General features: G+C 62.2%; 59 protein-coding genes and 1 tRNA gene (1 of these 60 cut by a window edge). 33 read left to right on the top strand and 27 right to left on the bottom strand.

Features of this window, described 5'->3' with window-relative positions; all coding sequences use genetic code 11:
* Together GR197_RS07040 and GR197_RS07035 are read left to right on the top strand one after the other, a co-directional pair.
* Nucleotides 1–1291: the 3' portion of a lipopolysaccharide biosynthesis protein gene (locus GR197_RS07040; protein WP_164007935.1), read on the top strand. Its footprint begins 125 nt before the window's first position; the window shows 1291 of its 1416 coding nt (coding positions 126–1416); its start codon lies off the left edge, out of view; the stop codon is at nucleotides 1289–1291.
* Nucleotides 1292–2569, top strand: coding sequence for a GNAT family N-acetyltransferase (locus tag GR197_RS07035; protein WP_164007933.1), 1278 nt, complete (start codon nucleotides 1292–1294; stop codon nucleotides 2567–2569).
* Here GR197_RS07035 and GR197_RS07030 read toward each other — a convergent pair.
* Nucleotides 2566–4197: an AMP-binding protein gene (locus tag GR197_RS07030; protein WP_164007931.1), complete on the bottom strand. Its 1632-nt coding sequence runs from the start codon at nucleotides 4195–4197 to the stop codon at nucleotides 2566–2568. The genes GR197_RS07035 and GR197_RS07030 overlap by 4 nt on opposite strands.
* A gap of 236 nt (nucleotides 4198–4433) precedes the next feature.
* On the opposite strand from GR197_RS07030, the gene GR197_RS07025 reads away from it, so the two are divergent.
* Nucleotides 4434–5414, top strand: a complete 981-nt coding sequence (locus tag GR197_RS07025) for an aldo/keto reductase (RefSeq protein ID WP_164007930.1) — start codon at nucleotides 4434–4436, stop codon at nucleotides 5412–5414.
* Between the two features lie 87 nt (nucleotides 5415–5501).
* Here the strand turns inward: GR197_RS07025 and GR197_RS07020 are convergent, their stop codons facing one another.
* Nucleotides 5502–6080: a TetR/AcrR family transcriptional regulator gene (locus GR197_RS07020; protein WP_164007928.1), complete on the bottom strand. Its 579-nt coding sequence runs from the start codon at nucleotides 6078–6080 to the stop codon at nucleotides 5502–5504.
* 130 nt (nucleotides 6081–6210) lie between these two features.
* Here GR197_RS07020 and GR197_RS07015 point away from each other — a divergent pair, with 130 nt between their 5' ends.
* Both GR197_RS07015 and GR197_RS07010 read left to right on the top strand, forming a co-directional pair.
* On the top strand, nucleotides 6211–7506 hold the full coding sequence (locus GR197_RS07015; protein WP_164007926.1) for an MFS transporter: 1296 nt from the start codon (nucleotides 6211–6213) through the stop codon (nucleotides 7504–7506).
* A gap of 124 nt (nucleotides 7507–7630) precedes the next feature.
* Nucleotides 7631–7715, top strand: a tRNA-Leu gene (locus GR197_RS07010).
* Nucleotides 7716–7867: 152 nt separating this feature from the next.
* On the opposite strand, the gene GR197_RS07005 is transcribed toward GR197_RS07010, so the two are convergent.
* On the bottom strand, nucleotides 7868–8155 hold the full coding sequence (locus GR197_RS07005; protein WP_097622071.1) for a hypothetical protein: 288 nt from the start codon (nucleotides 8153–8155) through the stop codon (nucleotides 7868–7870).
* A gap of 168 nt (nucleotides 8156–8323) precedes the next feature.
* The gene (locus GR197_RS07000) at nucleotides 8324–8608 is read right to left on the bottom strand and encodes a hypothetical protein (protein ID WP_164007923.1); all 285 of its coding nucleotides are present in this window, start codon (nucleotides 8606–8608) and stop codon (nucleotides 8324–8326) included.
* A 201-nt stretch (nucleotides 8609–8809) separates the two neighbouring features.
* On the opposite strand from GR197_RS07000, the gene GR197_RS06995 reads away from it, so the two are divergent.
* The gene (locus tag GR197_RS06995; RefSeq protein WP_164007921.1) at nucleotides 8810–10558 is read left to right on the top strand and encodes a cation:proton antiporter; all 1749 of its coding nucleotides are present in this window, start codon (nucleotides 8810–8812) and stop codon (nucleotides 10556–10558) included.
* Nucleotides 10559–10595: 37 nt separating this feature from the next.
* Here GR197_RS06995 and GR197_RS06990 read toward each other — a convergent pair whose 3' ends face one another.
* Nucleotides 10596–10880 (bottom strand): hypothetical protein, encoded by a 285-nt coding sequence (locus GR197_RS06990; RefSeq protein WP_164007920.1) that lies wholly within the window; start codon nucleotides 10878–10880, stop codon nucleotides 10596–10598.
* Nucleotides 10881–11120: 240 nt separating this feature from the next.
* Here GR197_RS06990 and GR197_RS06985 point away from each other — a divergent pair, with 240 nt between their 5' ends.
* Together GR197_RS06985 and GR197_RS06980 are read left to right on the top strand one after the other, a co-directional pair.
* Nucleotides 11121–11711, top strand: a complete 591-nt coding sequence (locus tag GR197_RS06985) for a YqaA family protein (RefSeq protein WP_164007918.1) — start codon at nucleotides 11121–11123, stop codon at nucleotides 11709–11711.
* 23 nt (nucleotides 11712–11734) lie between these two features.
* Nucleotides 11735–12250, top strand: a complete 516-nt coding sequence (locus tag GR197_RS06980) for a disulfide bond formation protein B (RefSeq protein ID WP_164007916.1) — start codon at nucleotides 11735–11737, stop codon at nucleotides 12248–12250.
* Nucleotides 12251–12260: 10 nt separating this feature from the next.
* Here GR197_RS06980 and GR197_RS06975 read toward each other — a convergent pair whose 3' ends face one another.
* Nucleotides 12261–12818 (bottom strand): HNH endonuclease, encoded by a 558-nt coding sequence (locus GR197_RS06975; RefSeq protein WP_097537242.1) that lies wholly within the window; start codon nucleotides 12816–12818, stop codon nucleotides 12261–12263.
* Between the two features lie 111 nt (nucleotides 12819–12929).
* Nucleotides 12930–13622 (bottom strand): DNA-3-methyladenine glycosylase family protein, encoded by a 693-nt coding sequence (locus GR197_RS06970; protein ID WP_164007914.1) that lies wholly within the window; start codon nucleotides 13620–13622, stop codon nucleotides 12930–12932.
* On the opposite strand from GR197_RS06970, the gene gluQRS reads away from it, so the two are divergent.
* On the top strand, nucleotides 13621–14502 hold the full coding sequence (gene gluQRS, locus GR197_RS06965) for a tRNA glutamyl-Q(34) synthetase GluQRS (protein WP_164007912.1): 882 nt from the start codon (nucleotides 13621–13623) through the stop codon (nucleotides 14500–14502). The two genes, GR197_RS06970 and gluQRS, sit on opposite strands and share 2 nt — an antisense overlap.
* Here the strand turns inward: gluQRS and GR197_RS06960 are convergent.
* Nucleotides 14467–15390, bottom strand: coding sequence for a YihY/virulence factor BrkB family protein (locus tag GR197_RS06960; RefSeq protein ID WP_164007910.1), 924 nt, complete (start codon nucleotides 15388–15390; stop codon nucleotides 14467–14469). The genes gluQRS and GR197_RS06960 overlap by 36 nt on opposite strands.
* Before the next feature lie 76 nt (nucleotides 15391–15466).
* On the opposite strand from GR197_RS06960, the gene GR197_RS06955 reads away from it, so the two are divergent.
* The 7 genes from GR197_RS06955 to GR197_RS06925 all read left to right on the top strand — a co-directional run bounded on the left by GR197_RS06955 (nucleotide 15467) and on the right by GR197_RS06925 (nucleotide 21526).
* Nucleotides 15467–16300, top strand: a complete 834-nt coding sequence (locus tag GR197_RS06955; protein WP_164007908.1) for an SDR family oxidoreductase — start codon at nucleotides 15467–15469, stop codon at nucleotides 16298–16300.
* 14 nt (nucleotides 16301–16314) lie between these two features.
* Nucleotides 16315–16518 (top strand): twin transmembrane helix small protein, encoded by a 204-nt coding sequence (locus GR197_RS06950; protein ID WP_164007906.1) that lies wholly within the window; start codon nucleotides 16315–16317, stop codon nucleotides 16516–16518.
* A 574-nt stretch (nucleotides 16519–17092) separates the two neighbouring features.
* The gene (locus GR197_RS06945; protein WP_164007904.1) at nucleotides 17093–17671 is read left to right on the top strand and encodes a cob(I)yrinic acid a,c-diamide adenosyltransferase; all 579 of its coding nucleotides are present in this window, start codon (nucleotides 17093–17095) and stop codon (nucleotides 17669–17671) included.
* Nucleotides 17672–17703: 32 nt separating this feature from the next.
* Nucleotides 17704–18489: a rhomboid family intramembrane serine protease gene (locus tag GR197_RS06940; protein WP_164007902.1), complete on the top strand. Its 786-nt coding sequence runs from the start codon at nucleotides 17704–17706 to the stop codon at nucleotides 18487–18489.
* Between the two features lie 176 nt (nucleotides 18490–18665).
* Nucleotides 18666–19415, top strand: coding sequence for an electron transfer flavoprotein subunit beta/FixA family protein (locus GR197_RS06935; protein WP_164007901.1), 750 nt, complete (start codon nucleotides 18666–18668; stop codon nucleotides 19413–19415).
* 23 nt (nucleotides 19416–19438) lie between these two features.
* A complete protein-coding gene (locus GR197_RS06930) occupies nucleotides 19439–20368 on the top strand; it encodes an electron transfer flavoprotein subunit alpha/FixB family protein (protein WP_164007899.1) in 930 nt (309 codons plus the stop codon).
* Nucleotides 20369–20644: 276 nt separating this feature from the next.
* Nucleotides 20645–21526 carry a 3-hydroxybutyryl-CoA dehydrogenase gene (locus GR197_RS06925; protein ID WP_164007897.1) on the top strand — a complete coding sequence of 294 codons (882 nt, stop codon included), beginning with the start codon at nucleotides 20645–20647 and terminating at the stop codon, nucleotides 21524–21526.
* A 276-nt stretch (nucleotides 21527–21802) separates the two neighbouring features.
* Here the strand turns inward: GR197_RS06925 and tlpA are convergent, their stop codons facing one another.
* A complete protein-coding gene (tlpA, locus tag GR197_RS06920) occupies nucleotides 21803–22465 on the bottom strand; it encodes a thiol:disulfide interchange protein TlpA (RefSeq protein ID WP_164007895.1) in 663 nt (220 codons plus the stop codon).
* A gap of 26 nt (nucleotides 22466–22491) precedes the next feature.
* On the opposite strand from tlpA, the gene argH reads away from it, so the two are divergent.
* From argH to GR197_RS06900, 4 genes are all read left to right on the top strand, one after another.
* Entirely contained in the window at nucleotides 22492–23895 is a 1404-nt protein-coding gene (gene argH, locus GR197_RS06915; RefSeq protein ID WP_164007892.1) for an argininosuccinate lyase, read from the top strand.
* A 128-nt stretch (nucleotides 23896–24023) separates the two neighbouring features.
* Nucleotides 24024–24218, top strand: coding sequence for an LPS translocon maturation chaperone LptM (gene lptM / locus GR197_RS06910; protein WP_164007890.1), 195 nt, complete (start codon nucleotides 24024–24026; stop codon nucleotides 24216–24218).
* Nucleotides 24219–24229: 11 nt separating this feature from the next.
* Nucleotides 24230–25498: a diaminopimelate decarboxylase gene (gene lysA, locus GR197_RS06905; protein WP_164007888.1), complete on the top strand. Its 1269-nt coding sequence runs from the start codon at nucleotides 24230–24232 to the stop codon at nucleotides 25496–25498.
* A 257-nt stretch (nucleotides 25499–25755) separates the two neighbouring features.
* The gene (locus tag GR197_RS06900) at nucleotides 25756–28425 is read left to right on the top strand and encodes a TIGR02302 family protein (RefSeq protein ID WP_164007886.1); all 2670 of its coding nucleotides are present in this window, start codon (nucleotides 25756–25758) and stop codon (nucleotides 28423–28425) included.
* Between the two features lie 201 nt (nucleotides 28426–28626).
* On the opposite strand, the gene GR197_RS06895 is transcribed toward GR197_RS06900, so the two are convergent.
* The 3 genes from GR197_RS06895 to GR197_RS06885 all read right to left on the bottom strand — a co-directional run bounded on the left by GR197_RS06895 (nucleotide 28627) and on the right by GR197_RS06885 (nucleotide 30465).
* Complete coding sequence (locus GR197_RS06895; RefSeq protein WP_164007884.1) at nucleotides 28627–28986, bottom strand: response regulator; 360 nt, start codon at nucleotides 28984–28986, stop codon at nucleotides 28627–28629.
* 152 nt (nucleotides 28987–29138) lie between these two features.
* Complete coding sequence (gene hpt / locus GR197_RS06890; protein WP_164007882.1) at nucleotides 29139–29681, bottom strand: hypoxanthine phosphoribosyltransferase; 543 nt, start codon at nucleotides 29679–29681, stop codon at nucleotides 29139–29141.
* A gap of 133 nt (nucleotides 29682–29814) precedes the next feature.
* Complete coding sequence (locus GR197_RS06885; protein ID WP_164007880.1) at nucleotides 29815–30465, bottom strand: hypothetical protein; 651 nt, start codon at nucleotides 30463–30465, stop codon at nucleotides 29815–29817.
* Between the two features lie 206 nt (nucleotides 30466–30671).
* Between GR197_RS06885 and ftsE the strand changes: the two genes are divergently transcribed.
* The 4 genes from ftsE to GR197_RS06865 all read left to right on the top strand — a co-directional run bounded on the left by ftsE (nucleotide 30672) and on the right by GR197_RS06865 (nucleotide 34086).
* Nucleotides 30672–31331 carry a cell division ATP-binding protein FtsE gene (ftsE, locus tag GR197_RS06880; RefSeq protein WP_003567051.1) on the top strand — a complete coding sequence of 220 codons (660 nt, stop codon included), beginning with the start codon at nucleotides 30672–30674 and terminating at the stop codon, nucleotides 31329–31331.
* A complete protein-coding gene (locus GR197_RS06875) occupies nucleotides 31324–32337 on the top strand; it encodes a cell division protein FtsX (RefSeq protein WP_164007878.1) in 1014 nt (337 codons plus the stop codon). The genes ftsE and GR197_RS06875 overlap by 8 nt, the downstream gene beginning before the upstream one ends.
* Nucleotides 32338–32404: 67 nt before the next feature.
* Complete coding sequence (locus GR197_RS06870) at nucleotides 32405–33121, top strand: YdcF family protein (RefSeq protein ID WP_164007876.1); 717 nt, start codon at nucleotides 32405–32407, stop codon at nucleotides 33119–33121.
* 167 nt (nucleotides 33122–33288) lie between these two features.
* Nucleotides 33289–34086 (top strand): lysophospholipid acyltransferase family protein, encoded by a 798-nt coding sequence (locus GR197_RS06865; protein WP_164007873.1) that lies wholly within the window; start codon nucleotides 33289–33291, stop codon nucleotides 34084–34086.
* Between the two features lies 1 nt (nucleotide 34087).
* Here the strand turns inward: GR197_RS06865 and GR197_RS06860 are convergent, their stop codons facing one another.
* Complete coding sequence (locus tag GR197_RS06860; RefSeq protein ID WP_164007871.1) at nucleotides 34088–34618, bottom strand: gamma-glutamylcyclotransferase; 531 nt, start codon at nucleotides 34616–34618, stop codon at nucleotides 34088–34090.
* 50 nt (nucleotides 34619–34668) lie between these two features.
* Here GR197_RS06860 and GR197_RS06855 point away from each other — a divergent pair, with 50 nt between their 5' ends.
* A complete protein-coding gene (locus tag GR197_RS06855; RefSeq protein WP_164007869.1) occupies nucleotides 34669–35685 on the top strand; it encodes a DUF2125 domain-containing protein in 1017 nt (338 codons plus the stop codon).
* 13 nt (nucleotides 35686–35698) lie between these two features.
* Here GR197_RS06855 and GR197_RS06850 read toward each other — a convergent pair whose 3' ends face one another.
* The 4 genes from GR197_RS06850 to GR197_RS06835 all read right to left on the bottom strand — a co-directional run bounded on the left by GR197_RS06850 (nucleotide 35699) and on the right by GR197_RS06835 (nucleotide 39007).
* Nucleotides 35699–36118, bottom strand: a complete 420-nt coding sequence (locus tag GR197_RS06850) for a GNAT family N-acetyltransferase (RefSeq protein WP_164007867.1) — start codon at nucleotides 36116–36118, stop codon at nucleotides 35699–35701.
* A gap of 5 nt (nucleotides 36119–36123) precedes the next feature.
* On the bottom strand, nucleotides 36124–37047 hold the full coding sequence (locus GR197_RS06845) for a prephenate/arogenate dehydrogenase family protein (protein ID WP_164007865.1): 924 nt from the start codon (nucleotides 37045–37047) through the stop codon (nucleotides 36124–36126).
* Nucleotides 37044–38141, bottom strand: a complete 1098-nt coding sequence (hisC, locus tag GR197_RS06840) for a histidinol-phosphate transaminase (RefSeq protein ID WP_204330090.1) — start codon at nucleotides 38139–38141, stop codon at nucleotides 37044–37046. Before hisC ends, GR197_RS06845 begins: the two co-directional genes overlap by 4 nt.
* 89 nt (nucleotides 38142–38230) lie before the next feature.
* Nucleotides 38231–39007: a class I SAM-dependent methyltransferase gene (locus tag GR197_RS06835; RefSeq protein WP_164007860.1), complete on the bottom strand. Its 777-nt coding sequence runs from the start codon at nucleotides 39005–39007 to the stop codon at nucleotides 38231–38233.
* Nucleotides 39008–39060: 53 nt separating this feature from the next.
* Between GR197_RS06835 and gloB the strand changes: the two genes are divergently transcribed.
* Nucleotides 39061–39831, top strand: a complete 771-nt coding sequence (gene gloB, locus GR197_RS06830) for a hydroxyacylglutathione hydrolase (protein ID WP_164007856.1) — start codon at nucleotides 39061–39063, stop codon at nucleotides 39829–39831.
* Nucleotides 39831–40253 carry a cupin domain-containing protein gene (locus GR197_RS06825; protein WP_164007854.1) on the top strand — a complete coding sequence of 141 codons (423 nt, stop codon included), beginning with the start codon at nucleotides 39831–39833 and terminating at the stop codon, nucleotides 40251–40253. The genes gloB and GR197_RS06825 overlap by 1 nt, the downstream gene beginning before the upstream one ends.
* A 2-nt stretch (nucleotides 40254–40255) precedes the next feature.
* On the opposite strand, the gene yddG is transcribed toward GR197_RS06825, so the two are convergent.
* On the bottom strand, nucleotides 40256–41143 hold the full coding sequence (gene yddG / locus GR197_RS06820) for an aromatic amino acid exporter YddG (RefSeq protein ID WP_164007852.1): 888 nt from the start codon (nucleotides 41141–41143) through the stop codon (nucleotides 40256–40258).
* A gap of 30 nt (nucleotides 41144–41173) precedes the next feature.
* On the bottom strand, nucleotides 41174–41950 hold the full coding sequence (locus GR197_RS06815; RefSeq protein ID WP_164007850.1) for a DUF3108 domain-containing protein: 777 nt from the start codon (nucleotides 41948–41950) through the stop codon (nucleotides 41174–41176).
* Nucleotides 41951–42192: 242 nt separating this feature from the next.
* On the opposite strand from GR197_RS06815, the gene rpmB reads away from it, so the two are divergent.
* Nucleotides 42193–42498, top strand: a complete 306-nt coding sequence (rpmB, locus tag GR197_RS06810; protein ID WP_007632672.1) for a 50S ribosomal protein L28 — start codon at nucleotides 42193–42195, stop codon at nucleotides 42496–42498.
* Nucleotides 42499–42609: 111 nt separating this feature from the next.
* On the top strand, nucleotides 42610–43245 hold the full coding sequence (locus tag GR197_RS06805; protein WP_164007848.1) for a VUT family protein: 636 nt from the start codon (nucleotides 42610–42612) through the stop codon (nucleotides 43243–43245).
* Nucleotides 43246–43355: 110 nt separating this feature from the next.
* Here the strand turns inward: GR197_RS06805 and GR197_RS06800 are convergent, their stop codons facing one another.
* From GR197_RS06800 to GR197_RS06780, 5 genes are all read right to left on the bottom strand, one after another.
* Nucleotides 43356–43922 carry an ATP-binding protein gene (locus GR197_RS06800; protein WP_164007846.1) on the bottom strand — a complete coding sequence of 189 codons (567 nt, stop codon included), beginning with the start codon at nucleotides 43920–43922 and terminating at the stop codon, nucleotides 43356–43358.
* A 59-nt stretch (nucleotides 43923–43981) separates the two neighbouring features.
* Nucleotides 43982–45001: an esterase-like activity of phytase family protein gene (locus GR197_RS06795; RefSeq protein ID WP_164007844.1), complete on the bottom strand. Its 1020-nt coding sequence runs from the start codon at nucleotides 44999–45001 to the stop codon at nucleotides 43982–43984.
* A 16-nt stretch (nucleotides 45002–45017) separates the two neighbouring features.
* Nucleotides 45018–46919 (bottom strand): cobaltochelatase subunit CobT, encoded by a 1902-nt coding sequence (gene cobT / locus GR197_RS06790; RefSeq protein WP_164007842.1) that lies wholly within the window; start codon nucleotides 46917–46919, stop codon nucleotides 45018–45020.
* Nucleotides 46920–46931: 12 nt separating this feature from the next.
* Entirely contained in the window at nucleotides 46932–47924 is a 993-nt protein-coding gene (gene cobS, locus GR197_RS06785) for a cobaltochelatase subunit CobS (RefSeq protein WP_007632662.1), read from the bottom strand.
* Between the two features lie 309 nt (nucleotides 47925–48233).
* Nucleotides 48234–48851 (bottom strand): J domain-containing protein, encoded by a 618-nt coding sequence (locus tag GR197_RS06780; protein WP_164007840.1) that lies wholly within the window; start codon nucleotides 48849–48851, stop codon nucleotides 48234–48236.
* 105 nt (nucleotides 48852–48956) lie between these two features.
* Here GR197_RS06780 and GR197_RS06775 point away from each other — a divergent pair, with 105 nt between their 5' ends.
* Nucleotides 48957–49238, top strand: coding sequence for a BolA family protein (locus GR197_RS06775; protein WP_164007838.1), 282 nt, complete (start codon nucleotides 48957–48959; stop codon nucleotides 49236–49238).
* Nucleotides 49239–49286: 48 nt separating this feature from the next.
* On the opposite strand, the gene GR197_RS06770 is transcribed toward GR197_RS06775, so the two are convergent.
* From GR197_RS06770 to GR197_RS06760, 3 genes are read right to left on the bottom strand one after another with little or no spacing between them, the layout of a single operon-like run.
* Entirely contained in the window at nucleotides 49287–50600 is a 1314-nt protein-coding gene (locus GR197_RS06770; protein ID WP_164007835.1) for a CNNM domain-containing protein, read from the bottom strand.
* Complete coding sequence (gene aroB, locus GR197_RS06765) at nucleotides 50597–51727, bottom strand: 3-dehydroquinate synthase (RefSeq protein WP_164007833.1); 1131 nt, start codon at nucleotides 51725–51727, stop codon at nucleotides 50597–50599. Before aroB ends, GR197_RS06770 begins: the two co-directional genes overlap by 4 nt.
* On the bottom strand, nucleotides 51724–52314 hold the full coding sequence (locus tag GR197_RS06760; RefSeq protein WP_164007831.1) for a shikimate kinase: 591 nt from the start codon (nucleotides 52312–52314) through the stop codon (nucleotides 51724–51726). Before GR197_RS06760 ends, aroB begins: the two co-directional genes overlap by 4 nt.
* Nucleotides 52315–52461: 147 nt before the next feature.
* Here GR197_RS06760 and GR197_RS31910 point away from each other — a divergent pair, with 147 nt between their 5' ends.
* The 3 genes from GR197_RS31910 to GR197_RS06750 all read left to right on the top strand — a co-directional run bounded on the left by GR197_RS31910 (nucleotide 52462) and on the right by GR197_RS06750 (nucleotide 54613).
* Nucleotides 52462–52638 carry a hypothetical protein gene (locus GR197_RS31910; protein ID WP_204330089.1) on the top strand — a complete coding sequence of 59 codons (177 nt, stop codon included), beginning with the start codon at nucleotides 52462–52464 and terminating at the stop codon, nucleotides 52636–52638.
* A gap of 5 nt (nucleotides 52639–52643) precedes the next feature.
* Nucleotides 52644–53597: a site-specific tyrosine recombinase XerD gene (gene xerD, locus GR197_RS06755; RefSeq protein ID WP_164007829.1), complete on the top strand. Its 954-nt coding sequence runs from the start codon at nucleotides 52644–52646 to the stop codon at nucleotides 53595–53597.
* Nucleotides 53598–53659: 62 nt separating this feature from the next.
* Nucleotides 53660–54613, top strand: coding sequence for an acetyl-CoA carboxylase carboxyltransferase subunit alpha (locus GR197_RS06750; RefSeq protein WP_164007827.1), 954 nt, complete (start codon nucleotides 53660–53662; stop codon nucleotides 54611–54613).
* The last annotated feature ends 81 nt before the right edge of the window (nucleotides 54614–54694 follow it).

The raw sequence follows: 54694 nt of genomic DNA, 5'->3' as shown, positions 1-54694 counted from the left end.
GGCGCTGACGGCCTTTGCGATCCGCATCCTCAGCGCCGCACTTGCCTTCGTCTCCCAGATCGTGCTTGCCCGGCTGATGGGCGAATATGAATACGGCATCTTCGTTTTCGTCTGGGTACTGGTCGTCGTCTTCGGCGATCTCTCATGCCTTGGTTTCCACACGGCGATCATCCGCTTCCTGCCGCAATACAGGGCAGCCGGCGCCTTCGAGGAAATCCGCGGCCTCACCGGCACGGCGCGCATATTTGCACTGCTTTCGGGCACGGTGGTGCTCGCCGCCGGCATGCTGGGGCTGCATTTCTTCGGCGATATGATCCAGGTCTATTATCTCGTCCCGATCTTCCTCGGCCTGCTCGCCATGCCGATGATCGCGCTCGGCGACATTCTGGAAGGCACCTCGCGGGCGAACCACTGGCCGGTGATGGCGCTGAGCCCGGTCTATATTATCCGCCCGATTCTCATCATCGCCTTCATGCTGATTGCCATTGCCAGCGGCGCCGAGCATACGGCCGTCACCGCGATGCAGGCAGCACTCGCCGCGACCTTCGTCACCGCGCTTGGCCAGTATGCCGCGACGCTCTATCGCCTTCGCCGGCATTACGACAAAGGCCCGCACAAGATCGATTTCCTCGCCTGGTTCAGCGTCGCCTTTCCGATTTTCCTGATCGAGGGCGTCAGCTTCCTGCTGACCAATTCCGATGTCGTCGTTGTCGGCATTTTCCTCGAGCCGCACGACGTCGCCATCTACTTTGCTGCCGCCAAGACGATGGCACTGGTGCATTTCATCAATTTCTCTGTCAAAGCGGCCTCCGGCCCGCGCTTCTCCTCGATTATCGCCGAAGGCGACCACGCCCAACTGGCGACCGCCGCCATCGACGCCGCCCGCTGGACCTTCTGGCCGGCGCTCGGTGTCGGCCTTGTGGTGCTTGCCGCCGGACATCTTCTGCTGTCGCTCTTCGGCGGCGCCTTCACCTCCGGTTATCTGGTCATGGCGATCCTGCTCGCGGGCATCCTCGCCAAGTCGTTAGTCGGCCCGGCCGAAACGCTGCTGATGATGGCCGGCAGACAGAATATCTGCGTCGCGCTCTACGCCGGCGCGCTGACGGCCAATGTCGGCCTCAACCTTGCTTTGATCCCGCATTACGGCATCGAAGGCACAGCGATCGCCACAGCCTCCGCCATGGCGGTCGAGGCAATCCTGCTGCATCTCGCCGTGCGCCGCACGCTCGGCATCGTCCTTTTCGCCTTCGCCAGCCCCTCCGCCGCAACGCCAGAAATGAGAGTTCGATAGATGGTGCGTATTCCTCCCGTTACCGAAAGCACCGACAGCGCTGCCAACCGCATGGTGCATGATCTCGCCGCGCTGCATTTCGAAGCGCCGCGGGCCGAGGCGCGCGCCGAGATCGGACGACCAGGACGCGAGCTCTGCATCTATCCGGGCAAGCTCGGCTATGAGTTGCAGGAAGAACTCGACTTTCTCTCCCACCGGGCGATGGAACCGAACGTCTTCTTCTCCGGCCGCTTTCTCGCTCCCGCCATGCCGCGGCTCGAAGACCGGCAGGTAAACTTCGCCCTGATCCGCGACCACCATGCCGGCCGCAGCCGCATGCGCTTTCTGATGCCGTTTTCGATCGACAAGCCGGGCTTTGCCGTCGGTCCGTCGATCATCCGCGGCTGGTCGAACAGCTTCGGCCCGCTTGGCACGCCGCTGGTCGACAGCGAGGATGCCGCCGAGACCCTCGACAACCTCTTCGAGGGATTGACCGCGCGCGATCTCAATCTGCCGGGTATCCTAGTGCTGCCGGATCTCAGGCTGAACGGCATCTTCGTGCGCATGGTCAAGGCCGTGGCGCTCAGCCGCAATCTCCCCGTTACCGTCACCAATCCCTACTTGCGGCCGATGCTGCAGAGCGACGAAGAGGCGCCGGCCTATCTCGGCCGCACCATCTCTTCCTCGCATATGCGCGAGATGCGCCGCCAATGGCGTCTGCTGGAGGAACAGGGGACGGCGGTTTATGCCGTCGCCCGCCAGCCGCGCGAAATCCACATCCGTTTCGAGGAATTCCTGGCGATGGAAGCCGGCGGCTGGAAGGGTAAGCGGCGAAGCGCTCTCGTCACCGATCGCTATCATACGGCCTTCGCCCGCGAGGCGGTGTCGAACCTTGCCGCTGTCGACGCCGTGCGTATTCACACGATCGACCTCAACGGAAAGGCGATCGCCGCCATCGTCGTTCTGATGATGGGCGGCGAGGCCTATACCTGGAAGACCGCTTATGACGAGAACTATGCCCGCTATTCGCCGGGCAAGCTGCTGATGAGCGAGCTCACCGAATGGCATCTCGACGACGCCAATATCGTCCGCTCCGATTCCTGCGCCGTCTCGGATCATCCGATCATGAGCCGCTTCTGGCAGGAGCGCGAGGAGATGGGAACTCTGGTGATCGGCCTGACGCAGAACGGCGACCGCGACATGCGCCAGGTCTCAGCCCAGCTTCACATGTACCGCAGCACCCGCAACATGGCGAAGATGCTGCGCGAAAAAATCATGTCGCTGGCCGGCCGGGGCTAACCTTCAATCGCCGCCTTTTCGCGCAGCAGCCGGCGGATCACCTTGCCGGTGGTCGTCAGCGGCAAGGCATCGATGAATTCCACCTCGCGCGGATATTCATGCATTGAAAGCCGCGTCTTCACCCATTCCCTGATATCGGCGGCCAGCGCCTCGCTTGGCTGATGGCCTGGCGACAGAACGATATAGGCCTTGACGATCTCGGTGCGCACAGCATCGGGTTTGCCAACGGCGGCGGCAAGCTGCACTGCGGGATGGCCGATCAGGCAATCCTCGATTTCGGCCGGGCCGATGCGATATCCAGACGAGGTGATGACGTCGTCGTCGCGGCCTTCGAAGGTAATGTAACCGTCCGCGTCCTGCCGGCCGATATCGCCGGTGAGCAGCCAGCCTTTGGCGAATTTTCGCGCCGTCGCCGCCGCATCGTCCCAATAGCCGAGGAACATCACGGGATCGGGACTGGCGATGGCGATTTGACCGGGTTCGCCGACTGGCAGCGCGTCACCCGCTTCACTGACGATCGCAACGCGATGCCCAGGCACCGCCCGTCCGATGGCGCCCGCCTTGGTGACGCCATGGGCAGCGCTCGAAGCAAGCACGAAATTGCACTCCGTCTGGCCGTAGAATTCGTTGACGGTGATGCCAAGCGTGCGCTGCGCCCATTCATAGGTCTCGCGGCCGAGCGCCTCCCCGGCCGAGCCGATGGTGCGCAGAACCAGATCGTATTTCGAGCGCGGATCGGCAACGGATCGCATCAGCCTCAATGCCGTCGGCGGAATGAAGGCGTTGCGCACCCCCATCTCGGCCATGATCCGGTAGGCCATGTCGGCATCGAATTTCTGCGCCGGCGACGAGACGACGGGAACGCCAAGCTGCAGGCTCGGCAACAGCGCATTGAGCAGCCCGCCGGCCCAGGCCCAGTCGGACGGCGTCCAGACCTTGTCGCCCGCTTTTGGAAAACCCTCATGCGCGAATTGCATCCCGGGAATATGGCCGGGCAGGACGCGGTGGCCATGCAGCGCACCCTTCGGCGGCCCGGTGGTTCCCGAGGTGAAAATCATCAACGCCGGATCGTCCGGACCGGTCTTGACGACATCGAAGACCGGAGAATGGCCATCGACCAATTCGCCGAAGGCGGCCGCATCGGCGCTCGCCCCGTCGATGCTGACGAGATGCTTCAGCATCGGCAGCCGATCGCGGATCTGCCGCATGCGCTCGAGACCGAAGCCATTGGTGACGACGGCCGCGACGCCTGCCGCCTTCAGCCGGTATTCCAACGCCTCGACGCCGAAGAGCAGCGCCAGCGGCAGCGCGATGGCGCCGGTTTTGTAGATCGCCACATGCGCGATCACCGTCTCGAAGGATTGCGGCAAGAGCAGCGCGACGCGATCGCCGCGTTTTATGCCAAGCGAAACCAGCGCATTTGCAAAGGCCGAGGAACGGTCGGCAAGCGCGCGGTAGGTCAGGGTGCGGTGATCGCCGTCCGGGCTGAAATGTTCGAGGCAGACGCGCTCCGGCGCCCGCACCGCCCAGTCGTCGCTGACGGCGCGGCCGATATTGAAGTCTTCGGGAATCCGCCACGAGAAATCGCGATAGAGATCGTCGTAGCGATCGTGGGACGGCAGTATCATAGGCGAAATCCGGTGAATGCTGCACCAGCTAACACCTTGTGCTGCAATTGCGCAAGCGGCCGGTCCGGGCGGCGATCACAGGCCTGGCTTCAAAGCCCATCACGCATTGTTGTGTGCCTGGCAGAACGGATTCTTCGCCGGCCGCCCTGCGACTTTGCCGGTTTCCGCGCTAGATCATCGAAAGTCGCCCCTGGGAACATCGAATTCAGCCACCAAATTCATCACGGAGCCGTTTCATGGAATACGCAAAATTTGGCAAGACCGGTCTGGAAGTCTCGAAAATCTGCCTGGGCTGCATGACCTTCGGCGATCCCGGCCGCGGCAATCATGCCTGGAGCCTGCGGGAAGAAGAAAGCCGGGCGATGATCAAGCAGGCGATCGACCTCGGCATCAATTTCCTCGACACCGCCAACACCTATTCCAACGGCTCCTCGGAAGAGATCGTCGGACGCGCCATAAAAGATTTCGCCAAGCGAGAGGACATCGTGCTGGCGACCAAGGTGTTCAACCGCATGCGGCCGGGTCCAAACGGCGCCGGCCTGTCGCGCAAGGCGATCTTCGATGAGATCGACAACAGCCTGCGCCGCCTCGGCACCGACTATGTCGACCTCTACCAGATTCACCGCTTCGACTACACGACGCCGATCGAGGAAACGCTGGAAGCGCTGCACGACGTCGTCAAATCGGGCAAGGCGCGTTATATCGGCGCCTCCTCCATGTATGCCTGGCAATTTGCCAAGGCACTCTACGTCTCGAGGCTGAACGGCTGGAGCGAATTCGTCAGCATGCAGGACCACCTGAACCTGCTCTACCGAGAGGAAGAGCGCGAAATGCTGCCGCTCTGCGAAGATCAGAAGATCGCCGTCATCCCCTGGAGCCCGCTTGCCCGCGGCCGGCTGACCCGCGACTGGGACGAGGCGACGGCACGCAGCGAAACCGACGAATTCGGCAAGACGCTCTACACCCAGTCGATCGATGCCGACCGCAAGATCGTCGAGGCCGTGGCCGAGATCGCCAGGGCCCGCGGCATCTCTCGCGCCCAGGTCGCAACCGCCTGGATCCTGCAGAAGCGTGCCGTGACCGCCCCGATCATCGGCGCTTCCAAACCGGGCCACCTCAGCGACGCCGCTGCCGCACTCTCGGTCAAGCTCACCACTGAAGAAATCACCACACTGGAAGCACCCTACATCCCGCACGCCGTCGCCGGCTTCAAATAGCCGCCGGCGGGTTTTCAGCCTCAGCTATCAAGGCAGATCCCCTTCCGTTTGCGCGGAGGGGAAATCGAAACCATCACCTTCCTGAAATTATATCCGACTGCTGGGATCGAGCTGCCGGCGCATCGTCACCAGAAACTGCTCGGCAAGCGCCCGGTCCTCGACGGCGCGGGCCAGAATGACGGCGCCCATCATCGATGAGAGCGTCGTCGCGGCATTGGCACGGCGTTCTTCTTCGCTCTCGCCGGGAACGATATCGGCGAGTGTGTCGACCAGCACCGACAGCCCGTCGCTGAAGACGGCGCGGACAGCACCGCGGCTGCGGCTCACCTCCTGGATCAGTGTCGCGAAGACGCAGCTGCCGCCTGGATCGTCGACCGTGCGCCAGTGGATATAATGGTCGAGAAGCGATTCCAGCGGCCGATCCGGAGAACCGGCGATATGCTCCTTCCAGCGCGTTTCGACCTTGTCGATCAGCTTACGGCTGACCTCCAGCGCCAGGTCGTCCTTCGAAGCGAAATGACCGTAGAAACCGCCATGCGTCAGCCCCGCCGCCTTCATGATGTCGGCGACGCCAACACCGTCGAAACCGTTCTCGCGGAAGAGCACGCCGGCAACGCCCAGGATTTTCTCTCGGTTTTCGGCAAACTTCTCGCGGCTCACCCGCATTTTTCATCTCCAGAAATAGTCGCTTGACAAAATATATGACGTCCATCATCAATAGGCAACAAATATGATGGCCATCATGTAAATCGATCTTGCATTTTCCCGAAGCTGAATTTCGAACGGAATCTCGCCCATGGTTTCCACAGCCCTCGCCTCCACCCTTGCCCGGCGTAACATCCACTACGGCTGGGTCGTCGCTGCCGCAACCTTCCTCACCATGCTGGTCACCGCAGGCGCCATGGGCGCACCTGGCGTTCTCATCAAGCCGCTGCAGGACGAGTTTGGCTGGGAGACCTCGCAGATTTCCTCAGCCCTTGCCATCCGCCTGATCCTTTTCGGCTTCATGGGCCCGTTCGCCGCCGCCTTCATGAATTATTTCGGCGTGCGCAAGGTCATCGTTTTCGCCTTGGCCCTGATCGGCGCCGGCTTTATCGGTTCGCTGTTCATGACGACCCTTTGGCAGTTGCTGCTGCTCTGGGGCATTGTCGTCGGCTTCGGCACCGGTCTAACGGCCATGGTGCTCGCCGCCACGATCTCGACCCGCTGGTTCACCAAGCATCGCGGCCTCGTCGTCGGCATGCTTTCGGCCAGCTCGGCCACCGGCCAGCTCGTCTTTCTGCCGCTGATGGCGGAGCTGACCCAACGCTACGGCTGGCGCTCGACGGTGTTTTTCGTCTGCGCCATGATCATGGTCGCAGCTCTTGCCGTGCTTGCCTTCATGCGTGACCGGCCGGCCGACCTCAACTTGCCCGCCCTCGGAGAAACCCAGGTCACGCCGCCGCCGCCCAGCACCTCTCTCGGCGTCGCGCTGATGACGCCGATCACCGTGCTCAGGGAAATCTCCAAGACGTCGACTTTCTGGATCCTGTTTGCCACCTTTTTCATCTGCGGCCTCAGCACCAATGGCCTGATCCAGACCCATTTCGTCACCCTCTGCGGCGATTTCGGCATCGTGCCGGTGGCCGCCGCCAGTGTGCTCGCCGTCATGGGCATCTTCGATTTCTTCGGCACCATCGGCTCCGGCTGGCTGTCCGACCGCTTCGACAATCGCTGGCTGCTGTTCTTTTATTACGGCTTCCGCGGCCTGTCGCTGCTCTACCTGCCGTTCAGCGATTTCAGCTTTTACGGCCTTTCCATCTTCGCCGTCTTCTACGGCCTCGACTGGATTGCCACCGTGCCGCCGACCGTCAAGATCGCCGCCGACCGCTTCGGCCGTGAAAAGGCCGGCCTCGTCTTCGGCTGGGTCTTTGCCGGCCATCAGCTGGGAGCCGCCACCGCCGCCTATGGCGCCGGCCTCTCGCGCACGGAGCTTTCGAGCTACCTGCCCGCCTTCTTCATCGCCGGCGCCTTCTGCCTGTTGGCGTCGATCCTGGCGATCACGCTGAAGAAGTCCGGCCTGACCGCTCCGGCAACTGCGGCCGCTCATTAATATCAAAAGCCTCCGGCCTCGAAACGAGGCCGGATCTCTCTACCGGATCAGTTGGATAACTTCACTTGCCCGTCTTGCGCGTCCGGGCGCTCACATGTTAGACAGCCGCCCGGTCGTATCCGTTGCCCCATTGGCGGAATTGGTAGACGCGCTCGACTCAAAATCGAGTTTCGAAAGAAGTGCTGGTTCGACTCCGGCATGGGGCACCAGCCTACGCTCTGTGAGCTTCGGCTGTCGCGCCGCAGTTCCGTCAGGAACGAAGGCGGACTGGTTCGATAGTTTATCCCGAATACGATTGTGTCGTACCTCCGCATCAATAAACTGACGCGGGAGCACGCAACGAATTCGCATCCAAGTGAAACTACTTGTTCTTCAACAGCCACATCTTGCCGGCCATTGTGATGCCGTAGACGTCTTTCGAGACATCGTCATCGAGGTGGCGCCGCTCGAGAAAACCAGGCTCCTTCAACTCACCCAGCGTCTTGGCGGTGACCGATTTGATTTTCTGCGGGCGCTCTTTCCAACGGTCGGTCTTTGCGTAGGTCACCGTCGCGTTCTGATGCGTCCATTTATTGGCTGGCTGAGGGTAAAGGTCTCCATCCCTGGCGAGTTTCAGTGCGGCAATCTGGGACGGCGTAAGCTCAATCATACTAAAAGATCCTGTGCAGGTGTTGTTTGCGCTGGGAATGCGCTTGTACCAAAGGCGTGCTCATAACACCGACGGACGAGTTTCACCACTGCATTGAGATATTCGGGCCACGAAAGGCGGAAACCCGGCTCATTGGAACCGGGTTTTGCCGTCGTCGGGTATTTCTGGTCAATCGCAACGCCGGACCGTCTTGGTGACTTCACCTTCGTCGGTCTGGCGGGTGACGCTTCTGGTTTCGCAGCCATTGTCGCGATAGCGGCGGTGCTCACGTTCGCGCACCGCACCGAAAGTGACGCCACGTTCGCTGATGGTGATGCCGGGTCTTACCCGCTCATGACGATAGCCGTCGTCATAGGAGCGTTCCCTGACATAAACGCTGTCGGCGAGAACAGGCGCTGCAAACGAACAGGCGGCAAGGGCCGCCACAGTACAGTTAAGGATGATCTTCCGCATGTCGTTTCTCCTTTCTGGATGAAAGAGCAACGAGACAAGCGACAAGTGGTTCCAACATCTTTGGAGGCCCGACCCTGCGCCAGACGAGTTCTACGCCTCACGGCCAAGACCGAAAACAAGGGCAGCGCCACCCAAATCAACTGTTTAATTTCGCATGCACATCGTACAGAGTGGCCGCCGCTATTACAGAAAGGGGCTGACGTGCATCAGGAAGTAGGGCTCATCGCGACGGTCGCCGTCAGTTTCGTTTTCGCGGCGATCCTGGGTTATGCCGCTGACCGGCTGCGGCTGCCGCCGCTCGTCGGCTACTTGATGGCCGGCATCCTGATGGGGCCGTTCACGCCGGGATTCGTTGCCGATTCCGCCCTTGCCGGTCAGCTCGCCGAAATGGGCGTCATCCTGCTGATGTTCGGCGTCGGCCTGCATTTTTCCACCTCCGACCTGCTGGCCGTGCGCGGGATCGCCGTGCCGGGCGCGATCGGGCGCATCATCCTCGCCACCCTGTTGGGCATCGGCCTCTGCAAACTCTGGGGCTGGAGCCTCGGCGCCGGCATCGTCTTGGGTCTCAGCCTGTCGGTTGCAAGCACCGTCGTTCTGCTGAAGGCGCTGGAGGAGCGCAATCTCGTCAACGCGCCAAGCGGGCGCGTCGCCGTCGGCTGGCTGATCGTCGAGGATCTGGTGATGGTGCTGGCGCTGGTGCTGCTGCCGGCCCTCGCCGAACTCCTGGGTGGCAACGCCGCCGCGACGACCAATCACGGCCTCGGCGAGCTTTCCCTGGCGCTGACGATCGGCCTGACGCTCTTGAAGGTGGCGGGGTTTGCCGCCATGGCGATCTTCCTCGGCCCGCGCATCGTGCCGTGGCTGCTGACGATGATCGCCCGCACCGGCTCGCGCGAACTCTTCACGCTGACAGTGCTGGCGATCGCGCTCGGCATCGCCTTCGGCTCCGCGGCAATCTTCGGGGTCTCCTTCGCGCTCGGCGCCTTTTTTGCCGGCGTGGTCATGAGCGAATCCCAGCTCAGCCACAGGGCCGCAGCCGACTCGCTGCCGTTGCAGAATGCCTTTTCCGTGCTGTTCTTCGTCTCCGTCGGCATGCTCTTCGACCCATCGATCCTGGTGCGCCAGCCGCTGGCGGTGATCGGCGCGCTGGCACTCGTCATCCTCGGCAAGGGCATCATCACCTTCACGATCGTCATGCTGCTGCGCTATCCGATCGGCCTGGGGCTGACCTTGGCCGGCGGCCTTGCCCAGATCGGCGAATTCTCCTTCATCCTTGCCGGCCTCGGCGTCTCCCTTGGGCTGCTGCCGCATGAGGGCCAGGATCTGATCCTTGCCGCCGCAATCCTGTCGATCACGCTCAATCCGATCGTGATCTTCGCGACCGACGGACTGAGGAAATACATCCATTCGAAATGGCCCTCCCTTTGGGAAAGCTACGGCAGGAAGAGGCAGAAGGCGCTCAGCAAGGAACTGGAAAAGATCAGGGCGCTCGGCGAGGAGCGCGAACGCCAGCATCAATTGAAGATGCAGCAGCTGATCGAGACTTTTCCTTTGTTCTCCGAGGTCGACGAAGACGCGCAGGAAGAACTGCTGCTGCTCTTCAAGGCGAAATCCGCGCCGCCCGGCGAGCGCGTCATCCGCCGCGGGGATCGCGGCGACGGCATGTATTTTATCTCGTCGGGAGCGGCGGAAGTCCGCCTCGCCAGCGGCGCGGTCCGCCTGGAACCCGGTGCCTTTTTCGGCGAAATGGCGCTTCTGACCGGCGGACGGCGCACCGCCGACGTCATCGCCGTCGACTTCTGCCAGTTCGAGGTGCTCGAGCGGCGCGACTTCAACATGTTCATGGCGCGTCATCCCAATCTGCGCGCCGCCGTCAGCGAAATGGCGCAGAAGCGCACGGAGATGAACGACCTGCATCAGCAATGGGAAAAATCGATGGATCTCTCCTGACGCAACCCAAGCATGTCTCGGCGATAACGCGGATTGCTCAGCCTGCCGGCCAATAGCCATCGTCGCGAAAATCCTCCGGGATCGGATCGAGCCGCGACAAGCTCTCGGCTGCGAAATCGATCTGCAGCGACAGGTATTGAAGGGAAGCCAGCATCGGCACGCCGGTCGCGAACTCCCGGATGCGCGAGAGATGATAGCCGCTTTCGCTCAGCCGTCGCGCCGCCTCCCGGCGCACGTCGTCCCGGCTCGGCCCGCCACCCTCTTCGAACCGCTCAACCCTGTGCACGGCCTGCCCGCGGCCGCCTTCGATCACTTTGAACATTCTCAAGCCACCTGCCCCACGTCGATGCCGTCCTAAAACCGCCCACAGTTTTAGGCATCATGCTCTGACACAGCTTGCCGCAGAATCGCCGATTCGCCATCCCGTGAAATCTTGGGAGAGGCGCCGATGCCCCACATCACGAAATTTTTAGACAGGGGTGGCACGAAGGACACGGGCAAGCATTTACAGCGCCGCGCACGCCCCCTAAAGCTTTTTGCACCGCAACAGGAAGGGAACGGAATGCTCCGCAGACTTTACGACTGGACCATGTCTTTGGCCTCGCGCAAATCGGCCGAAGTCTGGCTCGCCGTCATCGCCTTCGTCGAAAGCTCCATCTTTCTCGTCCCCGCCGATGTGCTCTTCCTGCCGATGGCGCTCGCCAAGCCGGAGCGCTCCTACCGCTACGCCCTGATCGCAACCGTCGCCTCCGTGCTCGGCGGCATCGCCGGCTGGGCGCTCGGCTACTACGCCTATGAGACGGTGGCGCGGCCGGTTCTCGAATTCTACGGCAAACTCGACGCCTTCGAGCAGATGAAGGCCTATGTCACATACGAGACGATCCTGCTGCTGCTCGTCACCTCGGGCCTTGCGCATCTGCCGCCGATCAAGATCGTCACCATCCTGTCCGGTGTTATTCACGTCAATCTCGGCCTTTTCATTGTGTCGGCAATCGTCGCGCGCGGGGCGCGCTTCCTGTTCCTCGCCTGGCTGCTGCGCCGTTACGGCGAGCCGATCCGGGATTTCATCGAGAAGCGCCTCGGCCAGATCGTCGGCATCGGTGCCGCTGCCGTGATCGTGTTATACCTCGCCTACCGCTATCTCGCTCACTAAGCTAAATCTCGCGGAGTTCCGCCATGACTGCCACTTCCTCGCCGCTCGCCCGCCCCGGCTTTGTCTATTCCATATTGCTCGCCATCGGCATGGCGGCCGCGGTCGGCACAGCGCTCGGCTTCCAGTATATCGGCGGCTATATCCCCTGCGCGCTCTGCCTGCTGCAGCGCCAGCCTTATTATTACGCCATCCCGATCGCCATTCTTGCCGCTATCTCCGAGCTCGTTGGCCTGCCCAACTGGATCACCCGCACGCTCATTCTCGCCGCCGGCATGCTGATGCTGGTGACAGCCGGCATGGGTGTCTATCACGCCGGCGTCGAATGGCATTTCTGGGCCGGACCGGCCACCTGCTCGACGACGGCAAGCAGCATGACGACCAATGCCGGCGATCTGCTCGGCGAGCTCAACACGATCAAGGGGCCGTCCTGCACCGATGCGGCGCTCCGGGTGCTCGGCCTGTCCTTTGCCGGCTGGAACGTGATTGCCGGAATCCTGCTTGCCGCCTTCGCTTTCGTTGGCGTTCGCAAGGCGGCCTAAGGCCACTTGATCACGGCTGCAGTTCGGTATCCCAGTAGAGATAGTCGAGCCAGCTGTCATGCAGATAGTTCGGCGGGAATAGCCGGCCGTTATTGTGCAGATCCTGCACCGTCGGCTGATAGGGCTTCTGCGACGGGAACATGCTTGCCTGCTTGGGAAGCTTGCTGCCCTTGCGCAGATTGCAGGGCGAACAGGCTGCCACGACATTCTCCCAGGTCGTCTCGCCGCCATGGGCGCGCGGGATGACGTGGTCAAAGGTCAGGTCGTCATGGGCTCCGCAATACTGGCATTCGAACCGGTCGCGCAGGAAGACGTTGAACCGGGTGAAGGCGGGATTGCGGGACGGCTGAACGTAGGTCTTGAGGCACACGACACTCGGAAGCCGCATCGAAAAACTCGGCGAAGAAACCGAATGCTCATATTCCGCGATGATGTTCACACGGTCGAGAAATACCGCCTTGATCGCGTCCTGCCAGGACCATAGCGACAAGGGGTAATAACTCAGTGGCCGGTAGTCAGCGTTCAGGACGAGCGCTGGCAGGGCCTGTGGGGAGACTGCAATCGTCAAGGGACTCTCCTGATCGATTCGGCATCTGCACCTGTATATTAGGCCGGTTGTTACAGGATTGTGAAGTCCAATAAATTCAGAGGATAAAGGCAATTTGAAGAGTGTGGCCGATCAGCCGGTCGGCACCATGTCGCGGCGCATTTTCGTGGCGTAATAGGCCCAGAAAAGCCGTGCCGCCACGGAGCGCCACGGAGCCCATGCTTCCGCCATGGCAGCCAGCGCCTTTGGCTGTGGCCGGGCCGCGAGACCGAATGCCGCACCGACGGCATTCTGCAGCGCGACATCGCCGGCCGGAAAGACATCGGCATGGCCGCCGCAGAACATCAGATAGACCTCCGCCGTCCACGGACCGACGCCCTTGAGCGCAGTGAGTTCGCCAAGCGCTTCTTCAGGCGGCTTCAAGCAGAGCCCGGAAAGATCGAGGCGACAGGAGGCAACGGCTTCGGCGAGCCGTGACAGGGTCTCGGCCTTGGCGCGTGACAGGCCGAATTCGCGCCAGGCCTCGGCATGGAGCAGCGTGTAACCTTCGGCGGTCAGGAGACCGTCCGCTGGCATCATGCGCCGCCAGATCGCCTCGGCGCTGGCGCGCGACACCATCTGCGAGACGATGATATGGGCAAGGCCGGCAAAACCCGGTTCGCGCAACCGCAGCGGAACAGGCCCTGCATCCACCGCGATCGGCACAAGGCGCGGATCGAGACGAAGCAGCGCCTCGAGCCCCCGGCTGACATCGTCTTCGTTGCGGATGATCTGCACATCGCCTCGCAGTGGTTCAAAACCCAAATTCATGGCAGAAGAAAGCATGACCCCGAGCGAGCGTCAAAAACCTGTCTTCCGTTTTGCGCCGAGTCCCAACGGACAGTTGCATCTCGGCCATGCCCTCTCGGCTCTCCTGAACCGCGATATGGCGGAGGCCGAGCATGGGCGCCTGCTGCTGCGCATCGAGGATATCGACCAGGCGCGCTGCAAGCCGGAGTTCGAGGTCGGAATCCTGAGCGATCTCGACTGGCTTGATATCGACTGGGAAAGCCCGGTGCGTCGCCAGTCGGAACACTTCCCCGAATATCAGGCAGCATTGCACGCGCTGATCGAGCGCGGCCTGGTCTATCCGGCTTTCCTGACGCGCGGCGAGGTGAAGGCGCGGGTCGCTGCCAATGAGGCCGCCGGTCGATCCTGGCCGCGCGATCCCGACGGCACGCCGCACTATCCCGCAAACGATCGCGAGCGCCCGGAAGACGAATGGCTAGAGATGCTGGCCTCGGGAAAGAAACATGCCTGGCGGCTCGATATGCGCAAGGCGCTCGACCTGATCGGCGAACTGCTGTTCTGGACCGAAACCGGCGACGGCAGATCGGGCGAGATCGCCGCCGAGCCAGAAGTCTGGGGCGACGTCATCCTGTCGCGCTCGGACGCGCCGTCGAGCTATCATCTTTCCGTCGTCGTCGACGATGCGCTGCAGGGCGTCACGCACGTGGTGCGCGGCTTCGACCTCTTCGCCGCGACATCGGTGCACCGGCTGCTGCAGGTGCTGCTCGACCTGCCGCAGCCGATCTATCACCATCACCGTCTCATACTCGATGCGGCTGGCCGGAAGCTTTCGAAAAGCGACGGCGACAGCGGGCTTGGCGAATTGCGCGCCCGCGGCATGTCAGGGGCCGATATTCGCCGCCTTGTCGGGCTCTGATGCCCGTTCGGCACGCTCTCTGCCGACGATCGAAAGCGTGTGGGAGAACATCCGGAAGACGCGGAATTTGATCAGCGCCGCATTGACCTCCGCCCCGATGATGAAGATGACGCCGACCATATAAAGAAAGATCAGCACGATCATGACCGAGGCGAGACCGGCATAGGTTGCGGTATAATTGGCGAAGGTGGCCAGATAATAGGCAAAGATCAGCGCGCCGGCGAGCCAGAGAAGCAGGGTCAGCAGCACCCCCGGGATGACATCGAAGACCCGCCGCTTGCCGGCCGGCAACCAGAGATGCATGACCAGCAATCCGACCGTCAGAACCACCAACGTGCCGTAGATGCGCCAGCTGAAGATGATGTCGAGCGTATCGGCAAACAGCGGAAACCAGTTCCTGGCATAATCGAGCGCCAGTGGCACGGCGACCAGCAGGATGCTGATCGCCGCAAAGATGATGACCGCGATCAGCACGTAGCCGAGGCTCGCGAGGCGGGTGAAATACCAGGGCCGCGTCTCCTGCACCCGGTAGGCGCGGTTGAGCGAGATGCGCAGCGCCTCGACGCCGTTCGAGGCGAAATAGGCGGCCGCCAGCACCGAGATCGTCAGCAGCCCGCCGCGCGGAATTGTCAGCACCTGCAGCACCTGGTCGGCGAGCGGCTTGGCAATCGCCTCGGGCCAGGTGTCGAAGATCAGATGGATGGCGGTCGAGGAAAATTGATCGGCGCCGAGGAAGCTTGCAAGCGCGGTGCCGAAGATCAGGAAGGGGAAAACTGCAAGCAGGCTCGACAGCGCCACGTGGCTCGCCATGGCGAAACCGTCATCCTCGAGCATGTGACAAATCGCGTCATAGATCACGTCGTAGATCGTGCGCAGCGCCTTCGGCATTCCGTCTCCGGCTTTCCAGATTGTATCCTCTGAGCGAATATGGGAAACGAGTTCCATTTTGTACAGGAATCATTCCATGGCGGGAGAGCGCACCATCGTCGTGACCGGATGTTCGTCCGGCATCGGCGCTCATTGTGCGCGAGCTCTGAAGGCCGATGGCTGGCGCGTCTTTGCGACAGTGCGCAAGGCGGAAGACCTGCCGGGGCTGGAGGCAGACGGCATTGAAGCCTTGCTGATGGACTATGCCAGGCCAGAGACGATTTCCGAGCTGGTCGAGGCGGTTCTGGAACGTAGCGGCGGTCGCATCGACGCGCTTTTCAACAATGGCGCCTACGGCCAGCCGGGCGCCGTCGAAGATCTTTCGACGGCCGCGTTGCGCGCCCAGTTCGAGGCTAATTTCTTCGGCTGGCACGAATTGACGCGGCAGATCATCCCGGCGATGCGCAAACGCCAGGAGGGGCGGATCGTGCAATGCTCGTCGATCCTCGGCGTTGTGCCCTATCGCTATCGCGGCGCCTACACCGCTTCCAAATTCGCGCTCGAAGGCCTCAGCATCACGCTGCGCATGGAGCTGCAGGGCAGCGGCATTCATGTGAGCCTGATCGAGCCGGGACCAATCGCCACGCGTTTCACCACCAATGCGCTCGCAAAGATCAAGGAACATATCGACCTTGAGAATTCGCCGCACGCGGCCGACTATGTCAGGCAACTGGCAAGACTCGATGGATCCGGCCCGGTCAGCAGCCATAAGCTCGGCCCGGAAGCGGTCTATTCCGTATTGAAACACGCATTGAACTCGAAAAATCCAAGGCCACATTATCCTGTAACGACTCCGGCCAAGCAGGGCATGTTCCTGAAGCGGCTGCTTCCGGCAGACCTCTTCTACCGCCTGATGCGCTGGACGGACTGAGAAAGCTGAATGCCATGTCCACGGTCACCTATATCCTCGCGATCATCGTCATGGGCCTCGTCGCCCTGGTCCTGATCCGCGGCCTCTTCAACATGATGAAGGGCGCCGATGCCAACCGTTCCAACAAACTGATGCAGCTTCGCGTCCTGCTCCAGGCAATCGCCGTCGTCCTGATCATGGTAACACTCTGGCTGACCGGCGGTGGCCGTCCGACCTGAGGAAACCGTGGGAGGGGTATTTTTTGATGACGGACGCCAACACCTCCTCCCTCATTCCTGTGCTCGTCACAGGAATCCAGCCACCGCGCGTCCACGCGGTGAATGACCACTGCCTGCCATTGAAAAAGTCTCCCGCGCCCAAGGACTTGGGCGCACTGGATTCCTGTGACGAGCACAGGAATGAGGGAGGAGAGGTAAGCGGCTTGAGGAAACACCTCGACGCGGTGTGCGTCAGTATGCCAGGGCGGGTTTGGCTGGAAGGCCAACCCCACCCTCCGTCATCCTCGGGCTTGACCCGAGGATCCATCCCCGTAGCCGCTGATGCATGCGGTGTGGATACTCGGGTCAGGCCCACGGCTCTCCGATTCGCACCAACGGCTGCCCCTCACCCTAACCCTCTCCCCGCTCGCGGGGAGAGGGGACGTGCCTTGCGAGACGTTAGCGAGGAGCGGAAAGGGTGTGGCATGTTCCCTTCTCCCCGTTTTACGGAGAGAAGGTGGCGGCAGCCGGATGAGGGGCCGGCCTCGCCAATCTCCTGCGTTGCGACAACCCTCCCCCTATCAGGCGATGCAGCATGGTAAAGCTCAACAAGATCTACACCAAAACCGGCGATGACGGCACCACAGGGCTGGTTTCCGGCCCGCGCCGGACAAAGGACGATCTGCGCGTCGAGGCCTATGGCACGATCGACGAAGCCAATTCCGCCATCGGCCTGGCGCGATTGCACACATCAGGCTTGCCTGAACTCGACGCTATGCTGATGTCGATCCAGAACGACCTCTTCGATCTCGGCGCCGATCTCGCCACACCCGATACCGGCGAGCCGCCGGCCTATGAACCGTTACGGATCGTCGAGACGCAGGTCGACCGAGTGGAGCGCGAAATCGACCAGCTGAACGCCGGCCTGGAACCGCTGAGATCCTTCATCCTACCGGGCGGCAGCCCGGCCGCCGCACATCTGCATCTTGCCCGGACGACTGCGCGGCGCGCCGAACGTTTGATGGTGGCGCTTGCCCGCACCGACGGTGAAATCGTCAGCGAAGCGGCGATGAAATATGTCAATCGGCTCTCCGATTTCCTCTTCGTCGCCGCGCGTCATGCAAATGATCGCGGCCATGCGGATGTGCTTTGGGTTCCGGGGAAAAACAGATAGGCTTGCCGCGATCGCGATCGCCGGGGGGCCTTATGTTCATACCTTTTCACGACGCCAACACGCTGAAATATATCAAGGTTCAGTGGGTGACGCTCTCACTGATCGCATTGAATGTCGCGGTCTGGCTTTTGACCAGCCTGGAGAGCGAGCAGGCCGCCCAGGCGACGACCGTCGGGCTCGGCTATATCCCGGCGATCGCCTTCGGCGACGCGGTGCTGGCGCAGGGCCTGGAAATCGTGCCGGAACCGTTGACCTACCTCACCTATGCCTTCGTCCATTCCGGCTTCTGGCATCTGGCGTCCAACATGATTTTCCTCTGGGTCTTTGGCGACAATGTCGAGGACGCGATGGGACACTTGCGCTTCCTGATTTTCTATCTCCTCTGCGCGGCCGCCGGCGCGCTCTGCCACGGTCTGCTGACCATGACCTCGCAAGCGCCGCTGGTCGGCGCCTCGGGCGCGATTTCCGGCGTCGTTGCCGCCTATGTCTTGCTGCATCCACGCGTCAAGGTCTGGGTTCTGGTATTCTTCCGCGTGCCGCTGCCGCTGCCGGCCTTCGTGCCGCTGCTTTTGTGGATCGGCCAGCAATTCTTCATGCTGGCGATCGCACCCGACGGCGACGTTTCCTGGGGCGCACATGTCGGCGGCATCCTTGCCGGGGCTCTTCTGATCCTGGTGTTGCGCCGGCCCGGCCTACCGCTGTTCGACCGGGAGATCGTCACGCCCCGCGCCGTGAGAAGCGATCCTGGCGCCGGCCCTGCCATCTCCGCCGGCACGGACGGGCGCACAGTGCAGCGCCTTCCCTGGGGCCGACGCTGACAACAATATTGACGTGAACGTAAACGTTCATATATTGCCCGCCGAATCGCCTACCGGCGGCATAGAAGCGTTGTATTTGGAGGAAAAGCGCGTATCGATGTCGCCATTCGACAATCGGAGCGGCGCGCAAGCGCGCATTTTCGTTGAAGCCAGTTTCCCGTGAAGGAAGGACCCCCATGAAGATTCTCGTGCCCGTGAAGCGGGTCGTCGACTACAACGTCAAGATCCGGGTGAAGCCGGATGGCACGGGTGTCGAGCTTGCCAATGTGAAGATGTCGATGAACCCGTTCGACGAGATCTCGGTGGAAGAGGCCTTGCGGCTGAAGGAAGCCGGCAAGTGCGAGGAAGTGATCGTCGTCTCGATCGGTCCGGCCAAGGCCGAAGAGACGCTGCGGACCGCCCTTGCCATGGGCGCCGACCGGGCGATCCTGGTCGAGACCGACGATGCGGTCGAGCCGCTGACGGTCGCCAAGATCCTCAAGGGCATCGTTGCTGCCGAACAGCCGGGTCTAATCATCGTCGGCAAGCAGGCGATCGACGACGATTCGAACCAGACCGGCCAGATGCTGGCAGCCCTGCTGGGGTCCGCCCAGGCGACCTTCGCCTCGAAGATCGAGATCGGGGATGGCAAAGCTCAGGTCACCCGCGAAGTCGATGGCGGCCTGCAGACGATCGAGATCACGCTGCCGGCAGTGGTCACCTCGGATCTGCGGCTGAACGAACCGCGTTATGCCTCGCTGCCGAACATCATGAAGGCGAAGAAGAAGCCGCTCGACAAGAAGAGCCCAGCTGATTTCGGTGTTTCCACGACGCCGCGGCTGAAGGTGCTGAAGACCGAGGAGCCCAGTGGCCGCAAGGCCGGCGTCAAGGTCAAGTCGGTCACTGAGCTGGTCGACAAGCTCAAGAACGAAGCCGGCGTGCTTTAAGCCAGGAAAGAGAGAACACCATCATGACCATTCTTCTTCTGGCCGATCACGACAATGTCAGCCTCTCCGACCAGACCGCCAAGGCGCTGACGGCAGCAAGCCAGATCGGCTCCGATATTCATGTGCTGGTTGCCGGCAAGGGCGCCAAGGCTGCGGCCGATGCGGCTGCCAAACTCTCCGGTGTGGCGAAGGTGCTGCTCGCCGAAAGCGACGAGCTTGCCAACAATCTGGCCGAGCCGCTTTCCGACCTGATCGTTTCGCTGGCCGGCTCCTATGACACGATCATTTCGGCCGCCACCTCGACCGGCAAGAACGTGCTGCCGCGGGTGGCTGCCCTGCTCGACGTCGCCCAGGTCTCGGAAATCATCGAAGTGATCTCATCCGATACCTTCAAGCGGCCGATCTATGCCGGCAATGCCATCCAGACGGTGCAGGCAAGCGATGCCAAGAAGGTCATCACCGTGCGCACCGCCTCCTTCGCTTCGGCAGCCGAAGGCGGCTCGGCCAGCGTCGAGTCGATCCCGGCGATCTCAAATCCGGGAATGTCGCGTTTCGTCAAGGATGCACTGTCGGCCTCCGATCGTCCGGAGCTGACCTCGGCGAAGATCATCATCTCCGGCGGCCGGGCGCTCGGCTCTGCCGAGAAATTCCGGGAGGTCATCCTTCCGGTTGCCGACAAGCTCGGGGCCGCCGTCGGGGCTTCCCGTGCTGCCGTCGATGCCGGTTATGCGCCGAACGACTGGCAGGTCGGCCAGACCGGCAAGGTGGTGGCGCCTGATCTTTATATCGCCGCCGGTATCTCCGGGGCCATCCAGCATCTGGCCGGCATGAAGGATAGTAAGGTGATCGTCGCCATCAACAAGGACGAGGAGGCACCGATCTTCCAGGTTGCCGACTACGGCTTGGTCGCCGATCTGTTCGAAGCTCTGCCGGAACTGGAAAAGGCGCTCTAAGCGCATGCCGCGCAAAACTGTGTAGCGGTTTTCCCAGGCAAAGCGCGAAGCGCTTTTGCCGCAACGACATGCGTAAAGCGAAGACCTAAAGCGCCAGAAGCGAATCGAAAGATTCGCAACGCGCTTTAAACGCGTCAAATGCTTTTCTTTCGCACTTGCGAATGACTGGAAAATTATCTTTTATCGGGCTACTACTGCTGCCGGGCGATCCTTCGTCTGGCAGTATTGCTAAAAAATGCGGCAGCGCGGGGGCGAATGCCGTGCGGGGGTTTGGAGATGAATGCGGTGTTGAAGAATATTGGTATTATCGGTGCCGGCCAGATGGGCTGCGGCATCGCGCATGTTTCGGCCGCCGCAGGTTACAGGGTTCACATCTACGATCTCTCCCAGGATCGCATCGAATCCGGCCTTGCCACCGTCAACGGCAACCTTGCCCGCCTGGTGACGAACGGCAAGATGACCGAAGAGGAACGCAAGTCGACCTTGTCGCTCATCACAGGCTCGTCCGATGTCAACGATCTCGCCCCGTCCGATCTCGTCATCGAGGCCGCCACCGAGGATGAAACGGTCAAGCGCAAGATTTATGCGCAGGTTTGTCCGGTCCTGAAGCCGGAGGCGCTGCTTGCCACCAACACCTCTTCCCTTTCCATCACCCGGCTAGCTGCCGCCACCGACCGCCCCGAACGCTTCATGGGCATACATTTCATGAACCCGGTGCCGGTGATGAAGCTGGTCGAACTGGTGCGCGGCATCGCGACCGATGAGAAGACCTTCTCGGCCGCCAGGGAATTCGTCGGCACCCTGGAAAAGACCATCACCGTCGCCGAGGATTTCCCGGCCTTCATCGTCAACCGTATCCTGCTGCCGATGATCAACGAGGCGATCTATACGCTCTATGAAGGCGTCGGCACCGTCGATGCCATCGATACGGCGATGAAGCTCGGCGCCAACCATCCGATGGGACCGCTGCAGCTTGCCGATTTCATCGGCCTCGACACCTGCCTTTCGATCATGCAGGTGCTGCACGACGGCTTGGCGGACTCGAAATACCGTCCATGCCCGCTGCTGGTGAAATATGTCGAGGCCGGTTGGCTCGGACGCAAGTCTGGACGCGGCTTCTATGACTATCGCGGCGAAATTCCGGTCCCGACGCGGTAAACAGCTGTCGCCCGAAAGGGCGAATGGACCGAGCGCCCGCGACATGCTTTCTTGCCGTGAACGGGAGGAAAACGCCATGTCGACTGAAACACCAATGTTCCTGCTGCAATGCTGCGTGCTCATCGGGCTTGCGGGTGTCTTCCTCATCAAGGGAGACGGAGACTCCTGAAGGGCTCTTGAGTGCAAGTCGCCCGAAAGTGTGCAGCGATTCCCAGCGACATGTATAAAAACAACGAGCTAAAGCGCGCCGCATGAATCAATTTCATGCCAAGCGCTTTAGGACCCGATCGCACCCTTGATCAGCGCCTTGGCATCTTCACTGTCCCAGGCAGCCGGGCCGTTCATCGCCGAAATCAGGCAGCCCTTGTCGTCGAGCAGCAGCGTCACCGGCAGACCGAAAGCGAGACCCTCCTTTTTCAGGCTATTGAAGACGCCGATCGTATTGTCGCGGTAAAGCTGCAGCGCATCGACGCCGGTCTCGCTCAGGAAGGCCTTCGGCTTCTCGTCGTCACCGGTATCGATATTGACCGGCACGACCTGGAACTTGTCGCTCCCCATACCCTTTTCCAGCGCGTTCAGCGCCGGCATCTCCTCGCGGCAGGGCACGCACCACGTGGCCCACAGATTGAGAAGCACGGTCTTGCCGGCAAAATGGTCGAGCGTCATCGCCTTGCCGTCAGGGCCGTTAAATGCAACCGCAGTCAGCTTGCGCGGTTCGTTGGCGGCGACCATGGCGGCGACCTGCCCCTTCATCAGCGATGTCAGATTGGCAGCACGCTCCTTGGCCAGGGAGCATTCGGCCGAAGCGGTATCGCCGATGCCATTGCCAATCCCCGTCTCCTTCACGTATACCGCTGCCGCACCGGCAACAATGCCTGCAACGGCGGCGATTGCGATCAGTTTTACGGACGGCAGGCCGAAGGGTTTTCTCGTCGTCATTTCATTCTCCAGGACGGGCATCTTCCATGGCCGAGAGCAAAACCGATACCAAATCCTCCAACCAGATGTGGGGCGGGCGCTTCGCTTCCGGCCCGGACGCGATCATGGAGGAGATAAATGCCTCGATCGGTTTCGACAAGAAGCTATTCGCACAGGATATCCGCGGTTCGATCGCCCACGCGACCATGCTCGCCCATCAGGGGATCATATCAGCCGACGATAAGGACAAGATCGTTCACGGGCTAAACACGATCCTGTCAGAAATCGAAAGCGGCAATTTCGAATTCTCGCGACAGCTCGAAGACATCCATATGAATGTCGAGGCGCGCCTGGCGACGCTGATCGGACCGGCGGCCGGCCGGCTGCATACCGCCCGCTCGCGCAACGACCAGGTCGCGCTCGACTTCCGCCTCTGGGTCAAGGAAGAGCTTGAGAAGACCGAGAAGATGCTGACCGGCCTGATCGCCGCCTTCCTCGACCGCGCCGAAGAACATGCCGAAAGTGTCATGCCGGGCTTTACCCATCTGCAGACCGCCCAGCCCGTGACCTTCGGCCATCACTGCATGGCCTATGTCGAAATGTTCGGCCGCGACCGCTCGCGCGTGCGCCACGCCATCGAACATCTGGACGAAAGCCCGATCGGCGCAGCCGCCCTCGCCGGCACCGGTTATCCGATCGACCGCCATATGACTGCCAAGGCGCTCGGTTTCCGCGAGCCGACCCGCAACTCCATCGACACGGTCTCCGACCGCGACTTCGCCATCGAGTTCCTGTCGATCGCGGCGATCACAGGCATGCACCTGTCGCGTCTGGCCGAAGAGATCGTCATCTGGTCGACCCCGCAATTCGGTTTCGTCCGTCTCTCCGACGCCTTCTCCACCGGTTCCTCGATCATGCCGCAGAAGAAGAACCCGGATGCCGCCGAACTGGTGCGCGCCAAGACCGGCCGCATCAACGGCTCGCTGGTGGCCCTGCTGACGATCATGAAGGGCCTGCCGCTCGCCTATTCCAAGGACATGCAGGAAGACAAGGAACAGGTGTTCGACGCCGCCGAGAGCCTGGAACTGGCGATTGCTGCCATGACCGGCATGGTGCGCGACATGACGGTCAACACCGCGCGCATGAAGGCTGCGGCCGGCTCCGGTTATTCGACGGCGACCGATCTTGCCGACTGGCTGGTGCGCGAAGCGGGCCTGCCCTTCCGCGATGCCCATCACGTCACCGGCCGGGCCGTGGCGCTTGCCGAAAGCAAGAGCTGCGACCTTGCCGAACTGCCGCTCGCCGACCTGCAGGCGATCCATCCCGACATCACCGACAAGGTCTACGGCGTGCTGACCGTTGAAGCCTCGGTCGCCAGCCGCAAGAGCTTCGGCGGCACGGCGCCGTCCGAAGTCCGCAGGCAGATCGCCTTCTGGCGCGCCCGTAACTGAAATGTCAGGCGGCGAAAGCCGCCGCGATCCTGCCGTCTACGCGGGAAGACCGTCCAACAATCAGGGTGCACAAGGCGGATAAACTTCGCTATGACAATGTCCATCAAATGCCGCCGAAGAGGATATCCATGCAGAAGAGCTTGCCGCAACTCATCCGCCTGACGGCGGTTCTCGCCGTCATCGGCCTTGCCGTTGCCGGATGCGGGCGCAAGGGCGACCTCGATCCGCCGAGTGCTGCGGCAACCAAGGAAGGTGACGTTTCCAAGCCGACGAAAAAGCCTGGAACCGTCGACAAGCCCTTCCTTCTCGATCCCCTTCTTTAAGGCATAAGCCCGTGAACCATTTCGAGTACCGCGACGGCGTCCTGCATGCTGAGAACGTTCCCGTTCCCGAGATCGCCAAGGCGGTCGGCACACCCTTCTACGTCTATTCCACCGCGACGCTGGAGCGCCATTACCGGGTCTTCTCCGAAGCTTTCGCGGAGATGGACTCGATGGTCTGTTATGCGATGAAGGCGAATTCGAACCAGGCGGTGCTGAAGACACTCGGCCGCCTCGGCGCAGGCATCGACGTCGTATCGGAGGGCGAACTGCGCCGCGCGCTCGCTGCCGACATTCCCGCCAGCCGCATCATGTTTTCGGGTGTCGGCAAGACGCCGCCGGAGATGGACTTCGCTCTCGAGGCAGGCATCTACTGTTTCAACGTCGAATCCGAGCCCGAGCTCGAAATCCTCAATCAGCGCGCTATCAAGGCCGGAACGAGAGCCCCGGTCTCCTTCCGCATCAACCCTGACGTCGATGCAAAAACCCATTCGAAGATCTCGACCGGCAAGAAGGAAAACAAATTCGGCATCTCCTGGGAGCGTGCCCGCGCCATCTATGCCCATGCCGCCAAGCTGCCGGGCATCGAGGTCACCGGCATCGACATGCATATCGGCAGCCAGATCACCGAATTGCAGCCCTTCGACGACGCCTTCAGGCTGTTGCACGATCTTGTCGCGACGTTGCGCGCCGACGGCCACACCATCGATCACGTCGATATCGGCGGCGGTCTCGGCATCCCCTATAAGGACGACAACAATCCGCCGCCGCTGCCGGATGCCTATGCGGCCATCGTCAAGAACCAGTTGCGCGGCCTCAACTGCAAGATCATCACCGAACCCGGCCGCCTGATCGTCGGCAATGCCGGTATCCTGGTGACCGAAGTCCTCTATGTGAAGGATGGCGGCGAAAAGACCTTCGTCATTGTCGACGGTGCGATGAACGATCTCATCCGCCCGACGCTCTACGAGGCCTATCACGAGATCCGCCCGGTGACGATTTCGGCGGCGAACGCCCCGCGCATCCGCGCCGACGTGGTCGGCCCCGTCTGCGAGACCGGCGATTATCTGGCGCTCGACCGCGAGATGGCGATGCCGAAGCCCGGCGACCTGATCGCCGTCAGCACCGCCGGCGCTTACGGCGCGGTTCAGGCCGGCACCTATAACAGCCGGCTGCTGGTGCCCGAGGTTCTGGTCAAAGGCAGCGATTTCCATACGATTCGCCCGCGCAGAACCTATGCCGAACTGATCAGCCTCGACTCCGTTCCTGCCTGGCTCGACTAAAGCATGTCGCGCAAGAGTGCGCAGCGCACGACAGGCGCAAAACAAAGATTTAAAGCGCGAGGAGCAATCTGAAAGATCGCGACGCGCTTTAACCAGCCATCACTTTTTGGCGAATTAACGTGAAAAGCCGGTATGGCCGGCCACTCGCCCTCGCCTTCGCCACAAAGAGTGTTATCCTTGTCAGTCATGAGCGTATTGCCCTGCAATCGCCGGAAGCGCCCTCTGTTTCAGAACGCCAGATCGCGGAGACCGGACCGATGACAAGCCCCTCAAGGCAGAGGAAAGGTGCATTTGCGCTCCGCCCCTCGCTTGCCCGGCTGGTGACGACGAAACGCCTGCTGGCGCGTATTGTGCTGTTTTTCGAGCAGTTGCTGCCACCTTTGATGCCGGTTCTGGCGGTGATCGCCGTCTATCTCTCCGTCTCCTGGTTCGGCATCTTTCGCAGCGTGCCGGATTGGCTGCGCATCCTGCTGCTGATTGCCTTTGTCGCCGCTTTTGTCGTCTCGCTCCTGCCCTTCCGCACCCTGCGCTGGCCAAAAGTCACTGACGCCGACCGCATGCTGGAAGAGCGCAACGGCCTGTCGCACCAGCCGGTCACCGTCCAGGAAGACGAGCCGGCCTTCGATACGCCCTTCGCCCGGGCGCTCTGGCGCGAGCACCAGACGCGCATGGCCGAAAAGATCGCAGCACTCGATGCCGGACTGCCGCGGCCTGATATCGCCGTTCATGACCGTTTCGCGCTGCGCGCCGTGCCGGCGCTGCTGCTGGTCACTGCCTTTGCCTATTCGCTGTCAATCAACGGCGGCTCGATCGGTGACGCATTGCAGGCAGCACCCGAGCACGTCACCGTCGATCCGGCGGTGCGCATCGACGCCTGGGTGACGCCGCCGTCCTATACCGGCCGCGCCCCGGTCTATCTGACCGCTGACGGCAGCGAGCAGGCGTCGATCGGCATTCCGCAGTTTTCAGGCCTCACCGTGCGCGTCAGCGGCGGCAAGACAGCCGAAAAGGTCGTATTCCGCAAGGCAAACGGCGAGGCGCAGGATATCGCCGTGCAGGCGGATACCAAGCCGCAGCAGGCGGCGGCATCCGGCATTCAACAGCCGAATACGGTCCCGGCCGGCCAGGTGCCGGCCAGCCAGGCTCCCGTCGCCCAGACGCATGTGATGAAGCTCGAGGAGAATGGCGCCCTCGAAGTCAACGGTCGCCGCTGGAGCTTCGAGGTCCTCCCCGACAAGGCGCCGGAGATTGCTTTCGACGGCATGCCGAAACCCAGCGTCAACGGCGCGCTTGAAATCGGCTTTACCGTCAAGGACGATTACGGCGTCCAGGAGGCGCATGCGGAGATCGTTCCTCTGGAAACCGATCCGACGGCGACCCCGCTCTATCCCTTGCCGGAATACCGGCTGGACATTCCCCGCCGCAACGCCCGTGACGCCAAGGGCGTGACCAGCCGCAACCTGACCGAACACCCGCTTGCCGGCAAGCGCGTGCGCGTGACGCTCGTCGCCAAGGATGCCGCCGGCCAGACCGGCCGCAGCCCGCCGCATGAGATGACCTTGCCGTCGCGGCCCTTTAACGAGCCGCTTGCCGCCGCCGTCGCCGAGGAACGCCAGGTTTTCGCGCTCGACACCCGCAAGATGCCGCAGGCGATCGCGCTGAACGAGGCGCTGACCATCCGTCCCGAGGAGACCATCCCCAAGCTCACCAATTATCTCCTGCTGGAATCCGCTTTGACGCGCATGAAGCTCGCAAAGGGTGAGGACGCGCTCAAGGATACCGCCCAATATCTCTGGGATATCGCACTCGGCATGGAGGACGGCGATCTTTCGCTTGCCGAGCGCAAGCTGCGCGAAGCCCAGCAGAAGCTTGCCGACGCATTGGACCGCAACGCCCCGGACGCCGAGATCAAGAAGCTGATGGATGAACTGCGCAAGGCGATGCAGGACTATATGACCGAGCTTGCCCAACGCATGCAGAACGCGCCGATGCAGCCGAACCAGAACGCGCAGAACATCCTGCGCCAGCAGGATCTGGAACGGATGATGGACCAGATCGAGAATCTCGCCCGCTCCGGCAATCGCGACGCCGCCCAGCAGATGCTGTCGGAATTGCAGCGGATGATGAACAACCTGCAGGCCGGCCGCCCGCAGCGCGGCCAGCAGAGCCAGGAAAATAGCGAGGCCCGCAAGCAGATCGACAAGCTCGGCGAGATCCTGCGCGACCAGCAGAAGTTGATGGATCAGACCTTCCGCCTCGACCAGCAGCTCAGGGACCGCATGCAACGCGGTGAACCCGACATGGGTGAAAACGATCCGCTGCTCGACGAGATGAACCCCGGAGAAAACGGCGAACCGCAGGATCAGCAGCGGGGCCAGCAAGGCAAAGACGGCCAGAAGCCCTCCGACCAGATGACCGCCGAGCAGTTGCGCGAGGCATTGAAACAGCTGCGCGCCCAGCAGGATGCGCTCGGCAGGCAGCTCGGCGAATTGCAGAAGGGCCTCGGCGAGTTGGGCATGAAGCCTGGCCCGGGCTTCGGACAGGCGCAACGCGAGATGGAAGGCGCCGGTCGCGAACTCGGCCAGGGCCATGGCCAGCCGGCCATCGAAGGCCAGGGCCGCGCGCTCGAAGCACTTCGCCAGGGCGCCCGCGACATGATGAACCAGATGATGCAGGCGCAACAGGGCCAGCAAGGGCAGGGTCCGAACGGCCAGATGAGCCAGGGCGGCGACCAGAATGGCCGCGACCCGCTCGGCCGGCCACGCCCCCCGGGACCGGATTTCGGCGACAACAGCGTGAAGGTTCCCGACGAGATCGACGTTCAGCGCGCCCGGGAAATCCTCGATGCGATCCGCGAGAAGCTCGGCAACAATCCGCCGCAGGAAATGGAACGGCGGTATCTCGAACGATTGCTGGACATCCAGTAGAGCTGACGCCGCCGTGAATATGACCGGCATTGGCGCAGGGATTTTAGGCCGGATCGGCCTAAAATTTGAATCCGGATCTCATCAAAGCCGGATCTCACTAAAGAAAGTGCGCCGAATACCGCCCACCACAATGCCCTGATGCACGTCATCAGGACGTGTGCAGCGGTTCCGGGATGACGACATGCATGAAAATAAAGAGCTTTAAGCGACCAACGCCCGGGCAACCGCCTTGCGGATATCGGGAAGCGCGAATGGTTTGCTGACGACGTCGATGATCTTTTCGGCAAGATCGTCGGCCCGTTCGCGCTGCTCGGCATAGCCGGTCATCAGTAGGATCTTCAGGCCAGGAAAGGCGTCTTTTGCCTGATGGGCAAGTTCGATGCCGTCCATCACGGGCATGCGGATATCTGAAAGCAGCAGATCGTAGACCCCTTCCCTGAGCTTCTCCAGGCCCTCGGCCCCATCGGCCGCCTCATCGGTCTCGTGGCCATCAAGCCGCAGGGCTCGGGCTACGAAGGATCGCAGGGAGTCCTCGTCTTCCGTGATCAGAATTCTTGCCATATGTGCATTGCTCCGTGGTCAGCCCCGCGACGGAAATCACCAGACTTTCCTTTTCGATCGGTAAAGATCAGGAAGCGATGGACGAGATGGTTAACAACCCGTCTCGAACGGCAAGGCAGCGAAGGGCATCTTTCAAACCACTTTGCAGTCGCTCAGGCGTCCCCGGTGACCACGCCGACGAAGGGCAGTTCGCGGAAGGCATAGGCGACATCCATGCCGTAGCCGACGACAAAATAATCAGGGCATTCGAAGCCGACATAATCGGCCTCCAGCTTTTCCTTGCGCTTGACGCGTTTGTCGAGCAGCACGGCGATCGTGACGTTGCGCGCGCCGCGCTCGAACAGCAGTTCCTTGGCAAACAGCAGCGTCCGCCCGGATTCGAGGATATCGTCGATCAACAGAACGTCGCGGCCATGGACGTCGCTGTCGATATCCTTGACGATGCGCACACCCTGCGAGACCGTGCCGATGCCATAGCTCGACAGCGTGATGAACTCGACCTCCGGCGCAAGCCCGCTATCATGCAGGGCGCGGATCAGGTCGGCGGCAAAGATGAACGAACCCTTGAGCACGGCGATGACGAGCAGATCTTGGGTCGGGCCATTGGCGATCTCCCGGGCCATCGAATGATTACGCTCGGCGATCTGCTCGGCAGTAAAGAGCGGCTTGATATTTTTTCCGCGCACGACAGGCATAAGGGCTTGCTCCATGAAAAGAAGCGTAAGCCGTTAGCACATATGCGAGCGTGAAACAGCCTCGCCAGCCGTGAAATTAACTGGATTGGCGCGACTTGCGGCGGGAAAGTCACCCAATCCCCGTTCGAGCGCTCTATGGCAAGAATGAAAGCCGGACCTCGCGCAGTTTTCCGCCGGCATGCTGGACACGGGCCGAAAAACCCCGGCTCTGGCCGCCATAGATGACATCGGTCGGCGGATTGATGACGATGCTTGCGGTCAGCCGCTCGTCGGTCACGAGGTCGGCACGGATCGGACGCACCGTCTGCGTCGTGCCGCTGTCATTTTCGAGGATACCGTTGATATCAAGCACGCGCATGCCGTTCGCGTCGCGCGGCGCCACCGTCACATGGGTGAAATGCAGCGGCGCTCCGGAAGAGGTGGGCTTGGCGGCAAGGCCGGAAAAGCCGCCCGCAAGCCCGAAGACCAGCACGGCGAGCGCCAGCACCAGCCCTGCGAAGCTCCGCATCGAGGCGCGCTGCAGGAAGGCTTCCACGTCCCGCAGAATGCTTGCCATCGCTGGCGTCAGCGGCGGCTGTGCTGCGTGTGCGCCAGCCGCACGCTTGCGGTTGTCGTTATAGGTCCTCGCGGCAAATTCCTTTGGTCGGATTTTGCCGAGCGTCACGAATTCGGCGTCGGAAATATCGGCAGGACGCGCCGCACGGTGCTGGCGGGCGGCGGGTTCCGGCGGCAGGAAATCATAGGCCTGGCCCGGTGTCCGGCGGCTGAAGGAGGATGCTTCCATGGTGGCTGCCTCGCAGATGTCCACATGGTTTCGCTGCCAGGGGAAATCTTGGCATTGAAACGAATCCCGCTCAGTCGTAAATTTTAATGGTTAATGCTTCGCAAAGATCGCCATCAAACGGGCGTCTTTCCGGCAAAATTTACCGGCTGTTAACGGTGTTGGTTAACAAGTCACGCGGTGAAACCCACAACAGACTGAGCTGCCCGTTGATCCATTTCGAGAATGTCGGTTTGCGCTATGGCATGGGCCCGGAAATCCTCCGGGACCTGACCTTCGACATTCCGAAGAAATCCTTTCAGTTCCTGACAGGCCCATCGGGCGCCGGCAAGACTTCGCTGCTGCGGCTGCTGTTCATGTCGCTGCAGCCGACGCGCGGCCTGATCCGCATGTTCGGGCGCGACATTTCCGAAATCCCCCGCCCGGAACTGCCGTTGCTGCGCCGCCGCGTCGGCATCGTCTTCCAAGATTTCCGCCTGCTCGATCATCTGACGACCTATGAGAATGTCGCTTTGCCCTTACGCGTGCGCGGCAAGGATGAGAGCTCCTACAAGACCGACGTCCTGGAACTGTTGAAATGGGTCGGCCTCGGCGAACGCATCAACGTGCTGCCGCCCGTGCTCTCCGGCGGCGAGAAGCAGCGCGCCGCGATCGCCAGGGCGCTGATGGACCGGCCGGAGGTGCTGCTTGCCGACGAACCCACAGGCAATGTCGACCCGCCGATGGCCAAGCGGCTGCTCAATCTTTTCCTCGAGCTGAACCGCCTCGGCACCGCCGTGGTGATCGCCACGCATGACCTGGCGCTGATGGAACAGGTGGAAGCTCGCCGCATGATCCTCTCGGGGGGGCATCTCGATATCTATGACTGAGCTCCCATCCAGAAACCCGGACAAGGCGCCTGGTAAGGCTGAGCAGAAACGGCCGGAAATGCGCGTGCGTCCGACCGCGCCGATCCTGCCGCCATCCAACATCCAGGGCAGTGCGTTGATGGTGGTCATCGCAATCATGGCCTTTCTCGCCTGCCTGACGCTCGGCGGCGTCAGCATGGTACGCTCGACGGCAGCAAGCTGGGAGAGCCAGATCTCCCGCGAGATCACCATCCAGATCAAGCCGGACGACAATCTCGACATGGAAAAGGCGCTGACCCAGGCGCGCGACCTGGCGCTGACCTTCGTCGGCACCAAGGGCGGCCAGATCGTCGATGAGGCGGCGACCGCCCGCCTGCTCGAACCCTGGCTCGGCCCGGGTCTCGATCTCAAGGATCTGCCCGTTCCCCGCCTCGTCATCATCACCATCGACGAGAGCAATCCACCGGATTTCGATTCGATGCGGGCGCTGCTGAAAGACAGCATCCCGCAGGCCAGCCTCGACGATCACCGCACCTGGGTCGACCGGCTGGTGTCCATGGCGCACACGACCGTCATGATCGGCACAGGCATCCTGCTGCTGGTTTTCACGGCGATGGTGCTCACCGTCGTATTCGCCACGCGCGGCGCGCTGTCGGGCAATCGTCACGTCGTCGAAGTTCTGCATTTCGTCGGCGCCGAAAGTTCCTTCGTTGCCACCGAATTCCAGAAGCATTTCCTGAAGATCAGCCTCAAGGGCTCGGCAATCGGCAGCGCCCTTGCCGCCCTCTTCTTCGCCACCGCCGGTTTCTGGCAAAGCCGCACCCTCGCCACTCCGGAAACGGACCAGGCGACGGCGCTCTTCGGCACCTTCTCGGTGGGGGTGCTCGGTTATGCCGGCATCTTCGCAACGATGATCGTCATTGCGCTCCTGACCACCATCACCGCGCGACTGACCGTCATGCAGACGATCTACGAAATCGATACATTACGCTCGGACCCGACGCGCACCGACGGCATCGCGAGTTGATCGTGACCATGCCGTTTTGCCATGAAAGCGTCTGTTCCGTGCCGCAATCAGCGTATAGTCACGATTCATGACCATGGGAGACACGACACCCAACCCGATTCATCAGGACCCGGAGCTCGACCGCCCGGCGGGTTTGCCGCCGCGGCGCGGCCTGATCCGCCGCCTGCTGCGTTGGGGCGGCTTTGCCTGCATATTGGCAATCGCCCTGGTGTTCGGCGGTTTCCTGCGTTTCGCCGATTCCGTAACGACGCTCAAGCCTCCGGCCGAGCCGAAGGCCGATGCGATCGTGGTGCTGACGGGCGGTTACCAACGCATCGACCAGGCCGTGGAGCTGCTGCAGAAAGGTGCCGGCAAGCGTCTGCTCATTTCCGGCGTGCACCCGACGACCACACCGGCGCAGATCCGCAAGATGACCCAGGGCTCGGCCGATCTCTTCTCCTGCTGTGTCGATATCGGCTACGATGCGATCGACACGATCGGCAATGCCGAGGAAGCTTCGAACTGGATCCACGCCAAGGGATACCGCAGCGTCCTCATCGTCACCAACAACTACCATATGCCGCGAAGCCTCGCCGAGCTCTCCTATGTCGATCCCGATATCGAGTTCATCGCTTATCCCGTGGTCAATTCGGATTTGAAGAGCCGCAACTGGTTCACCGACCCGAATGCGATGCGTGTCATGCTTGCCGAATATGTAAAAGTGCTGCTGACCGGCGCCCGCAACATCACCGGCTTCGGTCGCCACACAGGGCTGCGCTCGGCAAACGCGTCGGGAGAGAACTGACGCTTTTGCCAGAGCATGATGCCGAAAACTGTGAGCAATTTTTTCATGACATCATGCTCCAACTCCCGGCCTAAAATCTGAATCCTGTTCCGGGACGTCATCAAACGCTTTTTATGCCGAGCAATATCGTGTAGGCCGGTCGCGTGAGCATGCCTCGGGAAAGTTTCATGATCGCCCTGCGTTCCGTCCTCTTCAACACGATCTTCTACGCCAACCTCATCATCCGGATGATCGTTCTCTCGCCATACTATTTCCTGGCGCCGCGCCTGACCGCCTATGCGATCCCGAAGAATTGGGCACGCTCCAACCACTGGCTGATGCGGGTGATCGTCGGCACCACCTTCGAGATCGAAGGGCTGGAGAACCTCCCGGATGGCAGCTACATCCTGGCGCCGAAGCACCAATCCTTCTGGGATACCTATGCGCTGCTGCCCTGGCTGAAGGACCCGGTCTACATCCTGAAGCGCGAGCTGATGTGGATTCCGCTGTTCGGCTGGTATGCGAAGAAGCAACGGGTGATCCCGGTTGATCGCGGCGCCCGCGGCAAGGTGATGGTCGAGGTGCTGAAGCGCACCAAAGAAGAGCTTTCGACCGGCCGCCAGCTGATCATCTATCCTGAGGGCACCCGTCGCCCGCCGGGCGCCGAGCCGGTCTATAAGTATGGCATCGCCCGCATGTACCGTGATCTCGCCATCCCCGTGGTGCCGATCGTCATGCATCCCGGTCTTTTCTGGCCGCGGCGCAGCATTCGTCGTTATCCCGGTCATTTCAAGGTGAAGATCCTGCCGCCGATCATGCCGGGAATGGATCCGGACGCGTTTTTCGCCCATTTGATCGAGGTGTCGGAGCGGGCAAGCGACGAGCTTCTGCTCGAAACCGTTGACGCAAATCCGCATGTGCCGCTGCCGCCGACGGCGGTCGAAAGGCTGGCGGAGCTGCGCAGGCTGAAGGCGGCTACCGCCTAAATCAGGCGGCGCGCAGCCGCTCCACTTCGTCGACGACCTGCTCCAGCCAATGATCGCGAATGCCCATCTGCTTGAGATGCATCGCCGTGTTGAAGACATAGGCATCATTCGGGCCTGACTGACCCTTGGCCTGGTTTACCACCCGCGCCGCCTCAGATGCGTCGAGCGTACCGGCATATTGCTCATGGTCGCGATCAGCAATGTAGGTAACCGCCTCCGCCCTGCGGCCTCCCGCAAATTGCAGCCGCACCCGGCGCTCCAGATAGACATTGGTAACCAGCTCGCGAGCGCGGAGATAATCGATCACCTCATCCCATTTTTCCGGGGAAATGCGGAAAGCCATGCCGCGGCAGGCGCCGCCCCTGTCGAGGCCGAGAACCAGGCCCGGATTGTCGCGCGTGCCGCGATGGACAAAGGAGCGGACGCAGAGCGAACGCCTGTAGCCGTAGATCAGGGCCTCAGCCCGCTCCATGAACTCGAAGCCCGGATTCCACATCAGCGAACCGTAGCCAAATACCCAAATTTCGTCCATATCGCACGCCAGACCGGAATCACATTTGCGATTCACCATTGGAGAACATCATGGCAGCGTCAAGCCAATCCGGCAGCAGCCAATCCAGCAGCGGCAAGAAATTCTGGTTGCTGGGTGGCGGCATCCTGCTGGTGATCGCGCTTTATACCGGCGGCTGGTTCTATGCGGCGTCGACGCTGAAGACCACGGTGCTGAAGGCGATCGCACCGCGCGACCAGGCAGGTGTCAGCGGCGAATGCTCCGATATCGAATTCCGCGGCTATCCTTTCCGCATCGGCCTGTTCTGCTCCAAGATCGATGTAGACGACCATGTCAACGGCGTCTCGGCCACCTTCGGGGCGTTGCGTTCGGCAGCGCAGGTCTACGCACCCGGCAATATCGTCTGGGAGCTCGATTCGCCGGCCGCGATCCGCACCAGCAATGGCCTTTCGATCTCGGCCCAATGGGCAAACCTGAAAGCAAGCCTGGCGACGAGGTTGCGGGGCATTGACCGCAGCTCAACGGTCATCGAGGGCCTGAAGGCGACGGCGGTCTCCTCCTACACCGGCCAGACCATCAGCTTCGATGCCGCTCGCACCGAAATTCAACTGCGCCAGAACGGTGCCGATCTCGACGGCGCGATCTCCGTGCAGGATGCCAACACCGCGATCAAGGACTGGCCGCAGATCTTCCCGAAATTCTCTGCCAGCATCGATCTGACCTTGGCCGGCAAGGCCGGCCTGATCGACGGCAGCGATCCGAGCGGCCTCAATGGTGCCACCGGCGAACTGCGCCGCATCGTCGCCGACATCGGCGACGGCAAGGTGATGACGCTGACCGGCCCCTTCTCCTTCGACGAACAGGGCCTGCTCTCGGGAAAATTCAAGCTGGAGATCGAACAGCTCGGCCCCTGGGGCGACAGCCTGAAACAGGCCTTTCCGGATATTGCCTCGACCGTCAAAACGGCGACCAAGCTCTTGAAATCGCTTGCGGGCGGCAAAGACAAGGTCTCGGTCGATCTCGTCGTCGATCACGGCAACGCCACCGTCAGCGGTTTCATCCCGCTCGGCCGGATACCGCCGATCTGACATATGTCGCCTCTCAGCCTATCCGCTTGACGAAGAAGACCTCAGGCACCGACTGCAGCCCCGGCAGCTCGATCGCGCCGGTTTCGGTAAATCCATTGCGGCGATGCCAGTCCTGAGGGCGGCTCTCGTCGCATTCGCTCGAAGTCATCAGCAGGCGGGCGCCGTCGCCGCGCATCGCCCCTTCCCAGGCGTCAAACAGCGCCGTTCCGACGCCCAAACGGCGGTGGCCGGGCAGGACGCGGATCATCTCCATGTAGGGAACTCTGCCCCAGAAGCGGGAGAAGCGCAGGAAACCGACGATCTCGCCGGCTTCCCTGGCAACGAGATATTCGCCAAGCGCCACGCATCGCGATACCCAGGCTTGACCAGCGCTGGCATCCTCGCGAACGAGCCAATCAATATCCGCCTGGCTGGCGCACGCCACCGCCACCATTGCGGTTACTTCTTGTCCAGCGCGTGGCGGCCGAAATCAGGCGCATCGACATCCTGGCCGGCCTGGATGATCGAGCGTCGGATGGCGCGCGTGCGGGTGAAGAGTTCGAAGATCTTGTCGCCCTCGCCCCAGCGGATCGCGCGCTGCAGATAGGCGAGATCCTCCGAGAAGCGCGCCAGCATTTCGAGGATCGCATCGCGATTGTGCAGGCAGACGTCGCGCCACATGGTCGGGTCGGAAGCCGCAAGTCGGGTGAAATCGCGAAAGCCGGAGGCGGAGTATTTGATGACCTCCGACTCGGTCACCGTCTCCAGATCGTCGGCGGTGCCGACGATGTTGTAGGCGATGATATGCGGCAGGTGCGAGACGATCGCCAGCACCTTGTCGTGATGCTCCGCATCCATTTCGTCGACCTTCGAGCCGAGTGCTTCCCAGAAGCTGCGCAGACGCTTCAGCGCCATCTCGTCGGTACCAGCGACCGGCGTGAAGATACACCAGCGGCCTTCGAAGAGGCCCGGGAAGCCGGCATCCGGGCCGGATTTTTCGGTGCCGGCCAATGGGTGGCCGGGAATGAAATGCACATTATCAGGCATATGCGGCAGCATCTGCGCGATGACCGAGGCCTTGGTGGAGCCGACATCGGTGACGACAGCCCCGGGCTTCAGGCTAGCGGCTATCTCCTTCGCCACGCTTTCCGAGGCGCCGACCGGCACCGAGACGATCACCAGATCGGCATCCTTGACGGCATCGGCCGAAGACGTCGTGTAGCGGTCGCCGAGACCGAGCTCTTCGGCCCGCTTTAGCGTATCGGCGCTACGCGTCGCGACGACGATCTCCTTTGCAAGGCCGAGCCGCCTGATGTCGTAGGCAAGTGAAGAGCCGATCAGGCCGATGCCGATCAGCGCGATACGATCGAACTGCACGTTCATGCCCTGCGTCCCATGAATTCGGTGAGTGCGGCGATGACGCCGCGATTGGCCTCGTCGGGGCCGATGCTCATCCTGAGCGCATTGGCAAAGCCATAACTGCGCACGGCGCGCAGGATGTAGCCGCGGCTCGTCAGGAGATCATCGGCATCGGCGGCGCGCTTGCCGTCGATCTCGGGGAAATGGATGAGGACGAAGTTGGCGACGGACGGCGTCACCTTCAGGCCGATCGCTTCGAGCGCCTGGGTCAGCGTCTCCACCCACATCTGGTTGAAGGAGACGGCTTGCTGGATGAAGGCCTGGTCGCGGATCGCCGCGGCACCGGCGGCGATTGCCGGCGCGTTCAAATTGAACGGCCCGCGGACGCGGTTCACCGCGTCGACGATCTCGGCCGGCGCATACATCCAGCCGACCCGCAGCGCCGCAAGCCCGTAGGCCTTCGAGAAGGTGCGGGTCATCACCACGTTGGCGTTGGAGGACACCACCTCGATGCCGGCTTCATAATCGTTGCGGCGCACATATTCTGCATAGGCGGCATCGAGCACCAGCACGACATGTTTCGGCAGCCCGGCCTGCAGGCGGCGGATCTCGCTGACTGGGATATAGGTGCCGGTTGGGTTGCCGGGATTGGCGATGAAGACGATCTTGGTCTTCTCCGTCACCGCCGCAAGGATCGCGTCGACATCGACGGTATGATCCTTTTCCCGGACGACGACAGGCGTGGCGCCGGCGCCGAGGATCTGGATCTTGTAGACCAGGAAGCCGTGCTCGGTGATGATGCCCTCGTCGCCGGCGCCGAGATAGACATGGCAGAGCAGGCCGAGCAATTCGTCGGAACCGTTGCCGCAGAGAATGTTTGCCGGGTTGAGGCCGTGCACGGCGGCAATCGCCTCGCGCAGTTCCACCGCCTGCCCGTCCGGGTAACGCCCCAGATTGTCGGCAGCAGCCTTGAACGCATCGACCGCCTTCGGGCTGGCGCCGAGCGGCGTTTCGTTGGACGAAAGCTTGTAGACGCGGGCAACACCCGGCGCATGTTCCTTGCCCGGCACATAAGATGCGATATCGAGAATACCGGGACGCGGAACGGGCTTGCTCATCTCAACGCTCATGGATCGACCTTGGAACTGCCGGAAATTACCAGGTGGCATTAAAGTGGAATGCGGTTCTTGTCGAGAGCCGGGCGGCGTCACCGGCTGCGTGTAGTCGGCACGCCATGGGGTGCCAGAACCGGCACGAAGACGCGGCGGGAGGCCCGCGCCGCGACCGGCAGCCCCTGATAGAGCCGCTTCTGCGCCTCGACGATGATGACGCCTGAGAAAGCCGGCCACAGCGTCCGGCCGATCCGCTCGAAGGCGCGGCGAAGGCGCAGGATGGTCCTGAGCTTCGAGGGCGGGAAGAACAGCGCTTCGGCCGTCGCGCCGGGCGTAAAATTCGTTTCGCGCAGCAGATGCGTCAGCTGACCGCGCGAATAGGGCCGGCCAGAGCCGAAGGGCGTGTGCTCCATGCGCGCCCAGACGCCGCGCCGGTTCGGCACGACGATAATCAGCCGTCCGCCCGGCGCCAGCACCCGCCAGACTTCCTTCAGCGTCTCGCGCGGGCTTTCGGCGAATTCCAGCGAATGCACCATCAGCACCCGGTCGATCGAGGAATCCGGCAGCGGCAGTTCCTCGTCGAAAATCAGCGCCGTCGACGAGAGCGAGCCCATCGGCCAGTTCACCGCGCCCTGCCCGGCCGGCATGAAGGCGAAGGTTCGCTCGGTATCGGCCTGGAAGTGGTCGAGGAAGGGCACGGCATAGCCAAGACCGACCAGACGCTCTTGCGGCAGCCGCACCCAGAGCGAGGACAGCGCCATGGCGATCGACTGCTCGGCAAAGCGCCCGAGCTCGGAGTGGTAGAACTGGCGTAGGTCGACGATATCGGCGTGCATTGCGACAAATGTTATCAGCGGGCGGTTGGACTTCAAGGCCGGAACCTCTACATTTCCGCGAGACTCGCATGACAAGGGATTATTGAACGATGAAACCTTTGGAATTAGACGTTTTTCTCTGCCGCACCGACAATTTCGGCGTTCTCGTCCACGATCCGGAGACAGGCTTTACCGCGGCGATCGACGCCCCGGAGGAGGCGCCGATCCTGCAGGCGGCGACACGCCGCGGCTGGAAAATCACCCATATCTTCACCACCCATCATCACACCGACCATGTCACTGGCAACCTGGCGCTGAAGGAGCAGTTCGGCTGCGAGATCATCGGCCCGATCAACGAGGCGATTGCCATTCCCGGCCTCGACCGGACGATGGCCGATGGCGACAGCTTCCTTTTCGGCGATCACACCGTCAACGTCATCGAGACGCCTGGCCACACCGCCGGCCATATCTGCTATCACTTCGTCGACGACAAACTGCTCTTTGCCGCCGATACGCTGTTTGCGCTCGGCTGCGGCCGGCTGTTCGAACGCCCGGCCGCCGACATGTGGCATTCGCTGCAGAAACTCGCCGTGCTGCCCGATGAGACCGCCGTCTATTTCGGCCACGAATACACCTTGTCCAATGCCCGCTTCGCACTGACGGTCGATCCCGACAATGAACGTCTGAAGAGCCGCGCCGCCGAGATCGAGGCCTTGCGCGCCGACGGCAAATTCACCATCCCGACGACGCTGGGCCTCGAAAAGGAAACCAACCCGTTCCTGCGCGCCGCCGATCCGGCGATCCGCCGCAATCTGCTGATGGAAGGCAAGACCAATGAGGAAGTCTTTGCCGAGATCCGCAAGCGCAAGGACAATTTCTGATGTCTCCCGAAGACATCATCCGCGGACTCGCCATGCAGCCGCATCCGGAAGGCGGCTGGTACGCTGAGACGTTCCGCGATACGGCGGGCGGAGAACGCGGCCACTCGACGGCGATCTATTATCTCCTAACCAGGGGACAGCGTTCCCACTGGCATCGCGTCCATGACGCGGTGGAGGTCTGGCATTATTATGCCGGCGCGCCGCTCTCGCTGCATCGCTCCGAAGATGGGAAGGCGAGCGAGACCCTGACGCTCGGAACCGACCTCCCGGCCGGCGAGCGGCCGCAGGCGATCATTCCCGCCAATTGGTGGCAATCGGCCGAAAGCCTCGGCGATTTCACCCTTGTGGGCTGCACCGTCTCACCCGGCTTTACGTTTTCGAGCTTCGAGATGGCACCATCAGGCTGGACGCCCGGCGGCTGAGATCATTCCGCCACAATCGGCGGCTGGATCTTGCGGCGGAACATGTCCTGGGCGGCCAGCACCGCCCCGCCGGTGACCAGCAGGCAGGCAAGCGCGATGCGCCAGCTCGGCTCGGCAAACCCGAACAGCACCAGAATTAGCGTCGAAAGCAATGGTGCGGCATAACTTGCCGCGCCGAGGATCTGGATGTCGCCGTTCTTGACGCCGTAATCCCAGGCATAGAAGGCAGCCCCGACCGGCAGGAGCCCGAGCCCGGCGACGGCGAGCCATTCGAAACCCGTCGCCGGCCAGACGGTTGTCTCCAGGCCGAGATGGCAGACGAGCGACAGGATCGAGGTCGCTAGGCAGAAACCGGTGACGACATCGGTGGAGACGGCGTCGAAACGCCGGGTCAGCAGCGAGTAACCGGACCAGGTGAAGGCGCAGAGGAAAGCGGCGGTGTAACCGACGGCATAGGCGCCGTTAAAATCGATGCCGTTGCGGCCGACGATCAGGAAGGTGCCGCAAAGCCCGGCAAGGGCGCCGGTAACATGATACCAGCGCAGCCGCTCGCCCGGCAGCAGCGCCGAGCCGACGACGATCAGCAGCGGCCAAAGGTAGGCAATCAGCCCCGCCTCGACCGCCGGCGCGTTTCTGAGCGCAGTGAAATAGAGGAAATGATAGCCGAACAGCCCCGAAATACCGGTCACCCAGACCTTGGCCGGCTGCTTCAGCAGCGCCAGCCGCGACGGGTTGAGGGCAAGCACGGCGAGCCCGGGAATGCTGCCGATTGCAAAGCAGACCGCCGAAAGCTGGAACGGCGGCATCTTGCCGGAGGCGGCCGTCAGCAGCGCCAGGAACGACCACATCAAAATGGCGGTAAAACCGATCAACGTCGCGCGAAGCTTCACCCGTCCCCCTTTGACGGAGGATGATCTCCGTCAGCTGCTGCCGTATTTGACGGCAGTGATCGTCACCATTCCATATTCTGTGGGAATGCGCACATAGACGGGAGCGTATACATTTGCCGCCTCCGACTTGGCAAACCAGATTTCCATCCGGTCGCTCTTGCTGAGATAGACGATGTCCTTGCGGCCCTTCTTGTAGCCCGAGCGCGGCACGAAGCGCACGCTGCAGACAGTCGCCTTGCCCTTGAAGCCGTTGGTCGAGAAATCCTCGTCGCCCTTCGGCGACAGTACCAGATCCATGCGCGTCTCGCCGTCGAAGATCGGCAGCGTCTGCGAGCAGACCTTGGTATCGCCGGTGAAGACCAGGCCGGAGATCGGATCGAGCACCGAGCGCATATCGCGCGGCGTCACGTCGATCCAGTTCTTCGGACGTTTCGGCGGCGGTGTCGTCGTCGCCGAGACGATGTTGCCGTCGCGGTAGCTGACCTCGTAGACGCGGGCTTTTTTGCCGCTCTTGTAGTAGAGCGAATAATTCTGCGCCTGCAGCCGGTCGTTGCGCACGACGCCGGTGACGCTGGTTTTGGCCGAAATCGTCGTCACCAGATCGGCAAGACCGGCCGAGTTGATGCTGCCGGCGATGTTATAGCTATGATCGTCCTCGATCTTCGTCAGAAACGCTGCGCGGGCGATCGGCAGGCCGGCAAGCGTCACCCGGTATTCCGTCCGATGCTGGATTTCGGCCGCCGCTGCCGGTATGGCAAGCAGCGCTGTGATCGCCGAAATGAAAATCCGTCTGCCCGAATGAGCCATGAATAAAGCCTTGTCTTGCCGCGCGCCGGCAGCCTTTGCTAGAGCGCTCTATACTCCTGCCGTGAAGGGAAGAAAACAGCAGCTTTTTGACAGAATTGCGGGAAAGGCCAAGGTTTGGCTTGACGCGCGCAGCCTGCCTGACTATAGAACCGCAACTTTCCAATCATGCCCGTTGGATTGCGCGCCTGGTTTTGACCGGGATGGCAATTCGATGGCCCGACAAAAACAAGAATAGGTGTTCCATGTCCCGCGTGTGCGAATTGACCGGCAAGGCCGTCCTGACTGGTAACAATGTCAGCCATGCCAACAACAAGACCAAGCGCCGGTTCCTGCCGAACCTGTGCCAGGTCACGCTGATTTCCGACGCCCTCAACCAGCGTTATCGTCTTCGCGTTTCGGCTGCAGCCCTTCGCTCCGTCGAGCATCGTGGCGGCCTCGATGCCTTCCTGCTGAAGGCCAACGAAACCGAACTGTCGATGCGCGCGCGCCTGCTGCGCCGTCAGATCGTCAAGAAGACCGCCGAAGCCGCTGTTGCTGTTGCTGCCTAAGCTTCTGCCCTTCTTTCATACGGCTTTAAAGGCTTGAACGGATGATACCGGACAAGCCTTTTGCTTTGCCGGCCCGTCGCTCCAACTGGTGGCATCACCCAGGATAAAAAAATGCCGAAGACCCGCTATACCATCGCCTATGTCGCGCTGATGACGCTCGTCGTCGTCGCCTCCAACTTCCTCGTGCAGTTTCCGCTGAACGCCGAAGTCGCCGGCATTAATCTTGCCGACATCCTGACCTGGGGCGCCTTCTCCTATCCGATCGCCTTCCTGATCACCGATCTGACCAACCGCCAGTTCGGCCCGCAGGCAGCCCGCAAGGTCGTCCTTGCCGGCTTCGTCGTCGGCGTCACGCTCTCCTTCTTCACCTCGGTGCCGCGCATCGCCATCGGCTCCGGCTCGGCCTATCTCGCCGGCCAGCTGCTCGATATCGCCGTCTTCAACCGCCTCCGCCGTCAGGCCTGGTGGCGCGCGCCGCTGGTGGGATCGCTGATCGGCTCGGCGCTGGATACGGTGATGTTTTTCTCGCTGTCCTTCGCCGCGTTTTTCGTCTTCCTCGGCCCGAACGAGCCCTTCGCGCTGGAAGCCGCCCCCGTGCTCGGCGTCTTCGCCAGCGAGGCCCCGCGCTGGATCTCCTGGGCGATCGGCGATTTCGCCGTCAAGATGATCGTCGGCCTCGTCATGCTCTTGCCCTATGGCGCGCTGATGAACGTGCTGCGGCCGATGCAGGCCGCCCGCGCCAGCTGAGTTAAAGCGCGTCGCGGTCAACTTGATTCATGCGACGCGCTTTAGCTCTTTGTTTTTATGCATGTCGTTATCCGGGAACCGCTGCACACTTCCCGGCGACATGCATGAGCTCACCGCCGCCGTCGGACCGCTCCGGCGGCGATGGCCGGATGCAGAAGAACCCCTGCAGCCAGCTCGTCGATCTCAAGCGACGAATCGAGCCGCAACACCGGCGCCGTCTGCATTTCCAGCCATTGCTCATGCGCTGAAAGACTGCGCCGTTCAGGACCGGCCGTGTCGTAGCTTGCCGCCCATTCCAGGAACTGCCCGCTTTTTACTTCCATGTCGCCGCCAGGCCCGATCCTGTCTCCGTATCGGGCCACCTCCCGCGCGCGGATCCGCGCCATCCGAAGCTCCGGCTCGATCCTGAGGAACACGATCAGATCGTAGAGCGGCTCCAGCGGCGTGCCCCACTTCAGCGCCGATCCGGAAAGAACCCAGCCACCAGGCCGTCCCGTCTCCTCAAGCAACAGCCGAATGCGCTCACCGGCATCCCTCGGCGTGGTGAACGGCGGATCGGTTGGCAGCCAGAAGAAATCGTCGGTGTCGAGATGGGCGATATCGAGCTTCTCGGCGAGCATAAGGCCAAGCGAAGTCTTGCCGGAACCGGACGCGCCCATGACGTGAATATGCACCATGATTTCCTCCGCAAGCCAGCCATTTATGCCGCGGGGCGTGATAGCCGAGACCTATGACATCAGTTTGACGCTTTGTGTTCGGCCTGTTCGGACAGCCGGAACTCCAGCATCAGATTGCGCTGCAGGATCGAATGATTGTCGTCCGACACCAGGATGATATGGGTGCTGCCGTCGGCGGCCTGGAAGGTGTCCAGCCCTTCCATATTGTCGATCTGAGAATTGAAATTGCCTTCGAGCAGCAATTCGCCGTCGACGACGGCGCCGGGCCTGATATCGCCGCCCTTGATGCGCCGAATCCGCATACCGATGCCTTCGGCCATATTGAAGCGACGTTCCAGCAGCAGCAGGTCGCCGTTCGGCAGGAAGGCGCCGTCGGTGATGTCGAAGCTGCCGTCCCGCGCCACCGAGAAACGCCCTTTCAGCGGGCTGTTCAGAATAGCCGCGACCCGGTTCCCGTCGCTATCGAGACCGCGTTCGGAGACGATGACAACGCCGCCCTTGAGCGGGCTCGATGCCGGCGCCACGGTGATGGTCTCGATGCCGCGGTTGTCGCTCAGCATCTTGCGCGGGATGAGGATCGGCAGAGTGACGATCGCGCCGGAATCGGTAAAACCCGGATCGGGATAGACATCGACGCGGTGATCCTGCTCGAAGGAGACCAGGACCCTGTTGCCGTCGAGCGCCAGGCCCTCGGCATCCATATGCCCCTTGCCCTCGAAGCTGCGCCCGGCGATGTTCTTCATCGGGGTGATCTCGACATTGGAAAGGCCGGAAAGCCTGCCCTTGAGGTCGCGCTCGATACTGCCGGTCAGCCATTGGCCGGTGTCGAGCACGACGACGAAATGTTTCTGGTCCGGCCGGAAGCGGATGGCGGAGAGCGAGCCGAACAAGGCTTTGCTGGAGACCATCTCCAGCCCGCCGAGAAATTCCAGAGAACCGAATGTCGTCTGCGAAGAGCCGATCCTGAAATCGGAGATTTGCCGGCTAATGACCGGCACGTCGCCCGCCCAAGAGGGGCACGCGCCGGCAGCGATGCAGACAGCAATCGACACTGCGCGGCAAAGGCGCTTACCAGTCATGTTTCCCTCAGCCGCGTCAGCCGGCACGGCGGAGCCGGCCGCCACGCGACGGGGCGGATTGATCTTCGAACAGCGAGGCGAGCTGCTCGGTCATCGCGCCGGCAAGTTCGTCGGCGTCGACGATCGTCACGGCGCGGCGATAGTAACGCGTCACGTCGTGACCGATACCGATCGCCAGCAATTCCACCGGCGAGCGCGTCTCGATCTGCTCGATGACGGCGCGCAGGTGCCGCTCGAGATAATTGCCCGGATTGACCGACAACGTCGAATCGTCGACCGGCGCCCCGTCCGAAATCATCATCAGAATGCGGCGCTGCTCGCGGCGTGCGAGCAGGCGATTATGCGCCCAGATCAGCGCCTCGCCGTCGATATTTTCCTTGAGCAGGCCCTCGCGCATCATCAGCCCGAGATTGGCGCGTGCCCGCCGCCACGGCGCGTCGGCCGATTTGTAGATGATGTGGCGCAGGTCGTTGAGGCGGCCGGGTGTCTGCGGCTTGCCGCCGGCAAGCCAGCTCTCACGTGCCTGCCCACCCTTCCAGGCCTTGGTGGTAAAACCGAGGATCTCGACCTTGACGCCGCAGCGCTCCAGCGTGCGGGCGAGAATATCGGCGCAGGTGGCGGCAACCGTGATCGGCCGGCCGCGCATCGAGCCGGAATTGTCGATGAGCAGGGTGACGACGGTGTCGCGGAACTGCGTGTCGCGCTCCATCTTGAAGGACAGCGCCTGCATCGGATCGATGATGATGCGCTGCAGCCGGGCCGGATCGAGATAACCCTCTTCCAGGTCGAAATCCCAGGAGCGGTTCTGCTGCGCCATCAGCCGGCGCTGCAGCCGGTTGGCGAGGCGGCCGACCGCGCCCTGCAGGTGTGCCAGCTGCTTGTCGAGGAAGGCGCGCAGGCGCTCTAGTTCGGCGGCGTCGCAGAGTTCCTCGGCGGTGATGATCTCGTCGAACTCTTCGGTAAAGACGTGATAATCGACCTTCTCGTTGAAATCGGCAAAAGGCGTGTTCGGACGGCGGGTCTCGCCCGGCGTTTCCGAATCGTCCTCGCCCTCTTCCATCATGTCGTCGTCGGAAATTTCGGCGCCTTCGGTCTCGCCGTCTTCCATCTGCTCGTCGGCGACTTCGCTGTCTTCGACGGGGGCGGCGTCGGTGCCGGCATCCTCGTCGACCTCGTCCTGATCCTGCTCGTCGCCGCTCGGCTGATCTTCCTGATCCGACTGGTCGTCATTATCGGCGTCGCTGTCGTCGTCGCCGTATTCCTCGGCCATTTCCATGGCCGACAGCATGTTGCGGATGACCTTGGCGAAGGCCTGCTGGTCGTTGATCGCGCTCGACAGATTGTCGAGTTCGGACCCCGCCTTGTCCTCGATGAAGCCGCGCCAGAGGTCGAGCACCTTGCCGGCGGAGGCCGGTGGCCGCTGGCCGGTCAGCTTCTCCCGCACCATCATCGCCACGGCTTCGCCGACCGGTGCGTCTTCCTGGCGCTCGATGCCGGTGAAATTCGCCTTGGAATATTTCTCTTCCGTCATGGAGCGCAGGTTCGACGCCATGCCCTCCATGCGCAGCGCGCCGATCGATTCGACCCGCGCCTGCTCGACAACATCGAAGATCGCCCGGGCGTCCGAGCCCTGCGGCGCCATCGTCGAATGCACCTTCTCGTCATGGCAGGCGAGACGCAGCGCCATGGAATCGCCAAGCCCGCGGGTGACCGCCAGCTCATGCGCCGTCGGCCGCTTGGAAAGCTCCGGCAGCCGGATGCGCTCGCCGGTCATCCCCGGCCGTTCATTGGCGAAGGTCACCTCGACATCGCCGTCGCCGGCGATCGAGCGCACGCAGCCGGTTATCGCCCGGCGTAATGGCTCGACGTCGACAGGTGCGCCGGGCTTTGCTTTCGAATTGTCACCGCGAGCTGCCATGATCGGTCGGTCTCAGGCTCCGAGAACGATATTGGCGGCACTTTCCTTCAGCTCGACGCCGAAGGCCCGCTGATAATGCTCGGCGACCAGAGGGCGCTCCAGCTCGTCACACTTGTTGAGGAAGGTGACGCGGAAGGCGAAGGCGAGATCGCCGAAGATTTCGGCGTTTTCAGCCCAGGTGATGACGGTACGCGGGCTCATGACGGTGGAGAGATCGCCATTCATGAAGGCGGCGCGCGTCAGGTCGGCGACGCGGACCATCTTCGACACGGTGTCGCGACCTTCCTTGTCCTTGCCGAAGCTCTTCACTTTGGCGGCGACGATATTCACTTCGTGATCATGCGGCAGATAGTTCAGCGTCGTCACGATCGACCAGCGGTCCATCTGCGCCTGGTTGATCTGCTGCGTGCCGTGATAGAGGCCGGTGGTATCACCGAGGCCGATCGTATTGGCGGTCGCAAACAGCCGGAAGGCCGGGTGCGGCCGGATGACGCGGCTCTGGTCGAGCAGCGTCAGGCGGCCGGAGGATTCGAGCACGCGCTGGATGACGAACATCACATCGGGACGGCCGGCATCATATTCGTCGAAGACCAGCGCGACATTGTGCTGATAGGCCCAGGGCAGGATGCCGTCCTTGAATTCGGTGACCTGCAGCCCGTCCTTAACGACGATCGCATCCTTGCCGACGAGATCGATACGGCTGACATGGCTGTCGAGATTGATGCGCACGCAGGGCCAGTTGAGCCGTGCGGCCACCTGCTCGATATGCGAGGACTTGCCCGTGCCGTGATAGCCGGAGATCATCACGCGGCGGTTATGGGCGAAGCCTGCGAGAATGGCGAGCGTCGTGTCGCGATCGAACAGGTAGTCGGTGTCGAGGTCCGGCACATAGGCGTCGCCCTTGCTGTAGGCGGGAACGCGGATGTCGGAATCGATGCCGAAGGCCTCGCGGACCGAAACGGTGGTATCGGGCAGTTCTGAAATATCAAGTTCGATCTTGCTCATCATGTCTCCAAGGCGGGTGAAGCCACCCGGCCATACTGTCTCAGGCCATGTCGCAACCGTGACGCCGCGATTTTATTCCGCGCTCGTCCAGGTCGGAACGTCGGCGATGCTTCTCCGGGACTGAAACGAAACCTCGGCGGGATAATGACCGCGTGCGAGCATTCTTGAAAGAGTCCCGGACAAGAAACGCCGCGTCCGGAAGGTCGGCGGAGGCGATGTCGGGAAAACGCACAAATATGAGCCGCGTTTGCCTGCGGCCTCAGCCGATGTGGACCATACCCGATTGAAGCCCAAGAGCAAGGACGGGAACTAACAAAAACCGTTCTGCTTCAACAATTGATAGGCCTGGATAACGGCGCGGAAACGCTCTTCCGAGCCCCGGTCGCCGCCATTGGCATCCGGATGGTGCTTCTTGACCAGTTCCTTGTAGCGGCTCTTGATCTCCGCCGACGTTGCATTGGCGTCGAGGCCCATCGTATCGAAGGCCTTGCTTTCCAGCGATTTCAGCTTACGCGCCTGGGGAAACCGCGGGCCGCTGCCCTTGCCGCTTTCCTTCACGAAACCGAAGGGATCACGAACACGTGTGTAGGCGCCGGAGCGCACCTCCGAATGCAGCGGACTGTCCTTCGCCGCCTTGTTGACGCCGACGGTCCATGTCGGCCGGTGGCCGGTGATCGCCTCTTTCTGGTAGCGCGCGATTTCGCCGTCCGACAGGCCGGAGAAATAATTATAGCCCTTGTTGTAGTCCTTGACGTGCTCGAAGCAGAACAAAAAGAACTGGCCTTCCGCATTGCGTCCCACAGGAGCGCGATGCGAGCCTTTTTTGTCGCAGCCGTCCCACTGGCAGGTAGGCGGGGCCTCCTCTGCCTCCGGCTCGCGTTTGCGGCGTGTTCGGATGCGATCGAAATATTTGGAATCAAGTCTCATGACGGCGCTAATTATGGGGCTGTCGCGACGCGACAACAAGAATTGACAAATGGGTTTGTTGCTGGCTTGGTGGGAACCTTTTTCGCGAAACAGCAAGACCGGATAATGACCCTGCGAACCCGCATCGAAGAAAAGCTTGTCGAAGCCTTCGCGCCCGACCGCCTGAGCGTCATCGACGAAAGCCATCTGCATGCCGGCCATCAGCCCGATATCACAGGCACCGGCGAAACCCATATGCGGGTGAGGATCGTCTCAGTCAAGTTCGCTGGCATGTCGCGGCTGGCGCGCCACCGGGCGATCACCGACCTGTTGAAACCGGAACTCGATGCCGGCCTGCATGCACTGGCCGTCGAACCGGCAGCACCGGATGAACCGACCCGCTGGTAGCGGCACAGCAGCTTATATGGTTGGCTGCAGCCGCTGATCCAAGCCGGATCAGGCTGGTTTTGCGCCGTCTTCCCCAGCCGGGCGGATGCGCAGCTTAGTGATGCGGTTCTTCTCCCGCTTCATGACGACGAAACGCTTGCCATAAAAGGTGAAGGCCTGGCGCTCTTCCGGGATGGTCATCGATTCATGGATGACGAGGCCGGCAATCGTCGTCGCCTCCTCGTCGGGCAGGTTCCAGTCGAGCGCGCGGTTGAGGTCGCGGATCGGCACGCCGCCGTCGACGACGACGGAACCGTCGGCCTCCTGGCGCACGCCCTGGATGTCGATATCGTGCTCGTCGGAAATATCGCCGACGATTTCCTCGAGGATATCTTCCAGCGTGACGATGCCCTGCACCTCGCCATATTCGTCGACGACGACGGCGAAATGCTGCTTGCGCCGCAGGAAGGCGTTGAGCTGATCTTCAAGATTGGTGCTGTCGGGCACGAACCACGGCTTCTGCGCGATCTTGACGATATCGAGGTTCTGCGGCTCCATGTTCGGCTCGGCAAGCGCCCGCAGCAGATCCTTGGCGTGGACGACGCCGATGATGTTGTCGATCGTGCCGCGCCACAAAGGCATGCGCGTATAGGGACTTTCGAGAATGGCGCGCACCACCGCTTCGGGCGGATCGTCGGCGTTGATCGCCCGCATTGCGGTGCGGTGGACCATGATGTCGGAAAGTTCCAGCTCGCTGAGATCGAGCACGCCGCCGAGGCGGTCGCGATCGGCCTTCACCACCGATCCCTCGCGGTGCAACAGGTCGACGGCGCCGCGCAGCTCCTCATGCGCCGTCAGCATCGACGTCTCCCGCGACAGATTGATGCCGAACAGCGCAAGGATCCGGCGGACGATCGCGTTGACGAAGGAAGAAAGCGGGCCGACGACGAGGACGAAGAGCCTGGCCGGAACCGCAATGGCGAGTGCGAAACGGTCGGGTGTCGAAATCGCCCAGCTCTTCGGCAGCACTTCGGCGAAAATGACCAGGATGACGGTCATCGCAAGCGTCGCCAGCGCCACGCCGGAATTGCCGAACAGACCGAGAAACAGGCTGGTGGCAATCGAGGAGGACAGGATATTGGCAAGATTGTTGCCGATGAGCAGCGCGCCGATCAGCCGGTCGCGCCGCTCGATCAGCTGCCGGACGAGGCCGGCGCGTTCGTCGCCGTTGGCTTCAAGCGTATGAATACGGCTGCGCGAAACGGCCGTCAGCGCCGTCTCGGAGCCGGAAAAGAAGGCGGACATCAGCACGAGCGCCGTGATCGAAAGGATCTCCGGCCAATATGTTGCAAGAAATGCCAGAGCGCCTTCGACAGTTGTCACGGATGTTTTTCCCGGAGAAAGCTGATCACTTCGGAAGCCGGCACGTCGTCGGCGACGAAGGACTGGCCGATGCCGCGCGTCAGGATGAAGGTGAGTTTGCCGCTCTTGACCTTCTTGTCCTGGGCGATCGCATCCATCAGCGTTTCAGCCGGCGGCAGCTCGCCCGGAATATCCGCCATACGGGTCGGCAGGCCGACCTCCTTGAGGTGCCGCTCGACGCGCCGCGCATCGTCGGGGCTTGCAAGGTTCATCCGTGCGGAGAATTCGTGCGCCAGCACCATGCCGATCGAAACGCCCTCGCCGTGCACGAGACGGGAGCTGTCATAGGCGGTCGCCGCCTCAAGCGCATGGCCGAACGTATGGCCGAGATTGAGCAGCGCCCGGGGGCCGTTCTCGCGCTCGTCGGCAACGACGACATCGGCCTTCGCCTGACAGCTGGCGGCAATCGCCTCGATGCGGGCGGAACCGCCGGCAAAAACCGACGTCCAGTTGGCTTCCAGCCAGGCGAAGAAATTCGGCTTATCGATCAACCCGTATTTGGCGACCTCCGCGTAACCGGCGCGGAATTCGCGCTCGCTCAGCGTATTCAGCACATCGGTATCGGCCAGAACCAGATCCGGCTGATGGAAAACGCCGATCAGATTCTTGCCGTGGCGGGAGTTGATGCCGGTCTTGCCGCCGACCGAGGAATCGACCTGCGACAGCAGCGAGGTCGGCACCTGCACGAAGCGCACGCCACGCCGCACGATGCCGGCGGCAAATCCCGAAAGGTCGCCGATGACGCCGCCGCCGAGCGCGATGACGCAATCATTGCGCTCGACACGGGCTTCGAGCACCTTGTCGCAGGCAGTCATCAGATGCTCGAAGCTCTTGGTCTTTTCGCCGGCCGGCAGGACGACCGCAGCCGAGGCGATGCCCGCTTGATCAAGACTTGCGACCAGCGCCTTGAGATAGAGCGGAGCGACATTTTTGTCGGTGATAACAGCCGCCTTGCGTCCCTTGAGCCGGGAGGCGATCTCGGCGCCGGCCCGTGCGATCAGCCCCGGCCCGATCAGGATGTCATAGGCGCGCTCGCCGAGCGGCACATGCACCGTCTGGACTGATGAGGCGGAGGATATCGCATTCATGACGCTGCACTTTCCTTCTGAGCTTCGATCACGGCGTTCAGCACCTCGTCGGCCATGATTTCCTTGCGCACGTCGCGCGACAGCACGGTGAGGTCTGCCTGCGCATAGATCGGATAACGCGCATTCATCAGGTCTTCGAGCGTCTGCTTCGGATTTTCGGTCTTGAGCAGCGGCCGCGAGTCGCGCTTGGCGACCCTGTCCCAGAGCACGTCGAGATCGGCCTTGAGCCAGACGGACAGGCCGCCCCTCTTGATATGTCTGCGTGTCCGGTCGTTGATGAAGGCGCCGCCGCCGGTGGAGACGACCCGTGGCCCGCTCTTTAAGAGCCGCTTCACCACCCGCGTTTCCAGCGCCCGGAACTCCACTTCGCCATAGGCCGCGAAGAGTTCGGGGATCGTCATGCGTGACACCCGCTCGATTTCATGATCGCTGTCGATGAATGGAATGCCGAGTTGGGTGGCAACGATCCGGCCGACCGAGGATTTGCCGGCGCCCATCAGTCCGACAAGGATGAGATTACGTGAACCGAGCGCGGCGCGAGCTCTGTCTTTCAAGCTGTCAGCAACGGTCAGCAGTGGTTCACTCATCGGTCCATTCACACTTTGTTTGCAAACCGTATCGACAAATGCAGCTGGAGCGTCAAGTCGCGGACAAGGGAATCAGGCTTGAATACCGCTTCTTGCACTTGCGGATACGCTTCTTATAACAGAAGCAGAGCATGAAGGAGTTGCCGGATGCCGACCCTGTTCCGTTTTCTGTTCGTCTGCGCGATCCTCGCCGGGACGGTCTACGGAGCGATGTGGGCGCTTGTGACCTTCGTCGAGCCCGAGCCGCGCGACGTGACGATCCGCATTCCGTCCGAGCGGGTCAATCCGCCGGCGACGGGCGCGATCGCTCCGACCAGGAAGTGACCGGCATGGTGGATCTCGGCCGCGTCCATGTGGAATCCTTCCTGGAGATGATGAGCGCCGAGCGCGGCGCCGCCGCCAACACGCTGCAATCCTATGAGCGCGACCTCGAAGATGTCAGCTCCTTCCTGCACGAGCGCCGCATACGGCTCACCGAGGCTGCCTCTGCCGATCTCGCCGCCTATCTCTCCTCGCTTGCCCGGAAGGGTTTCAAAGCCTCGTCCCAGGCGCGCCGGCTTGCCGCCATGCGGCAGTTCTACAAATTCCTCTACGCCGAGGGCCTGAGGACCGACGACCCCACCGGCATTCTCGACGCGCCGAAGAAAGGCCGTCCGCTGCCGAAGACGATGGGGGTCGACGAGGTCGGCAAGCTGCTTTCACAGGCTGAGGCCGAAGCGGGGGATCCGGCGCCGGGCCAGCTGCAGCGCCTGCGCATGCTGGCGCTGCTGGAGCTGCTCTATGCCACCGGCATGCGTGTCAGCGAGCTGGTTTCGCTTCCCGCCCGCGTGCTCGACCAGGAAGGCCGTTTCCTGATGATCCGCGGCAAGGGCAACAAGGAGCGGCTGGTGCCGCTGTCGCATTCGGCGCTATCGGCACTGAAATCCTACGGCCGCCTGCTGGCGGCGGAAAATGCCGCGGTCAAGCAGCCGCAGGAAAGCCCGTGGCTGTTTCCCGCCGCCTCGAAGGAGGGCTACCTGCCACGCCAGGTTTTCGCCCGCGACCTGAAGAACCTGGCGATCCGCGCCGGGCTGACGCCGTCGATGATCTCGCCGCATGTGATGCGCCACGCCTTTGCCAGCCACCTGCTGGCCAATGGCGCCGACCTGCGCGTCGTGCAGGAACTCCTCGGCCATTCGGACATTTCGACCACACAGATCTACACGCATGTCCTGGAAGAGAGGCTGCAGCAGCTTGTCCAGACGCATCACCCCCTTGCCAAACAGGCGAAAAAGCACGAATAGGACCGGCGACAAGGGGCGGAGCCAGGAAAACGCCCCGGGCACAAGGAACGGAAACGCACCTCATGCACAATTATCTCGACTTCGAAAAGCCGATCTCCGACCTCGAAGGCAAGATCATCGAGCTGAAGAAGCTCGCCACGGAAGACGAGAGCATCGACACCACCGATGAAATCGGCAGGCTGGAGATTCGCGTCCGCGAGGCGATCGTCGAAATCTATTCCAAGCTCAATCCCTGGCAGAAGACCCAGGTCGCCCGCCATCCGCAGCGGCCGCATTTCGTCGACTACGCCAAGACGCTGTTCCAGGAATTCACCCCGCTCGCCGGCGACCGCAAATTTTCCGAGGATGCCGCGATCCAGGCGGGCCTTGCCCGCTTCCGCGGCCAGCCCGTCGCCGTCATCGGCCAGGAAAAGGGCAACGACACCAAGAGCCGCCTGAAGCACAATTTCGGCAGCCCGCGGCCGGAAGGTTACCGCAAGGCGATCCGCATCCTCGAAATGGCCGATCGTTTTGGCCTGCCGGTGATTTCGCTGGTGGATACGGCAGGCGCCTATCCCGGCGTCGGCGCCGAAGAGCGCGGCCAGGCCGAGGCGATCGCCCGCTCGACGGAAAAATGTCTCGGCGTCAAGGTTCCCCTCGTGTCGATCGTCATCGGCGAAGGCGGCTCGGGTGGCGCGATCGCCATCGCCACCGGCAACAAGGTCTATATGCTCGAGCATTCGATCTACAGCGTCATCTCGCCGGAAGGCGCCGCCTCCATCCTCTGGCGCGATTCGACCCGCGCCCGGGAAGCGGCGACCAACATGAAGATCACCGCTGAAGACCTGAAATCGCTCGGCGTCATCGACGGCATCATTTCCGAGCCGCTGGGCGGCGCCCATCGCGATCCCGACAGTGTCATTGCCGCAACCGGCGACATGATCGCCAATGCGCTCGGCGAAATGGCGTCCCGTTCCGGCGAGCAGCTGCGCAACGAGCGACGCCAGAAATTCCTCAATATCGGCCGCAATCTCTAGAACAGGATGATTTTAGGCCCGGTTGGCCTAAAATCTGTTCCGCAGATCGATGATCGGCGGGTGGACGCCGTGTGCTGGCAG

It is taken from the genome of Rhizobium phaseoli (genome assembly GCF_010668805.1).
Lineage (GTDB): Bacteria > Pseudomonadota > Alphaproteobacteria > Rhizobiales > Rhizobiaceae > Rhizobium > Rhizobium phaseoli_A.
Note: the sequence above shows the minus strand (reverse complement) of the source record. Positions and strands in the feature narration are given on the sequence as shown.

Excerpts from the sequence above, each read along its gene's own strand:
- GR197_RS07035 (WP_164007933.1), top strand. The coding sequence starts at position 1,292 with ATGGTGCGTATTCCTCCCGTTACCGAAAGCACCGACAGCGCTGCCAAC.
- GR197_RS07030 (WP_164007931.1), bottom strand. The coding sequence starts at position 4,197 with ATGATACTGCCGTCCCACGATCGCTACGACGATCTCTATCGCGATTTC.
- GR197_RS07025 (WP_164007930.1), top strand. The coding sequence starts at position 4,434 with ATGGAATACGCAAAATTTGGCAAGACCGGTCTGGAAGTCTCGAAAATC.
- GR197_RS07020 (WP_164007928.1), bottom strand. The coding sequence starts at position 6,080 with ATGCGGGTGAGCCGCGAGAAGTTTGCCGAAAACCGAGAGAAAATCCTG.
- GR197_RS07015 (WP_164007926.1), top strand. The coding sequence starts at position 6,211 with ATGGTTTCCACAGCCCTCGCCTCCACCCTTGCCCGGCGTAACATCCAC.
- GR197_RS07005 (WP_097622071.1), bottom strand. The coding sequence starts at position 8,155 with ATGATTGAGCTTACGCCGTCCCAGATTGCCGCACTGAAACTCGCCAGG.
- GR197_RS07000 (WP_164007923.1), bottom strand. The coding sequence starts at position 8,608 with ATGCGGAAGATCATCCTTAACTGTACTGTGGCGGCCCTTGCCGCCTGT.
- GR197_RS06990 (WP_164007920.1), bottom strand. The coding sequence starts at position 10,880 with ATGTTCAAAGTGATCGAAGGCGGCCGCGGGCAGGCCGTGCACAGGGTT.
- GR197_RS06985 (WP_164007918.1), top strand. The coding sequence starts at position 11,121 with ATGCTCCGCAGACTTTACGACTGGACCATGTCTTTGGCCTCGCGCAAA.
- GR197_RS06980 (WP_164007916.1), top strand. The coding sequence starts at position 11,735 with ATGACTGCCACTTCCTCGCCGCTCGCCCGCCCCGGCTTTGTCTATTCC.
- gluQRS (WP_164007912.1), top strand. The coding sequence starts at position 13,621 with ATGACCCCGAGCGAGCGTCAAAAACCTGTCTTCCGTTTTGCGCCGAGT.
- GR197_RS06970 (WP_164007914.1), bottom strand. The coding sequence starts at position 13,622 with ATGCTTTCTTCTGCCATGAATTTGGGTTTTGAACCACTGCGAGGCGAT.
- GR197_RS06960 (WP_164007910.1), bottom strand. The coding sequence starts at position 15,390 with ATGCCGAAGGCGCTGCGCACGATCTACGACGTGATCTATGACGCGATT.
- GR197_RS06955 (WP_164007908.1), top strand. The coding sequence starts at position 15,467 with ATGGCGGGAGAGCGCACCATCGTCGTGACCGGATGTTCGTCCGGCATC.
- GR197_RS06950 (WP_164007906.1), top strand. The coding sequence starts at position 16,315 with ATGTCCACGGTCACCTATATCCTCGCGATCATCGTCATGGGCCTCGTC.
- GR197_RS06945 (WP_164007904.1), top strand. The coding sequence starts at position 17,093 with ATGGTAAAGCTCAACAAGATCTACACCAAAACCGGCGATGACGGCACC.
- GR197_RS06940 (WP_164007902.1), top strand. The coding sequence starts at position 17,704 with ATGTTCATACCTTTTCACGACGCCAACACGCTGAAATATATCAAGGTT.
- GR197_RS06935 (WP_164007901.1), top strand. The coding sequence starts at position 18,666 with ATGAAGATTCTCGTGCCCGTGAAGCGGGTCGTCGACTACAACGTCAAG.
- GR197_RS06930 (WP_164007899.1), top strand. The coding sequence starts at position 19,439 with ATGACCATTCTTCTTCTGGCCGATCACGACAATGTCAGCCTCTCCGAC.
- GR197_RS06925 (WP_164007897.1), top strand. The coding sequence starts at position 20,645 with ATGAATGCGGTGTTGAAGAATATTGGTATTATCGGTGCCGGCCAGATG.
- tlpA (WP_164007895.1), bottom strand. The coding sequence starts at position 22,465 with ATGACGACGAGAAAACCCTTCGGCCTGCCGTCCGTAAAACTGATCGCA.
- argH (WP_164007892.1), top strand. The coding sequence starts at position 22,492 with ATGGCCGAGAGCAAAACCGATACCAAATCCTCCAACCAGATGTGGGGC.
- lptM (WP_164007890.1), top strand. The coding sequence starts at position 24,024 with ATGCAGAAGAGCTTGCCGCAACTCATCCGCCTGACGGCGGTTCTCGCC.
- GR197_RS06900 (WP_164007886.1), top strand. The coding sequence starts at position 25,756 with ATGACAAGCCCCTCAAGGCAGAGGAAAGGTGCATTTGCGCTCCGCCCC.
- GR197_RS06895 (WP_164007884.1), bottom strand. The coding sequence starts at position 28,986 with ATGGCAAGAATTCTGATCACGGAAGACGAGGACTCCCTGCGATCCTTC.
- hpt (WP_164007882.1), bottom strand. The coding sequence starts at position 29,681 with ATGCCTGTCGTGCGCGGAAAAAATATCAAGCCGCTCTTTACTGCCGAG.
- GR197_RS06885 (WP_164007880.1), bottom strand. The coding sequence starts at position 30,465 with ATGGAAGCATCCTCCTTCAGCCGCCGGACACCGGGCCAGGCCTATGAT.
- GR197_RS06875 (WP_164007878.1), top strand. The coding sequence starts at position 31,324 with ATGACTGAGCTCCCATCCAGAAACCCGGACAAGGCGCCTGGTAAGGCT.
- GR197_RS06870 (WP_164007876.1), top strand. The coding sequence starts at position 32,405 with ATGACCATGGGAGACACGACACCCAACCCGATTCATCAGGACCCGGAG.
- GR197_RS06865 (WP_164007873.1), top strand. The coding sequence starts at position 33,289 with ATGATCGCCCTGCGTTCCGTCCTCTTCAACACGATCTTCTACGCCAAC.
- GR197_RS06860 (WP_164007871.1), bottom strand. The coding sequence starts at position 34,618 with ATGGACGAAATTTGGGTATTTGGCTACGGTTCGCTGATGTGGAATCCG.
- GR197_RS06855 (WP_164007869.1), top strand. The coding sequence starts at position 34,669 with ATGGCAGCGTCAAGCCAATCCGGCAGCAGCCAATCCAGCAGCGGCAAG.
- GR197_RS06850 (WP_164007867.1), bottom strand. The coding sequence starts at position 36,118 with ATGGTGGCGGTGGCGTGCGCCAGCCAGGCGGATATTGATTGGCTCGTT.
- GR197_RS06845 (WP_164007865.1), bottom strand. The coding sequence starts at position 37,047 with ATGAACGTGCAGTTCGATCGTATCGCGCTGATCGGCATCGGCCTGATC.
- hisC (WP_204330090.1), bottom strand. The coding sequence starts at position 38,141 with ATGAGCAAGCCCGTTCCGCGTCCCGGTATTCTCGATATCGCATCTTAT.
- gloB (WP_164007856.1), top strand. The coding sequence starts at position 39,061 with ATGAAACCTTTGGAATTAGACGTTTTTCTCTGCCGCACCGACAATTTC.
- GR197_RS06825 (WP_164007854.1), top strand. The coding sequence starts at position 39,831 with ATGTCTCCCGAAGACATCATCCGCGGACTCGCCATGCAGCCGCATCCG.
- GR197_RS06815 (WP_164007850.1), bottom strand. The coding sequence starts at position 41,950 with ATGGCTCATTCGGGCAGACGGATTTTCATTTCGGCGATCACAGCGCTG.
- rpmB (WP_007632672.1), top strand. The coding sequence starts at position 42,193 with ATGTCCCGCGTGTGCGAATTGACCGGCAAGGCCGTCCTGACTGGTAAC.
- GR197_RS06805 (WP_164007848.1), top strand. The coding sequence starts at position 42,610 with ATGCCGAAGACCCGCTATACCATCGCCTATGTCGCGCTGATGACGCTC.
- GR197_RS06800 (WP_164007846.1), bottom strand. The coding sequence starts at position 43,922 with ATGGTGCATATTCACGTCATGGGCGCGTCCGGTTCCGGCAAGACTTCG.
- GR197_RS06795 (WP_164007844.1), bottom strand. The coding sequence starts at position 45,001 with ATGACTGGTAAGCGCCTTTGCCGCGCAGTGTCGATTGCTGTCTGCATC.
- cobT (WP_164007842.1), bottom strand. The coding sequence starts at position 46,919 with ATGGCAGCTCGCGGTGACAATTCGAAAGCAAAGCCCGGCGCACCTGTC.
- cobS (WP_007632662.1), bottom strand. The coding sequence starts at position 47,924 with ATGAGCAAGATCGAACTTGATATTTCAGAACTGCCCGATACCACCGTT.
- GR197_RS06780 (WP_164007840.1), bottom strand. The coding sequence starts at position 48,851 with ATGAGACTTGATTCCAAATATTTCGATCGCATCCGAACACGCCGCAAA.
- GR197_RS06775 (WP_164007838.1), top strand. The coding sequence starts at position 48,957 with ATGACCCTGCGAACCCGCATCGAAGAAAAGCTTGTCGAAGCCTTCGCG.
- aroB (WP_164007833.1), bottom strand. The coding sequence starts at position 51,727 with ATGAATGCGATATCCTCCGCCTCATCAGTCCAGACGGTGCATGTGCCG.
- GR197_RS06760 (WP_164007831.1), bottom strand. The coding sequence starts at position 52,314 with ATGAGTGAACCACTGCTGACCGTTGCTGACAGCTTGAAAGACAGAGCT.
- GR197_RS31910 (WP_204330089.1), top strand. The coding sequence starts at position 52,462 with ATGCCGACCCTGTTCCGTTTTCTGTTCGTCTGCGCGATCCTCGCCGGG.
- xerD (WP_164007829.1), top strand. The coding sequence starts at position 52,644 with ATGGTGGATCTCGGCCGCGTCCATGTGGAATCCTTCCTGGAGATGATG.
- GR197_RS06750 (WP_164007827.1), top strand. The coding sequence starts at position 53,660 with ATGCACAATTATCTCGACTTCGAAAAGCCGATCTCCGACCTCGAAGGC.